This is a genomic window from Shewanella yunxiaonensis, from assembly GCF_018223345.1.
Taxonomy (GTDB): Bacteria; Pseudomonadota; Gammaproteobacteria; order Enterobacterales; family Shewanellaceae; genus Shewanella; species Shewanella yunxiaonensis.
The window spans coordinates 1,476,790-1,534,460 of sequence record NZ_CP073587.1; the positions used below are offsets into that span (position 1 = coordinate 1,476,790).

Here is a 57,671-nt window from a genome sequence, read left to right on the forward strand (position 1 = left end):
TAGCGGCAAACTCTTTGAGCCTATTTCTGCGGCATTGCGGACTTTGTCTTTACCTGAGCCGCAGCTCATCGAGTCGCAGCCGTTGGGTTTGAGTAATCGCAGTTTTCGGCTGGTATTTGAGCATAAATCGCTGTTACTCAGACTCAATTCACCCGTTACCGACCAGATCTGCGATCGAAACAACGAGATTGACTGTTGGCAATTAGCCGAATGTGCCGGGTTGGCACCCAAACTCTACTGGGTCGATCCTGAAAAACACTTTTACCTCAGTGATTGGTTATCAGAGTCAGCGACGGGGCTTGGTCGTGATTATGTGCCTTGGCGGCAACTTGCGGCACAGGTACCACATAAATTACCGGGGAGTGCACTTAATCTGGATCCCGATGTTCCTACCCCAGACCCAACTTCATTATATCCGGCCAAACAGCTGTTAAGGTTAATGCAGGGACTCCAACAGTTGCCAAAGCCAATGTTGGATATCAGTTTGAGGCAGCAATGGGAAATTTACTTAAGCCGCTTACAACAAATGGCCGCAACTGGCAATTATGCCGGGGCGGGGACCTGGGCTGCGCTACAGTGGTTGCAACGACTTCATTGGCTGCAGCAGTTGTCACTGTCCCGTCGGTTTGACCTTCTGGATGCCTGCTTAGTGACACATCAATTTTGTCATCGCGATCTTAGTGCTCATAACCTGTTATTGCATAATAACCAATTGTTTTGTATTGATTTTGAGTATTGTTGTAGCTCACATCCACTGTTTGAGCTTGCTGGTGTTATCGCTTGTCATCAGTTAGCTCCGGATGCGCGCCAGTGGTTAATTGGCGGATATCTTTCAGATCATCCTTGTTTGACCATCGGTAGTCAGCAGGCGCTACCGGCGGCAATGGATATCTTCTGGTTGTATTCCTGTGCCTGGGCATTACAAATGGCCGATGGTCAATGCCGCGATGGCCGTGAGTATTTCGGTTGGTTTGACAACTACCGACAACTTATAGGAGAGTGAACTCTATCCCGGCCAGCGGCGCCGACCGTTATCAAGGATATGCTGACGGATGAGACGACTATGGTTGTTACTGGGAACGGTGCTGACATTAACCGCCTGTTCCACCAAAATGACATATTCCTTTCTCGACTGGGCAATTGAGTGGCGGCTGGATGACTACGTCACGTTAAATGATGCCCAGGAGCGGCAGTTTGACAAAGCGCTGCAGTCCTTTCTGGTATGGCATCGCAAACAGGAGTTACCAAGATACAGTGCAGATCTGAAATCGCTACGCACGGCTCTGCAACAGGGAACGCTAACACCCGAATTTCTTTCGAATTTTACCGATCAGGCTCGCCAACATTGGTTGCGAATATTTTCCAAGACGTTCGACGATATTGTCCCGCTGGTGGCCTCGTTCGATGCGCAGCAAGTCGCGCAAATTAAGCAACAGCTCAGCAAAGACCAACAAAAGCTACACAAGCGCTATCAGCATAAAACACCAGAACAACTTATTGCCGATGCCGACGAACGGTTACAGGACACGCTAGAAGACTGGATTGGACGCTTGACCGTTCCACAACAGCAATTGGTACACAGTTACAATCAGCAACGATTACAAGTAATAAGGTTATGGCTGGATTACCGTGATGAGTGGTATGCACAGTTTGTTGACACGCTGGATAACCGCCATGACCAATCTCAGTTAAGGACACGTTTGAAATCTCTGCTGACAACTCCAGAACAGTTGCGTTCACCAGCGTTTCAGCAACAACTCAATGCCAACAGCAAACGTTTGGGACAGATGTTGGTACAAGTTGCCAAGGAGATGACTGCCAAGCAAAGACAACATATTCTGCGCAAGCTGGACGAGCTGATCAGTGATTTGGATGATCTTAGTGGCGTAACTGGATGAGTTGTTGGCAGTTGATTCGTTGAACCATTTTCATTAGCGGCGAATTTGTTATGCTAGGCTCACAGAGCGTTTTGTTTTAAAGGACTTAATTTTGGATGCTTTAACTCTTCTTTTGACACGTCAATCCTGTCCGCGGTTGATTGCGCCAGCGCCAAGTGAAGCGCAACTGAAAGTCATTTTGGATGCTGCCGCCCGAGTGCCGGATCATGGTGGTCTGACACCTTGGGAATTTATCATTGCGACCGGTGAGGGATTGAACCGTCTGGCCGACGTCTTTGTCGCCGCTGCGACTGAGGCGGGTGAAGACGATGACTTCATTGCCAAGGCGGGAAATATGCCCTTGCGGGCACCTATGGTTATTACTGTGGTAGCCAAAACCCGCAGTGATATCAAAAAGGTACCGGAGCTGGAACAGCAATTAGCGGCCGGATGTGCGGTGATGGCGATGCAGCAGGCCGCATTTGCTCAAGGGTTGGGTGGCATCTGGCGCACCGGCAATTTTGCGTTTGATGAAACCGTTAATACAGCATTGGGGTTAGAGGTCACAGATCAAATCGTCGGTTTCCTGTACCTGGGGACGCCAGCGATCGATATGCCTTTGAAACCACAAAAGGATGGCAGTGCCTTTGCCCGTTACCTGTAATAAATACTGAATTAAGTTTGATGCCGGCCAAGTGCCGGCATTTTGTTATTCGGCATTAGTTATTACTCAAACAAGTCCTGCATTAGGTGTCTTCTTCAATAATCCATTTCTATAGAGCTGATGGATATGTATGTTTATTATTCGGTTGGTTATTTCATTACACCTCAAATAATTTTGTGAGTAACTATTTGATTTGAAACTGTAAATTATTGCTAATTTGAAGTGTTCAGATTAGCTTCATGCTCCCTTTGGTGCGTACTTAATACGCTGGAGCATGACTATGACCGATATGAGCGGTGAGGCATTTTTTGACCTGGTAGCGGATGCCTTGCAAGATGCTGGTTATATCGTGTTACCTCAGATTGTTGCGCCAATGCTTATCGGTTTATTACGCCAAAGTCTTGCCGAACAACAAGGTCCGAATTTTCGTGATGCGGCGATTGGTCGCGGAGGACAACAACAACTTAATCAGACGGTTCGCAGCGATCGTATTCGTTGGTTAACGGCGGATAATCAGCCTGATCAGCAGTGGTTGAGTTTGATGGATCAATTGCGTATCGGGCTCAATCGCCGACTGTTCATGGGATTGTTTGATTATGAAAGTCATTATGCCTGGTATCGTCCGGGAGCATTTTACCGCAAACATGTTGATGCTTTACCCGGAAGCCGCAATCGTATTCTTACCACTGTATTGTTTCTTAACGAAAACTGGCAAAGTGATGAAGGGGGAGAACTGCAGCTTTTTGATGAACAGGATCAATTGTTACAGCAGATTACCCCAGAAGCTGGCACCTTAGTGATCTTCCTCAGTGAACGTTTTCCTCATGAAGTGCTCCCCACACGGCGTGGTCGCGGTAGCATCGCCGGCTGGTTTCGTGTCAGTAACAGCCATTACGGCTTTTGATGACCATAAGTCTCTGAATTTGTATTGCATTAGCTTGTCCATTCCTACGGAATTCGTGCTAGTCTGTTAATAAAAGGTCTGCGGCACTATTGTGAGTGTCGGCCTGACCACCAAGAAAGACTAGGCGAGAAGGAGAAGCATTGTGGGACAGGAAGGTTATTTATCCGGAGAGTATGTCATTCTTGAACCGCTGAGTATGGATCACCTGCCAGCACTGTCTTTGGCTGTGGCAGATGGTGAGCTGTGGAATCTATGGTATACCAGTGTTCCCCATCCTGATGAAATGAAAGCGTATATTCAGACGGCGCAGGAGTCTGAACAACGTGGCGAGGCCCTGGCTTTTGCCGTGCGGTGTCGAGAAACCGGTACTATTGTCGGATGTACCCGGTTGTGTAATTGGGATCAACCTAATCGTCACATTGAAATTGGTTACACCTGGTACAGCAAAAGTGTGCAGCGTACTGCTGTGAATACCGAGACGAAATTACTATTGTTGACCTATGCATTTGAAACGCTTGATGTTATCGCTGTTGAGTTCCGTACCCACTTCCATAATGAGGCGAGTCGCCAGGCCATTGCTCGTCTTGGGGCTAAACAGGATGGCATTTTGCGTAACCACCGCCTGCTTAAAGATGGCACTGTGCGTGATACCGTGGTGTACTCCATTATTGATAGCGAATGGCCAGAGATTAAACAGCATCTGAAAATTATGCTGGCACATCATAAACAGCCGTAATTCCGCGCTATAGCCGTTTACCTCAACGATTACCTGGATTCCCGGTTAAGGACCGGGAATTTTGTGATCGTAATCAACTTGAAATTCATTTTTGACTAAAGTAGTTTTTATTCATTCAACAAAAAAGGAAGATCAGGATGATAGTCAAACAACTCGTTTGGGCAGCGATGGCCATCGGCGTGAGTTCATCTGCTTTGGCCGGCGAAGCGGAACAGGCATTTACTTCAGAATTACATCAGTGTGCCGCGTATTATCAGTTGGGCTCACAGATGGTGGCTGCGATGAATGCACCACAGATGGCCGCGGTCGGTGAGCGGTTGAAGAACAATGCTAAAGAAGCAGAACAACTGGCAGCAAAATATGAGTCAGAAGATGCGGCGCAGCAAGCGATTACCAAGGCCACTGAAGAGATGATGCAGTCAACCGGTGGTAAGGGCATGGGCGCGCTGATGCAGCGTTATAAGGATAAGTGCCAAGACATCCTTAACGATCCACAAAAACGGTTAGATTACTGGGTGATGGCAAAAATGTGAAGGTAATGGCCCGCTTGATGCGGGCTTTGTTTTACTGAATTTCTGCCACGAGCCACTGAAATTCTCATTGCTGTGATCATGCCGAGCTAGTTATATTTTACCGCTTGATTTTGCTTAAAATTTGCTCACACTACTAATGGCAGAAACCGCAAAATGGTGATGGGCAATGGATTCGAGGATGAGGCACAAATCGCTGCTATATCATTGGTATGCGCAGCGAGCGATCACTGATGAAACAATGCCACAAGCGCTGGAGAGCGTGACCCATGCTTCATTTGCGCAGTGGCTGCGCTTCCTTAACCAATTGTTGCTTGGCAGTAGTGTGATGTGTTTCGGTTCATCACTCATCTGCTTCATTGCTTATAACTGGCATTATTTGACGCGTCTAAGTAAGTTAGCCCTGCTTGAGGCCATCTGGCTGGTGCTAATGATTGTGCCACTGGCTTTGCTTAAATATGTCTCTCATCATCCTGCAGTTAAACATGCTGTCAGCTGGAGTAGTTTACTGACCGCCATAGCTACGGGCGGGGTGTTAGCCTACATCGGACAGGCGTATCAGCAAGGTGCCGATGACTGGCAACTCTTTGCAGCTTGGTCGGTATTGTCGTTACCTTGGATTTGGTTAGGTCGTAGTGACTGGCATATTGGACTATTGGCATTACTACTGAACCTTTCCCTATTTTTGTGGTTTCAAGTTAATGATTGGCCGCTATTTCAACAATGGTTCCCCGATGAAACCTTCAGCTGCCTATTATGGTGGCAGGTATTACTGAACCTCGTGTTGCATCTGACATTATTGTTTCTCAATCGGCGAAAGCCTGTTTGTTGGGGTGGGGCTAAGTTCTCCGAAGCATTGGCTGGCTTAGCAATGTGGGTCTTTATGTTGATTGTTATCGCTGATGCCATTTTTACGGGTAATTTTCTTCTAGAACAAGGGAATCGCCATTTTCTCTGGTCATGGTCACAGAGCTTTTGGTGGCTGATATCTGTGGTGTTATTGGTAACTTATTGGAATCGCCACTGTTTGTATGGGCTAGCTTTGCTGATGTTTGCTCAGATCGTGTATTCCCAAATGTGGCTGCTGCGTTGGCTCAATTCGTCGCAGTTAGAAACGTACGGCTATTTGTTGATGTCTGCATCTTCTGTGGGAATGTCTGTCGCGGTGAGCTTGTGGTTACTGAAGTTGCAGCGTCGTTTTGAGGAGCAGCCATGAGTGCTCAGATACTTTGGCAACAACTGGCAGAACAACGATTAGTGCAAGGACTAATGCCTGATAACGCGCCAGTACCTTGGTATCTGGTGGTATTACAAGCATTAGCCGCATGGATTGCCGGTGGTTTTATGCTGGGCTTTTTGGGGAGTTTGGTACTATTTCTTCCACTCCCTGAAATTGATGGTTTCATCATTAGTGCGCTGATTTGCTATGGAATGGCGGCATTTATTGTCTTCCAGCAAAAAAGTCACGCGAGTGGGCTGTTTGTTTCGCAATTGGGGTTTTGTTTTGCGACGGCCTCTTTAAGTGGACTTGCTATTGGTTTGTCTGAGCGCTTACACCTTAGCAGTGCTGATGTGTACCTGCTGTTATTGTTTCTCGGGCTGTTGCATTGGCTCACATTGCCTTTGTTTAGTATCCGTTTTTGTTCAGCATTGGTGATGTTGGCTGCCATGTCGCTGTGGCTACTGGAACAAGGATTAGGCGTCGCTATATCGCCGCTGTTGATGCTCAGCAGCTTCTGGCTATGGTTTCGCGAGCCTCATTTCGGACGCGGTAGAGATTTGTTGCGACCCTTGGCATTTGCCTGCGCGATGTTGCTTCCCTGGATACAGGAGCCTGTATTAAAAAGCGCCAGTAGTTTATTCCATCAACACCAGTGGTCACTTTTGAGTTTCTGGCCGGTGATGTTAGATCTATTGATCCTGGTGGCCTCGTTGTATTTCTTCTGTCACTGGCGACCGGCAACGTATAAACAGCGGCTGATAACCCTGATCTTACTTATCCTGTTCGTCGGATGGCTGATTTGGATCCGCGGTTTAATCGCCGCATTTAGCATAATCGTGTTGGGATTCGCGACGGCTGAATGGCTGCTCATCGTCGTCGGTGTGGTTTCGATGTTGGGCTTTGGTAGTTGGTTTTACTATTCATTGGAATACACCCTGTTTACCAAATCCTGGTTGTTGCTTGGCTTAGGCTTAACCTTGTTGTTAACGCTTTGGTTTGTTAAGCATCAAACTCAGTCGTCGCATGATGCAGGGGAGGCGACACATGAATGAAGTCTATCGCCCAACTTATAAAGTGGCATTAATCGCGCTAGTGCTTGGCCTCTTGAGTCTATTGTTGGTCAATAGTGCGGTATGGCACAAAGAACAATTATGGCGATATGGCGAACGACTAGTACTCGAACTTGCACCTGTGGACCCCAGGTCATTGATGCAAGGTGATTATATGGCGTTGGATTTTACTGTTGCTCGACAATTACGCCAGGCACTGCGGGAAAACGGTATCTGGCAAAGTAACTTGCAGGGATGGCTGTTGGTTACCTTACAATCGCACGGCCCCGCGAGTTACCAAGGTTATCGGTTGACGAATATTGAGAGCAATATGACCGGGCAGCAGCGGCTCATCCCATTTAAAGTTCGTAAGGGAAGGGTGCGTATTGCCAGCAATGCCTGGTTTTTTGAGGAAGGGCAAGCAAAACATTTCAGCGCTGCTCGTTTCGGTGAGTTTCGTCTCTCGCCTGAGGGTGAACTGTTATTGATCGGGTTGTTGGACGCTAAACTGCAACCTTTGTAGGGTTTAAACCGCCACCCTCATTATCAAAACAGATCTGCCAGAGCCTGCTCCAGCTTTGGAAACTGAAAACGAAAACCTTCGTTCATCGCTTTACTCGGGATCACATACTGGCCTTCGATTAGTAGTTCAGCCATCTCACCAAACAGCAGTTTCAACATAAATGCAGGGGCTGGCAGTATGGCCGGGCGTTGCAGGACTTTGCCCAGACTGCGAGCAAACTCCGCATTACTGACGGGATAGGGCGCGGTGGCATTGTATATTCCATGAGCCTGTTTATGGCTCAGTAAAAACAGGATCAATTCCACCAGATCAGACAGATGGATCCAACTCATCCCTTGGCGACCATTCGCAATGGGTCCACCTAACCCCAATCGGAATGCGGGTAACATTTTCGCCAGTGCGCCGCCGTTAGCCGCAAGCACGACCCCAGTGCGAATAATGCAGACCCGAGTATTACTGGATTGCGCGATCAACGCGCGGCGCTCCCATTCCGCACAAATGTAGTGGCTGAACTCTTCTACCGGTGTTGCGTCTTCATCCAGTAGTGTTTCATCCTGACCACCATAATAACCGATTGCGGAGCCGCTGATAAAACAACTGGGGGGCGTAGTAGAGGCTTTAATTAAACTAGCGAGTCTTGAGGTGATATCCCACCGACTGCGGCAAATCACCTGTTTTTGCATTTCGCTCCAGCGTTTACCTACGATGGGTTCCCCGGCCAAATTAATGACTGCATCAATACCATTAAGATCAGTGAGGCCGTCTAAAGAAGGAAGATATTCGTGGTGAATGCCCAGTTTTTGTCTGGCCACTAATGGATTGCGACTGACAATCACCAATTGATGTTCAGTTTCCAGGTTGGCGACCAATGCAGTACCAACCAGACCTGTAGCGCCAGTAATCAGTATCTTCATGCCTTATCTCCAGACCAATCTCTTTATGCTGATTATAGGATTGAGCAAAAAAACTGCTATAAAATCAATCCTGCCGCTGCCAACTCAATTGTAAAGAAACGGAATCGGCAAAGCGTAACGCATGAGGTTTATCGACTTCCACCGTGGCGTACTCCACCCATGGATGTTCACTGGCAATTTCTAGAATTTTGCCGGTGAGGTGCTCTAATAGCGAGAAACGATTATCTTCCACCAGGGAAATGATGGCTTTAGTGATAGTTCGATAGTTGAGTGCATGTTCCATATCATCAGTTTTACGTGCTTTATCGGCAACATAATGGATGGTTACATTGATAATCACATCCTGACGGTTGTTGATCTCTTCATCCTTAATACCGATAAAAGTGCGCAATCTGAGATTTTTAATGCGTATAATAGCCAATTCCGGGTTCATCATGTGATTACTTATTGTTTGATTTGCAGTTTTATCTGGAAGATTAGCAACTTTATCTGATAACAAGAAGGAATTTAGCGATGCTGCAGCCTTACAATCCGTCCATGACGCTGCGTACCTTTGCTTTAATGGCCTGTGTAGTCGTGGTTTTGGCGGGGATAAAGGCCGCTGGAACTATTGTTGTCCCCTTTGTCTTGTCGGCATTTATTGCGGTAATTTGTACCCCGGCAATTGCTGCAATGACGCGCTATCGTGTGCCCCGCTGGTTAGCCGTGCTGGCGCTGATGGCACTGATTGTACTGGCAGGGTTATGGCTGGCGTCGGTCGTGGGTGGCTCAATCAATGAATTTTCTAAGCATCTACCGATTTATCGCGCGCAACTGGTCGATCAGTTTTCTTGGATATTGGATAAATTGCGCGAATTTAATATCCAGATCTCCAAAGAGAAAGTCTTAGCCTATTTTGATCCGGGTATGGCGCTATCACTCACTACTAATACATTGTCCAGCGTTGGAAACGTCATGGCCAACCTGTTGTTGATCATTTTGACCATAGTTTTTATGTTGTTTGAAGCTGAGTCATTGCCGCGTAAATTGCATATGGCATTGGACGATCCGGATATGCGTTTGTCGCAGATTGACCGCTTTCTGCATTCGGTTAACCAGTATATGGTGATCAAAACCTTAGTCAGCTTGGCAACGGGCGCTATTGTCGGTATTGGTTTGTGGATGATGGGCGTGGATTACCCTTTGCTGTGGGCGGTCGTAGCTTTCCTGTTCAATTATATCCCTAACATCGGTTCCATTATTGCGGCGTTACCGCCAGTGCTATTGGCATTTGTCCAACTAGGGCCAACCGGTGCCGGAGGTGTGGTGCTGCTTTATCTGGGCGTAAACATGGTGATGGGCAATTTTGTTGAACCTCGGTTTATGGGACGAGGACTGGGCCTGTCAACATTAGTGGTGTTCCTGTCCTTGATATTCTGGGGCTGGTTGCTGGGTTCTGTTGGAATGTTGTTGTCAGTACCTCTTACCATGATTGTTAAAATTGCGCTGGAATCCGGCGATGGCAGCCGTAAATTAGCTGTTTTGTTAGCCGATGATGCCAGCGCATTTGCCGCTGATAATCAGCAACCGACTACCGAACCAGACAAAGAATAAAAGGATATCAGGTTAATATGCAGTTGTTATTGGATGCCATCAAAGCGTTGAATTTACCTGAGGATGCTACGCGTGTATTTCATGGCCGAGGCGGTTTATTTCCGGGCTGTGAGCACCTTAATTTGGACTGGTTTGCACCAGTATTATTATTGACTTCTTTTACGTCACTCACTGACGAAGAAATTACCGCACTGCAGCAGGCATTATGCCAACGTATGGCGGAATTAAAGCGTCCCTGTAATCTTGTTTACCAATATCGTGCCGGTTACCAAAGTGATACTCGTATACTCTGTGGTGAAGTGCCAGAACCCCATATTGTCACGGAAAATGGCTGTCGTTTTCAGGTGCACTTATTAAGGGGGCAAAATCATGGGTTGTTTTTGGACATGGTCAATGGTCGTGCGTGGGTAAAAGCTCATGCGGCACAGTGTAAGGTATTAAATCTTTTTGCGTATACCTGTGGTTTTTCGGTCGCGGCGCTGGCGGGGGGGGCAGATGAAGTGGTCAACATGGATATGAGCAAAGGTGCTTTAGCAATAGGCAAGCAGAATCATCTGCTGAATGGCTTTGCAGCAGGCGCGCGGTTTCTCGGTCATGACATTTTTAGTTCTTGGGGCAAGTTAAAAAAACTTGGGCCCTTTGACATGTTGATTGCTGATCCGCCAAGTAACCAACGGGGCAGTTTTGTCGCTACCAAAGATTACTTGCGATTATTACGACACTTACCGGAACTTCTGACGCCTGGCGCACAGGTGTTGCTATGTCTCAATGCACCGGAACTGGACCGGGCTTTTTTGAAAGCACAGGTCTTAGCGGCGGTACCACAACTAACACTGTTGCATCAGTTGGATAATCCGCCGGTATTTGCTGATAAAGACCCTGAAAGAGCGCTGAAAGTATTTGTTTACCGCTATGATGGTGAACCGGTTTAATAACGCAGGTTATCGGGCACTATGCTTTGACTGTCACTTTCCAATAGTGATGCGATGCTGGCAGCATCGGCATGAGTCATGGCAGAGAATTGAAAAATAAGACGATCCTGTACATCTAATGGTAAATGGATACGCTCCATAAACATTCTCATGCCCAGAATATCGCCGTTCCCAAACAGCCCCGCTAAAGTACGAGCCTCCATATCTAAAAGATGATTCATAGCAAGATCTCCAGAGATAGAAATGCACCTTTATATAAGCAATAGCAGAATTACCATCGTAGCTATGGAATAAATTGCTTTTAAAACGCAGGGCATCAGATCTTTCTAGTCTTATAATGGGTGAAAATATTACGTAACTACTTTCATTAAATACAAAATAATCATTATAAAGACCGTTAACGATGTTTTTTTGTTAGTCAGAAATGAAACAAAACTGTAATTTTTGAGATGCCAACGTATAATGTTGTTGCCAGCGTGTAATGACATCGTGCCTGATGCATAGTTGCTACCATGGCTTGCGACAGCGGAGTGACTGCAATGATGGTTAACTCGCAAATTCCAGATAACATCGGAGATTTTATGGACGTACATGAATATCAGGATGCTTACTATCAGATCCAGGATGACGTGATTGAATCCTTGCCCGTGAAATCCGATGAAGAAGCATTGTTGGATTAGTGTAACGTTTGTGATTGCCCCTTGAATAAACCCTCTAATCATGGAGGGTTTATTATCGATATTCCCCAAAAGATTTTTCTGATAACCCATTTTAATCTCTCAGATTGGTCACTATGGGCTATTCAAGCCATGCCGATATGAGATTTGTCACACTTAAAAGATAGAAATGCAAATGATAATAAATATCATTTAAAACATTTATTCGGTGTGGTAATGTCCCCTGCAATGAAATAGCTGAACTGTTGAAACTCCAAATTATTATGGGATTCAACGCGATAATTATTATGTTGGGGAACAAACATGCAGAAATGTGTTATGGCGCAGTTGTTGAGTGTTTTGGCGTTATCCATAAGCCACCAGTTATGGGCCGATGATGGTGAGATGGAGCGAATGGTAGTCACGGCCAGCGCCAAAGACCAACAGCTAAGCACCGCACCCGCATCCATTTCAGTCATCGACGCCGAAGAAATCAAACAGATGCCGGTAAAGGATTTAGGTGACGTATTACGTTCAAGTGTCGGTGTCAGTGTCAACACCGGTACGGGGGGGCGTAATGATATTTATATTCGTGGGATGGGCCAGGGTTACGTGTTGATGCTAATTAACGGCAAACGCGTGTCTTCCTCTAATGGCTTATGGCGTGGTGGCAATTTTGATGTCACGGCCATTCCGGTTGATGCTATTGCGCGAGTGGAGGTGGTGCGTGGCCCTATGTCTGCGTTGTACGGTTCTGACGCCGTAGGTGGGGTAATCAACGTCATTACCAAACAGCCGGATGAACACTGGGAGCTGACACTCGATACCGAATATAGTGCCATGACCGATGGTGATGGTGGTGATCGTACCCGCAGCAACTTGTTTGGTACCGGTAAGCTAACGGATACGTTAGGCGTGATGTTTACCGCTGAAACGGCGGACCAAGATACATGGAATAATGAGGAACTGACTCCGGCATACGATTCTATTGAAGAACGCAATACCAAAAAGCTTTATACCGCGTTTAACTGGCAGGTAGCAGATAATCAGACGCTCGACCTCGATTATCAATATGACAATGACAAGGTCCCGCTGACTAACTATTCAGCCACGGCCCAGCGTGAACAAAAAATCGAACGTAATACCTTAAGTCTGACCCACAAAGGTGAATGGGGCTGGGGCGGCACAGAACTGATGGCGTATCGTGAAAAGTCAGCCATGTATGATTACAACACGCAATATCGCCTGCAACCGCCCTTAGGTCGTGACATTGATGAAATCAACACCATTTATCGCGGCACGGCCTTTGTCCCTGCTTTTTCGCAGGACTTGACCATCGGTGGCGAATACCACAAGACAGAAGTGGCGGATGTCGTCCAGTACCCGACTACCGGTGGCGATAGCTCGGAACAGTATTCGCTCTTCGTTCAGGATCAGTTTGATTTGCTGCAACAGTTTAGTCTGACGCTTGGTGGTCGCTATGATGACAATCAAGATTATGGTGAGCGGTTTAGTCCGCGGGCATATTTGGTATATAACGCAGATAATGGCTTAGTTGTGAAAGGCGGCGTGGGTACTGCGTTTCGGGCACCATCACTATACGAGTCTTCTGCGACCTTTGCTTCGGTCAGTTGTGGTGGAGCGTGTAATCTTACGGGTAACCCCAATCTCAAACCTGAGACCAGTGTTAACTATGAGCTGTCCGCTATGTGGCACCAGCCAACCTATGAACTCTCGGCTACGGTATATCACAATCGGGTAAAGGATCTGATCACCGTTGAAACTTGGGACCGTGTCAGTGCGACTCGTACGTATTACAACGAAGATGAAGTGACTTTGCAGGGGATTGAGTTCACTGGCAACATGGATTTAACTGCAGATATTAGTCTGAATGGCAACTACAGTTATCTCGATACGGAAACCGGAACAGGCGAAGAACTGACGGGACGTCCTCGTCAGACGGCTAATCTGAAACTCGATTGGCACTTGACCGATGCGTTTATGTTGTATGCGTCTGGCAATTACTACGGCTCACATCTCAATAGCAGTGCCGAGCGTAAAAGTGGTTATACGCTGTTAGATTTTGGTGGTAATTATCAGGTTAATGACCATGTGAAGTTGCGTGCCGGTCTGACCAACATCACTAATCAGGAACCTGCAAAAGATGATGAAGATACTGAAATTATTTTGCCTGGTCGGGCGGTATTCGTCGGACTTACATTAAGTCTTTAACCGGGATTCGTATCCCAAACGGTCATCTGCAGCGTTACTGCAGGTGGCCGTTTTTGTTTACGGCAATTCTACATCGTATTTGTTTTTGTTGAATTAAACTCCCTGCGATTAACGGTGTTGTTGGTTATATTCATCAGTAGATGAATTTTAGGAGTTAACGATGCCAGCAAAACCAGGAAGACCTAAGGGCGATCCGCAAACTCGCGCGGCGCTGGTGGACGCTGCCAGAGCGTGTTTTCTGCATAATGCCTATGAGCGAGTATCAATTCGTGAACTTGCGCGTAGGGCAAATGTTGATGCAGCGATGATCCGATATTACTTTGGTTCAAAGGCTGGGCTGTTTGAAACAATGGTGCGTGAAACCATTGCCCCTGTCGCCCAAATTCTCAAACATAATTTGAGTTGCGAACTGCACTCCCCGGAAGAGCTCATGCAGGCCTACTATCAGATGATGTCGGCCAATCCTGCACTGCCTCGGCTGATTTTTCAGGTGTTGAACAATCAGGGGGATAATGAGGCATTCACTATTCTCTCCACTGTTTTTCGGGAAATGTTGGGCAACGCCAGTGACTGGGTACGGCAGCTCGCCGCCAGACAACAACTTAACACTTCGCTTGACCCTCAATTGATCCGCCTTAGCTTTATCAGCCTCATGGTTTTTCCTTTAATTGCACCAAGAGTATTGATGCAGGAATTTGGCATGGAACTTACGGATGTATGGCTAACTAAGTTACTAAATCATAACCGTATTGTGATGCGCGAAGGGTTATTTAATCCTGATAATATGCCGCCCTCAGGGCTTGGAGAACACAAATGAAATACAAGCACATCTGCTGGCTATGGCTGCTGTTATTGACTGGGTGTTCCGGGGCGGATGAGGAACGTGCGATGGGGACCTTGGAGCGTGATCGCATGATCCTATCGGCACCGATAGCAGAACAGATCAGCAATATTGCGGTAACGGAAGGTCAACAGGTTAAGGCTGGTCAGCTGCTGTTGCAGTTAGACAGCCGTAATGCCAAAGCTACGGTTGCACAACGTCAGGCGGCTCTGGATCAGGTGACAGCTCAACTGCAACAGCTAAAAACGGGAGCCCGGGCAGAACAACTCGCGGCGGCTGAGGCGGCAATGCAGGCCGCTAAAGCGCAAGCCGAAGATGCCAATAAACAATTCCGTCGTGCCCAGGCGTTGTACCAGAAAAAGATGGTAGGTAAGGCCGATCTGGATTCCGCCACCGCGCTAAAAAAACAGACACAAGCATTGACCGAGCAGGCGCAACAACAGTGGCTGGAACTAAAAAATGGTACTCGCAGCGAAGAGATTGCGCAGGCAAAAGCACAGGTTGATGAAGCAACCGCCGCACTTGCCTCGGCAGAAAAATCTCTGGCAGATCTGAGTTTAAAAGCGCCTAAAGCCGGTGAAGTCGATATCTTGCCCTGGAAAACCGGCGATAGAGTGGCTGCAGGCGTGCAACTCGTGACCTTACTCGCTGCTGACCGAGCCTATGCGCGGGTTTATTTACCGCAAACGGCGTTGGGCAAAGTCCATAAGGGTGAGCAACTGCAAGTGTGGGTAGATGGCCGTCAACAACCGCTCATCGGTACCGTGAGTAATATCCGCAGCCAACCTGCATTTACCCCTTATTTTGCCTTAAATGAACGAGATCGCGCGCGGCTGATGTATCTCACCGATATCGATTTACCTGATGCTGCAAATTTGCCAGTAGGGATCGCGCTTGAGGTACGCTTACCATGAATGCTATGGACGCAGGTGAAGCGCTAACTGACGAGATAGCGATTAGCACCAAAGGGCTAACACGCCGATTTGGTGACCTGGTTGCCGTTAACCAGCTGGATCTGAGCATTCCGAAAGGTACCATTTATGGATTCCTCGGACCCAATGGCAGTGGTAAATCCACGGTGATTCGTTTATTGACTGGATTGCTTGAGCCCAGTGAGGGTGAAATCGCTATCTTGGGGCAGACGCTTAAAGGGCATGAGGAGCAACTCAAGAGTCGTATTGGCTATATGACGCAGAAATTTTCGCTGTATGAAAATCTGTCAGTATTGGAAAACCTGCGATTTGTGGCTGCGATCTATGGCGTCCGCGGTAAAGCCAGTAAAAGTCGCATTGATGATTTATTGCAACAATATGGACTGGCTCACAGGCACCAGCAGTTAGCGGGCACCATGAGTGGTGGGCAGAAACAACGGTTGGCGCTAGCTTGTGCCACCCTACATCGTCCGGAACTATTGTTCCTAGATGAACCGACATCGGCTGTCGATCCTCAGAACCGTCGGGACTTTTGGGAGCAACTTTTTGATCTTAGCGCTGCCGGGACCACTATTTTGGTGTCTACCCATTATATGGATGAAGCCGAGCGTTGTCATAAATTGGCGATTATGGAACACGGCATCAAACGTGCGGATGATACGCCACGGCAGTTGATGCAATCCATGGGCGCCAAAGTGATAGAAGTGAGTGGTGAGGGATTGCGTCAATTAAAGCAGCAGTTATCCACACTGAAGGACGTTATTTCTGCCTCTCAGGCTGGCAGTCGTTTGCGGGTATTGGTGAATGATGCCCAACAGGATCCATTGGGCTTACTGCAACCGCTCTGCGGCAACCATCAACTTGAGGTGGTCAGGCCGAGCCTGGAAGATGTGTTTGTTACCTGTACCGGAGGCCGGCATGTGGGCTAGATTGCTCGCGATTATCACCAAAGAGTTGAAGCAGTTGGCGCGTGATCGCATGACATTTGGCATGATTGTGATGATCCCGTTATTACAGCTAATGCTCTTTGGCTATGCCATTAACACCGATGTTCGGCATGTGCCAGCCGGTATTGTAGATCTAAGTCAAAGCAGCTATAGCAGAGCGTTATTACAGGCGCTGACTGCTTCGCAAGTCGTAGATTTTAAACATCATTATTCATCGGCTGCTGCGGCGGAAAAAGCCATTACCAATGGTGAAGTGAAGGCGGTGTTGTATCTGCCTGCGGATTTTGGTGAACGTTTAGTTAATCATCCAGCCTTTGACAGCAAGCGTGAACGTTCTGCTGTGACGCGCCCGGTGGCGCAATGGCTGGTAGATGGTTCAGATACTATGGTGGCGGCCACCATTCGGGCATTGCGTACCATGCCATTGGACGAGTTGGCAAATCGCAGCGTAACTGCCGTGGTACCGACTTTTGAGGTGGTCGAGTATTTCAACCCAGAGCAGCGCTCGGTAGTGAACATTGTGCCAGGATTACTGGCGGTCATTCTGACCATGACCATGATTATGTTTACTTCGGCGGCCATTGTCCGGGAGCGGGAGCAGGGCAATATGGAGTTCTTGATTGCCACGCCAGTAAAACCGCTGGAACTGATGCTCGGCAAAATTATTCCCTATGTGTTAGTCGGGCTTATTCAGGTGACCATTATTCTTAGTGTGGGACATTGGGTGTTTGCGGTACCTGTGCGCGGGGGGCTGGACTCGTTGTTGCTGGCTTCTCTGCTGTTTATCTGTGCCAGTCTCACGTTGGGGTTAGTGATCAGTACGATTGCACAAACACAGTTACAGGCCATGCAGATGACCGTTTTTGTGCTGATGCCCTCTATTTTGCTATCAGGCTTTATGTTCCCTTACGAGGCCATGCCAGTGGCCGCACAGTGGATTGCTGAAGCGTTTCCGGCGACCCATTTTATACGGATGGTTCGTGGCGTGGTTTTACGGCAAGCTGAAGTGCTATCGCTTGGGAAAGATGCGCTATGGTTACTGGGATTCACTTGTGTCGGGGTATTGATCGCATCCAAACGTTTTCATAAACGTCTGGGATAAAAAAAGATTGCTTTGTGTTTCGTAGGCGTCACTGTGGTTGACTCCTACTGGTGCTGATCACAAGCGTTATCACCCGGCGATGATTAACTACAGGATTATCATCACTATTTTTTTAAAAACGAAAGGCCAGATTTAAGCCGAAGTAACGGCCTGTTTCACCATCTTTACCGACGGTTGGCGTCAGCAAAAAGTGGTTGGTGCTGTAACTGCCAATGAAAGCCCCCACGGCAAAACAACTGGCATCGAGCAATGCTTCGCCAGCCGTATTATCGCCTACGGCAAATTCACGTAACTCTTCCAGTGAACTCACTGCTGTTGGCACCCAAAATCCGTTCCATGCTCGGTTTTGTTCTGGCGCAATGTAATTGCTAAGCGCAGTGACGGCACTAGAGGTAAATACGCCGCCAGCGAAATGTCCTAACTCACTGTTTAAACTGGAATTACCGTTAGCAAAAGCGGGAGTTGAACACAGGAGCAAGCCGCAGACGGCTAAACATGCTTTCATTGCTGCCTCTCAGACGAACAGATGCTGTTCGCGGTAACTGGGTTTGGGACAGGATTGACGGCCGCGTGAACTGGTGGTTTACAACTGCGTCAATGGCTATGCAAAACCGAATTTACCCTTGGCATTCTTAACGAAATATTAAGATAAAAGAACAGTACTGTAAGATGTGACCCGACGCTGCAGTTTCGATAGTTCCGAGCATTTGAGGACGCGAGCCTAAGCCGGTTAACGCTGACTCGGTTGGGGTACTGGCTGCGCGATCCTGTGACATTACGTAACAGATATAAAAACGCCGGCATAAACCGGCGTTCATATTGTTACTTCAGGTGCCCCGCGTTATGTAGCTGGCGCTGCGCCGCTGGCGGTGGGTTCCACTGATACATCCAGGTTTCAGACAGTGGTTGTCCGTCAGACTCCAAATACAGACGGATATTAATCGGGTCAGTACTTTCATCGGGTGGCACCAAATCAAACATCGCCCGGTAGCCATCAATCTCATGTAATGGTCTGGCAGATTCAATTTCTGTGCGACCTCGAGACACCGAAATAACGGCTTTCACCTCGGCATCTTTACTGAGCATTGGCAATGAACCGCCAGCAAAATCCACGACGAAACGTTTGCTGTAGTAAGGACGTTTTTTTCCAATGAGCCCGCCAATACCGGTAAAGGTGTCTACCACCTTAGCTTTGGGGGACTGCTGAGGTGGAATGCCGCCCCAATACATGTTGTAGCTAAACAGTAATTCTTGTCCGGCTTCTATAGGTTGCGCAGGATTCCAGAACGCCACGATGTTATCAAAGGTCTCATCCAGGGTTGGGATCTCTACCAACTGTACTGAACCTTTTCCCCAGTCACTGGTGGGCTCAATCCACAGACTTGGCCGCTTTTCATAAAACACGCCGTCGTCCTGATAATGGTCAAAATTACGGTCGCGTTGTAATAGACCAAAGCCCTTGGGATTATTGTCGCTGTAGGCGTTAAAACGCAATTCGGCGGGGTTATTCAAAGGTCGCCAAATCCACTCACCGTTACCTGTGTGCATCGCGAGACCATCTGAATCATGGATTTCTGGGCGCCAGTCATAGTCTGTGCGACGGTCATTTTCACCCACCATGTACATACTGGTTAATGGGGCGACACCAAGACGCGCGATGGCTTTACGTGGATAAATTGCCGCATCAACCTTCACTTTTAATCGGGCACCTGGCTGAATATCAAAACGATAGGCGCCAGTGACACTAGGCGAATCCATCAGCGCGTACACAGTGGTGACATCTGAATTGTTGGTGGGATGTTCCAGCCAGAAGTCGGTAAAGATTGGAAATTCTTCAGGATGATCCATGGCAGTATCGACTGCCAACCCTCTAGCCGATAGGCCATATTGCATTTCCTGCCCAACTGCGCGGAAATAACTGGCACCAAGAAAGGCTATAACGTCACGCTGCCAGTCGGTGTGGAATTGCATGCGAAATCCTGCAAATCCCAGATCTTTAGGTAAGGCTTTGCCATCCACTTTCGACTTGCCATAGTCAAACAAGGAAGGGGAATACTTGATGGGAGTAGCTTTACCATTTTGCAGTTCATACATTTGCACCGGCGTGTCAAAATATAACCCTAAATGGAATAGCTCTGCCCGAAAGTTTACGTCGTCATTACGCCATAACGCGGCTTTTTTCTTGAAGTGCAGCTGTTGGTAATCATCCCAGTCAAGATGTTGCAGGCTGCTGGGTAATTCCCCTTTATGACTGACGTAGGGTTCGGTAGCCAAGTTACGGGCAAAACCCTTTAGCCAAGCATAATCGAAGGTTTCACCCTCTTTGGGTGTTACCTGCAGCCCGACAGCACATGCTGACAGACTTAATAGCAAACTGCAGGAAATCAGCAAGCCACGACTCAAATTGCGCAAGCGAAGCTTTACTTTGCGAACTGCCGAGGCGTCCTTAAAAGTATTAAAGGATGAATTGTTAAAAGTTTCTGTCGCAGACAATAAATTGAATGGCATAAGCAGACTCTGGGTTATGTGACTTTCCGGTATCTCCCGTAACAACGGGGTTCCTTACAAATTATTTTACAGGTAATGACAAAACCTGTAGAGGTGCAGAGACGTTAACATTAGTTGTAATCTGCATATATTCAGTACGCCAGAAATCTAGCACAAATTTGACAGAATGGAATGGTCTATCTGATTGAGATTCAGCAAAAAGCAGTTTTCTAACAGTGTTGTAAATAACAAAAGCTAATTGTTTTCTTTATGTTAAACACATTGAGAGACAAAAATATAAAAGCCACCTCAAGCGGAGGTGGCTTTTAGGTGAGTAACATCAACAATTAGTGAATATCGATCTGATGTTTTACGTCAGCTTTCACTTCAATTTTGGGCAGTGTTAAATACAACATGCCGTTGTCGAATTTTGCATCAATAGCATTGTCATCGACATTATCTGGTAACTGGAAACGACGAACAAACTGACCGTAAAATCTCTCGGTCATATGCTGTTTATCATCTGTGTGTTCATGTTTACGTTCGCCGGAGATCACTAAGCAGCCATCTTCTATATTGAGGCTGATATCTTCTTTTTTCATTTCCGGCAGTTCTACCTTCAACAGGTAGTTATCAGCATTTTCGCTGATATCGGTGGCCGGCAACCAGTGACGTTCTCCGACCATAAACGGATTTGTCCAGTTAGCCAGTGAACCAAAACGACTGAACAGATTGTCGAATTCTTCTGCAGGATTCCAAGGACGTAATTTCATATTGACCTCCTTATGTGATGTCATCCCAAGGTGATTCAACCTTTCGGTAATCCCTCGATTACCTGATTGTAATATGGTACCAAACACTATTTTTTCAAGGTAAAGACCATGATTTTTTTATGGTATTTTTCCATAAAAAGCGATTACTTATAAAAAATTAAAGGCAGGATTATTCCTGCCTTTAATCAGTAACTTAATCTATATGATTCAGGCCTATGCCGCACCTTTCATTGCTTTGACAAAAGCGCCTAGTTGTTCCAGCATCAACGCCGGATTATCCAGATTCGCGGCAATAATTTTTACTACCGCAGAACCCGAGATGGCTCCGGCTGCACCGGCTTCGATAGCCGCCTTGACCTGGGCGGGTTCCGCAATGCCGAAACCTAACAGCGGCGGCGGAGCATCAAATTGTTTTAGTGAATCAAGAATTTCATGAACTGGCATCCCCGCTTTGTTTTCAGCTCCGGTGACACCGGCACGTGATAGCAGATAGGTATATCCTTCCGCCGTTCTGGCAACCAACGCCAACGTATCATGATCTGCATTTGGCGGTGCGATAAAAATGGGCGCGATCCCCACGCTTTTAGCTGCCGTAACAAATGGCGCAGATTCTTCTACAGGAACATCTGCAACCAGGACGGAGTCAACGCCTGCGGCTTTAGCTCGTTGGTAGAAATTGAGTATGCCGTTGGCGTACACCAGATTGGCATATAGCAGCAGACCAATTGGAAGTTCGGGATATTTCGCGCGGATCTGCGCAATCATCTCAAAGCAAAGAGTAGGGGTCGTGCCACTGTGTAATGCCCGAAGATTGGCTCCCTGGATCACTGGGCCATCTGCCAGTGGGTCGGAAAAAGGAAAGCCCAGTTCCAGACAATCGGCGCCATTAGCGACCAAAGTATCCACAATCGCCAGGGACTGCTCAGGATTAGGATCTCCCAGCGTTACAAAGGGAACAAATGCTCCGCGTTTTTCCGCAGCAAGACGGGAAAAACACGCTTGGTAACGTGTACTCATGTTAAGCCTCCTGGCTGGCTTCGCGGGCAGCCAGTATGTCTGAAACAGTAAAAATGTCTTTGTCGCCACGACCAGAAAGGTTCACTACCAGAATGGTGTCTTCGGTGCATTCTTTGGCATAACGCAACGCATAAGCGACTGCGTGAGCGGATTCCAGTGCCGGAATGATACCTTCATGGCGCGCTAGCAGCTGGAACGCTTCCAATGCTTCATCATCGGTGGCTGATTCATAATTGGCACGACCGGATGCATAAAGATAGGCGTGTTGAGGTCCTACAGATGGGAAGTCTAGCCCGGCAGAGATGGAGTAGGATTCTTCAATCTGTCCTTCGTTATCCTGCATCAACGGCGATTTCATCCCAAGATAAATCCCCAGTTTGCCATGGCGTAATGGTGCACCGTGCATGCCGCTTTCGATGCCTTTTCCGGCTGGCTCAACGCCAATAAGTTTGACAGAAGGCTCATCGATGAAATCAGCAAACATGCCAATAGCGTTGGAACCACCCCCAACACAGGCAATAACGGCATCAGGCAATCTGCCTTCGCGTTCTTGCAACTGGCGTTTGGTTTCTTCACCAATCATCTTTTGAAATTCTCTGACGATGGTCGGGAAGGGATGCGGACCGGCGGCTGTTCCTAAAAGATAATGGGCACGCTCATAGCTACCTGACCAGTCACGCATGGCTTCGTTACAGGCATCTTTCAAGGTGGATGAGCCAGAATGTACGGGGATTACGTCTGCCCCCATCAGTCGCATCCGGAATACGTTAGGGCTTTGGCGTTCAACGTCTTTTGCGCCCATATAGATCCGGCATTTCAGACCGAGCAATGCACAGACCAGCGCGGTAGCCACACCATGTTGTCCTGCACCGGTTTCTGCGATAATTTCAGTTTTGCCCATGCGTTTAGCCAGCAATGCCTGACCGATCACCTGATTGGTTTTATGAGCACCGCCATGCAGCAGGTCTTCACGCTTGAGGTAAATTTTTACTTTAGGATTTGGTGACAGATTGCGGGTCAGCGTTAATGCAGTGGGGCGCCCTGCATAGTTTTTCAGCAGATCCTGAAATTCTTCCTGAAATGCTGGGTCCTGGCGCGCTTCTACAAATGCCCGCTCCAGCTGTTTGAGGGCTGGCATCAGAATTTGCGGTACGTACATACCGCCGAATTCCCCAAAGTAGGGGTTGAGTAACGTCTCGCTCATGATTTTAATTCCTTCGCCGCGGCGTACCGCAGTCAATCTTTTGGTTTACGCCCTGACGGCTGCCAGTACGTCGTAAATTTTGTCACTGTCTTTGATACCGGGAGCCACTTCCACACCCGAATTAAAGTCCAGTCCGAAGAATCCTTGTTCTGCCGCTTCAGCGGCATTATCCGGTCCCAAACCACCGGCCAACATCGCATCTGCTTTGCTAGGCAGTGGTTGCTGCCAGTTAAACGCTTTACCAGTACCACCAAAACTGGCCCCGGTTTTACTGTCGTAAAGAACACGGTCAGCATGAGCGGGGATACTGATGGCTGCCGTTTCTCCCTCGGCGTTTACCGGAATGGCTTTCCAAATTTCAGTGGCACTCATGCCAGCGTTGTCGAGGCCCTCACGCAGTCGGGCAAGCGCCGTGTCATCCTCTTTTCCATGCAGTTGCACGGCATCTAGTTTAAGTGCTACGGCAACGGTAACGATTTCACTTGTCGGGGCATCAACGAATACGCCTACCAGCAACAAGTGTTGTTTCTGTTCGCGATTACTTTTTGCTAACTCAAGAGCCTGTTCCAGCGTAACTTTTCTGGAAGATTGTGGGGCAAAAATCAATCCGCCATAAACGGCACCGGCATCAGCCGCAGCGTGCAGGTCGCTACTGCGGGTAATGCCGCAGACTTTGTTGTGACCAAAAATAAGTTTGCGGCAGGCTAAATCTAAATCATCCTCTGCCATCAGCGAGCTCCCTACCAGAAAACCGTTCACCAAAGGTGCCAGTTGTCTGACATCGGCATGGGTGTAGATCCCCGACTCACTGATCACCAGCATGTCTTTAGGTAATTTGGGGGCTAGTCGCTCAGTATTGACAATATTCGTAGTCAAATCTCGCAGATTACGGTTGTTGATCCCTACCAGTGGTGCATTTAGCGCAATGGCGCGATGTAGTTCTTCCTCGTTGGAGACTTCAGTAAGAATATCCAGTCTGTATTTGGCAGCTTCGGCCGCCAATTGCCGGTATTGCACGTTATCTAAAACTGACAACATCAGCAGAATTGCATCAGCGCCCTGATGTGCCGCTAGTTTTATCTGGTAAGGCGAAATAAAGAAGTCCTTGCACAGGATCGGTTGGTCCACCTGGCTGCGTACCAACGGGATAAAATTAAAATCCCCCTGGAAAAATTGCTCATCAGTCAACACTGATACGGCGCTGGCGTAATGGCTGTATGTCGCCGCAATTGACTGTGGATCAAAATCATCACGAATAAGCCCTTTAGAAGGACTGGCCTTTTTGCATTCCAGAATAAAACTGGCCTTCGGACCACTAAGCGCTCGGTAAAGACTGCGATGTGATATTTGTGGTCGCAGACTTTCTTCTGGAAAGCGTTTTTTCAGACTAGCGATATGTTCAGTTTTGGTGTCGACAATGCGAGTTAACACATTACTCATTGATCGTCTCCAGTTGACTCCCTGTTGCCAGTTGCTGCACGAGAATGGCGGCGCGGCCGGAATCGATTGTTTGCAGAGCCAGCAAGGTTGCTGCACGTAAATTGTCTGCGAGGCCACTGATATACAGGGCGCACGCGGCGTTGATTGCAACTGCATTTCGCTGGGCAGTTGTACCTTTACCGTTGAGAACCGCCAAAGTGATAGCCGCGTTATCTGCTGGCGTACCGCCTTCCAGCGCGTCAATCGTCGCGGTGGCGACGCCAAAATCTGCTGGTGTCAGGCGATATTCGGTTATCTTGTCGTCCTTTAGTTCAGCGACCAAGGTTTCACCATGCAGTGCTACTTCATCCAGTCCGGCACCATGGACGACCATGGCACGTTTTACACCCAGCGCTTGTAACACTCCGGCAATCGGAGCGACCAACGCTGGACTATAAACACCCAGCAACATGTAATCTGGGCGTGCAGGATTAATAAGCGGGCCCAATACGTTAAATACGGTGCGGGTCTTTAGTGCCTGACGCACAGGTACTGCGTGACGAACACCACCATGATAGTGAGGTGCAAACAGAAAACAGATCCCCATGTCACTAAGACAATGGGCGGCAGTCTCAGGCGACATAGTGAGCTTAATTCCCAGCTCTGACAATAGATCGGATGCACCGGATTTACTCGATACGCCACGATTTCCATGCTTGGCAACTTTGGCACCGGCGGCGGCAGCCACGAAACAGGCGGTCGTGGAAATATTAATGGTGTTATGTCCATCGCCACCAGTACCGACGATATCAATAACGCCCTTGCCACTCATCGGGAAAGGCTTTGCTGCTGCCAGCAGTGCATCGGCAGCACCGCTGATTTCGTCAATGGTTTCACCTTTGATCTTTAACGCTATCAATAACGCTGAAATAGCGGCTTCACTGAGTTCTCCCGCGATCAGCGGTGCGAATAGCGCTTTTGACTGACTGCGACTAAGTGACTGTCCCGCATATAGTTGCTCCATTAAAGGTTGGATATCAGGCATTACGACTCTCCCTGCGATCAAACGTTAAATATTGCAGGGTCTGCACCAGCAAAGTACTGCCCTGGGTGGTGAGAATAGATTCTGGGTGGAACTGAAAGCCGACAGATGCATGTTGTTTATGTTGCACTGCCATGGGCATACCATCATAACTGGCGATCACCTCTAGGCATTCTGGCACTTCAGTGGCTACCAGAGAGTGATAACGGGCAACCGGCAGCGGAGATGGCAACCCGTCAAAGACCCCCTTCGTGCTGTGTTCAACCGGGCTGGATTTTCCATGAACAATCTGACCCGCACGGCCTACCTTTCCGCCGTAATATTCGACCAATGCCTGATGTCCAAGGCAGATCCCTAAAATCGGGAGTTTGCCAGCGACTTTATCTATTAACTGTAACATGCAGCCCGCTTCCGATGGGGCGCCAGGACCGGGCGACAATACCAAGGCTGCTTGTACTGGTTCAGCCAACATCTTTTCCGCGATGGTATCGGCGCTGATGTCGTTACGATAAATGACCACTTCGAACCCGAGACTACGAAACTGATCAACGAGGTTATAGGTAAATGAGTCAAAGTTATCGAGCAGATAGATTTTCATAGGCCACCTCCCAACTTAATGGCACTGATAACGGCCTGAGCTTTCTGCCGGGTTTCTTCTGCTTCGGCTAAAGGTTCAGAATCATAAACGACACCCGCCCCCGCTTGGATGTATGCGGTATCTTCGCTGACAAAGGCAGAACGAATCACAATACAGGTATCGATGTCGCCCAGTCCGTTGATATAACCTACGGCCCCGCCATAACTGCCTCGACGCTTTTGTTCGACACTCCGGACAAGTTGTGCGGCACGTACTTTGGGGGCACCTACGAGTGTGCCCATATTCATACACGCCTGATAAGCGTGCAGGGCATCAAGGTCACTGCGTAATTGCCCGGTAACGCGACTGACCAAATGCATCACGTGAGAATATCTGTCAACTTTAAGTAAATCCGACACTTTACGAGTACCACTTTCACTGATCCTGGCAATGTCATTACGAGCCAAGTCAACCAGCATAATGTGTTCTGCTAATTCCTTTTTATCGAGCCGTAATTCCAGTTCTATACGACCATCGAGGTCAGCATCAATGTTACCGTCAGCATCCTTGCCGCGTTTACGAGTCCCGGCAATTGGGTACATCTCTACCTGATTAGTGTGAGTCTCGTATTTCACGGCACTTTCTGGCGATGCGCCGAAGAGCGTGAAGTCAGCGGTGCGTAAATAAAACATGTATGGGCTGGGATTGGTGAGTCTCAGTGCCCGATAAGCCCCCAGCGTGTTGGGGCAGGGCAGTTGAAAACAACGAGAGGGCACTACCTGAAAAATATCACCCGCGCGGATATGTTCTTTAAGTTGCTCTACTTGGGCACCATATTCTGCGTCACTGATGTTAGCTGACACTTCAGTACGGACACCTCGCAATGGTGGAACTTCTGACGGCTGTTGGCACAGTTCTATAATCTCAGCGACTCGCTGGTCTAGCTTCTTGGTGATTTTGTTATCCTGGCTGAACGCATGGGTAACAATCTCGGCATCCTGCCGTTGATGATCTACTACGATAAGCGTTTCAGCGAGATAGAATAGATAATCAGGGCAGTGATTATCACTATTAGCGACTTCTTGTAATGGTTCAACAGTGGCAATCAGGTCGTAACCAAGCACACCGCCTAAAAACAAGCCTTCAAAACAATCCTCACCGGCCATGCGGATACCTTGCTGCAGCACACGCAATCCTTCAAGGGGAGACAGCGCTTTAAGGCGAGCATCTTCATCAAGTTCACCAACTGCTTTAGCGAAGGTGACAATCAACAAGCGGTTGCTTTCACTGATGTTGGCCAGTGGTTTGAAGTATTGTGCAATGGCAGGTAACAAGGTTGCGCCATTTTCGGTGAGAGCACTGAAGCTGACGGTTTGTCCCATGCAGGTAATGCTCAAGGCGGCGTCAGTGATAATAAAGCTCTTTAGGTGGTCTTTACTTTCAATTTCAGCAGATTCCAGCAACATAGTGTGTGGTTTGTCATTGGTAATCTGTTTGTACAGTCGCAGCGGATCATCCTGGTAGGGAAGCGGTTGCTTACGATAGTTGACCGTGGCAATTTGCTTAAATCTGCTCATTTTTCCGTCCTGTGTTGCATTGCGTTTTACCCTTTCTGCAGCTCTTCTTGGGTTAAAAACGAAAGAAGCCCGCAATTTTGCGGGCTTCTTTGTTGAATCTTGCTGTCTCGTTTGAATACAGCGCTTCACACCACCCGCGTTAAGGGGAGTGCCACCACCATACGATGTTAAGAGAAGCGATGTTATACATGACGAAATAATCCAGCTCAGTAATTGGCTTATAGAAAACCGCAGACAGCAGGTAATGTCAACGACTTATTACTAACTTTTTGAAAATATTGTGCGCTGTAAACAAGATAAATCGCATTTGTACAACAAACTCAAGTACAATAAGCAGATGATTACTGAACAATCTTGTATCGATCTGCACTGCCATAGCACAGCCTCCGACGGAGCGTTGTCTCCTGCCGAACTTATCACCCGGGCAAAAACTAACGGTGTAGATGTATTAGCCATTACCGACCACGATACGGTCGCGGGCTTAACTATTGCCAAGCAGTTTAATCTTGGCTTGTCTCAACCAATAACGCTGGTCAATGGCGTAGAGATCTCAACCCATTGGCATGCTTATGATATCCATATTGTGGGCCTGGCATTTGATTGCCATTATCCGCCGTTATTAGCGTTTCTTGAGCGGCAACGTTGTTTGCGTAACGAACGGGCGCAAGAGATTGGTCATCGGCTTGAGAAAGCTGGGATTATGGGCGCTTATCAAGGAGCCCAGGCATTAGCGGGGGACGCAGCATTGAGTCGCGGACACTATGCCCGTTATCTGGTGCAGGCGGGGATTGTTGATGACATTGGTAAAGTGTTTAAACGTTATTTAGCCCGCGGTAAAACCGGTTATGTGCCTAATAACTGGGGCGATATGCGAAGTGCGATCGACGTGATCCATGCCGCTGGTGGCATCGCGGTGCTAGCGCATGCGAGTGGTTACCAGCTTAAGGGGAAGTGGTTAAAGAAACTTGTCAGAGAGTTTAAAGAAGCCGGTGGTGATGCCATGGAAGTGGTCTTAGGGCAACAATCACCTGAAGATTTAGTGCAGTTGGCTCAGTTGGCAAACCTGAATGGTTTGAAAGCGTCAGTTGGCAGCGATTTTCATTTTCCAGGCCGCTGGCTGGAACTTGGAAAAAATTTACGTCGGCCCAAGGGGTTAGAATGGGTTTGGCACAGTGAGCAATGGACAGTTAAACAATGAGTCAGTTTTTTTATGTACATGAGGTGAATCCTCAGCCGCGTCTGATCAATCAGACCGTGAATATACTCAAAAATGGGGGGGTTATCGTTTATCCCACCGATTCCGGTTATGCCTTGGGTTGTATGATTGGCAACAAAGACGCAATGACTCGTATTGCCCGGATCCGTCAGCTAGGTGATAACCATGAGTTTACCTTGGTGTGCCGAGATCTTTCTGAATTATCCACTTATGCGCGAGTAGATAATCAGGCGTTTCGAGTGTTAAAAAACAACACCCCTGGTCCCTACACCTTCATTTTTAAAGCCACTAAAGAGGTACCTCGGCGGTTGCAGAACGAGAAAAAGCGCACCATCGGTATCCGTGTACCGGACAACGTGATCGCGCTGGCGTTACTGGAGGTGCTCGGTGAGCCTTTAATGTCGACGACCTTGGTACTTCCCGGCAATGATGTCGCGGAATCCGATCCGGAAATAATCCGTGATGAGCTGGAGCATCAAGTCGATGCCATTGTCGCTGGTGGTTATCTTGGCGAAAAGCCCACTACGGTTATCGACATGTCCGAAGACGGTATGGAAATCGTCCGTGAAGGCGCAGGGGATATTTCGCCGTTTCTTTAACCATGATTACCCGCTATAATCGCGCGCTCGTCAGCGCCCTGACAAAGAGGAAAATGGATGACTGAAGGTGTGCAACAGAGCTTACCCTTGGTTGTAGTGCGTGGTGAAGTCTTACAAGAACTTCCCGCCGATCTGTTTATTCCTCCTGAAGCGCTGGCGGTATTTCTCGAAGCCTTTGAAGGACCGTTGGATCTGTTGCTGTACCTGATCCGCAAACAAAAGCTGGATGTGGTTGATCTGCCGATTACGCAGATCACGTCTCAGTACCTGGAATACATTGAGATGTTACAGGGGGCCAGAGTCGAGTTGGCTGCCGATTATTTGGTGATGGCAGCAACCCTGGCGGAGATTAAATCTCGCTTGCTGTTACCTAAACCGGAACTGGAAGCTGACGAAGAAGATGATCCGCGGGCAGCGCTGATCAGGCAGTTGAAGGCTTATGAGAGCATCAAAGATGCTGCTATGCGGTTGGATGATTTGCCAAGGTTAGAGCGAGATGTATTCCAGGCTAGCGCTGCACCATCCCCAGAAATTCGACCTCGGTTGGTGCCTCCTGACGTGAGCCTACTGGAATTGGCGCGTGCTTTTGGCGACGTGTTAAAGCGGGTAGAAGCCTACGGTGATCATCAAGTACGAAAAGAGCAATTATCGACGCGTGAACGTATGAGTCAGATATTGACACAGCTTTCAAGTGAGCGTTACACGCCGTTTGAAGCGCTGTTCAGTATTAGTGAAGGCCGTGCCGGAGTCGTAGTTAGTTTTCTGGCATTGATGGAACTGGTGAAAGGCTTGCTGGTGGAATTGGTGCAAAGTGAACCGTTTGCGCCAATATATCTGAAGGCATTTTAACTGGAACGGAGGCTGTCCTTGGCGCAAATCAATGATTCTCAGCTAAAGCAACTGGTGGAAGCCACCTTGTTTGTGTTGGGCAAGCCAGTATCAGTGAAAGTGTTACGAGAAACGGTGTTAGCGGATTTCAGTGTATCTGTGCCAAGGCTGAAATCATTGTTGGATGAACTGGTAATGGAATATCAGGAACGTGGCGTGCAGTTGGTGAATGTCGCGGGTGGCTATCGATTCCAGACTCGCGACAGTCTGAGTGAAATATTGCAGATGCTGTGGCAGGAGCAGGCACCAAAATATTCACGTGCCACGTTAGAAACCTTGGCGGTTATTGCCTATCAGCAGCCAGTAACCCGAGGGGAAATTGAAGCTGTGCGAGGTGTGGCTGTCAGCAGTCAGATCATCAAAAATTTAACTGATCGCGGCTGGGTCCGTGTCGTGGGGCATAAAGAGGTGCCGGGACGGCCTTCATTGTTTGCTACGACAGCGGAGTTCCTGGCCTATTTCGGCCTCGATAAATTGGCAGACTTGCCACCGTTAACGGATGCCGAATCATTAGAGGCAGTGTTTTCAGGAATGAAGACCATGCCGGAAACCATAGAAGAGTCTATTAATGAGTGAAAAATTGCAGAAAATCTTGGCCCGTGCTGGCCATGGCTCCCGTCGTGAGATGGAGGCATGGATAGCTGCAGGCCGGGTGAGTGTCGATGGAGAAATTGCTAATCTTGGCGACCGCATTGAAGCAGATGCCAAGGTCCGTATCGATGGTCGCCAGGTATCGCTCAAGTCAGCGGAAGATGTGATTTGTCGGGTGCTGGCTTACCACAAACCGGAAGGTGAGATCTGTTCTCGCAAAGATCCGGAAGGTCGGCCAACGGTTTTTGATCGACTACCGCGTACCCGCGATAGTCGTTGGGTTGCTGTCGGGCGTTTGGATATCAACACCTCAGGTTTGTTGCTGTTTACCTCTGATGGTGAACTCGCTAACCGGCTGATGCATCCGTCAAATGAAGTGGAACGTGAATATGCGGTGCGTACCTTTGGTGAAGTCAACGATCTGGTGGTGCAAAAGCTGCGTACTGGCGTGATGCTGGAAGATGGTCCGGCACAGTTTGATCAAATCAAAGCGGCGGGTGGTGAAGGCATTAACCAGTGGTGGCACGTGGCATTACATGAAGGCCGTAACCGAGAAGTGCGGCGTTTGTGGGAAGCGGTAGAAGTGCAGGTCAGTCGCTTGATCCGAGTCCGCTATGGCATGATTGAATTGCCTAAGACGTTGCCTCGTGGTGGCTGGATGGAGTTGCCGCTGGAGCAAGTGAACTATCTACGACAGCTCGCTGGACTAGAACCTGAAACCCGCTCCATGTTGGGAATGGATAAGCACAGCGTGGCACGAGCCAAAGTACGCAGTGCTAAAGTGCGGCGTGCGGTACGTAAACAGAAAACGTCACAGGGAAAGACAACCCGCCAGTAATTATTTCAACATAAAAGGCCACGAATAGTGGCCTTTATCTTTAGCGTTGTTAGGGGTTAGCCGTTTTGAAGCAGGAATTTGAGCGCACCACAAACTGCGGCAACCTGCGCCTGATTACAGATGTCATCGGTGGCATTAGGGCTGTCAGGATAAACCTCCGTCGTGCAAGTATAAGGCGCCCCTGTAACACTGGCGCATAAGCCTAGCTCCTTAAGTGCATATTCAATAACCCCGGGTTGCACTACCTTTGACCCAATGATATTGCCGTCTTTATCGGCTGGCGCAATGTGGGTGACTTTTGCAACAGCCGCAATAATCGCTTTTTGAAAAGCCGGTTGTGGATGGGCGCTATCATCAACTACATAAAAGCCATCGGGAATTTCGCCAGGCTGATATGCTTTGCCATCTCTTGCCGATAGCGCAGGCCGAAATTCACTTTCATCGGTATCGGTTGTTTCATGAAGATCAATATGCGCTAAAAATTCACAAGGTTGTTCAGCAACTAAGGCCATCAATGAAGCAGACTCTTCGGCAGGACTGTTTACATAAAACGAGCGGTTTGGGTCTATCGCCAATGGATTCCAGCGGTTGATCACTTCGTAGCCCCAGGGGCTAACACAGGGCGCTATGAGCAGATTAAAATCGTTGGTAAAAAGCTGCGCTTGGGATTGGGCAAAAAGTAATGCCCCCTGAACCCCACTGGTCTCATAGCCGTGGACGCCTCCGGTGATTAATACCCCAGGCTTGGCTGCATCCCAGTTTTTTGATTTGAGTGCCAGTAGCGGATAACGTTTGGTATCGTAGCTCAGTGCTCCGTATTGAATGATGTCAAACGTTGCCGCTAATGCAGAGATTTTGTCTAATACTTCTGCTTGATAACTGCGTTGGATTGCACGTGATTGGCGCCATTGAGTTTTTTCGCTATCGCCCCAAGGCACACCCGGTGTCCCAATTGGATAAGTGGATGACTGATCCATATTCATTTCCTTGTCGTTTTTATCGTTAATCATTTTGAAATAGTAGGTTTAAGTTGTGCACTGAAAGCCTGGCCATTTTCATGGAGACTGTCATCGCCCATCAGGTATAGATATAGCGGCATAATTTCTTGCGGTGTTTTCAGCGTGAGAGGATCTTCTGCCGGATAGGCACTGGCACGCATAGTCGTACGGGTGCCCCCGGGATTAATACTGTTAGCTCTTACTGAACTGCCATCAATCTCATCGGCTAACACCTGCATCATGCCTTCAGTGGCAAATTTTGAGATAGCATACGCTCCCCAATAAGCACGTCCTTTGCGTCCGACACCACTACTGGTAAAAAGGATAGAAGCCGTACTTGCTTGTCTAAGCAAGGGTAACAACGCTTGTGTCATGGCAAGTTCTGCCACCACATTGACCTTGAGCAGTAGTTCCAGCTCCTGGAGCGGAAGTTGTTCCAGTAATGTCAGAGTCCCCAGTAAACTGGCATTGTGCAGCAAGCCATCCAGCCGCCCGAATTGTGCATCGATTAGCGCTGCCATATGTTGGTAATCACCAACTGTGGCACTTGCCAAATCCAGTGGCATGATTGCAGGTTGGGGGTAGCCTTGGGCGACTATCTGATCATATACCGCTTCCAGTTTTCTTTGGGTGCGTCCCAGTAAAATAACCGTAGCACCATGTGCGGCATAAGTTATGGCTGCTGTACGACCTATGCCATCACCAGCCCCAGTCACCAGAATAATTTTATTTGTTAATAAATCTTTTTTCGCTTGATAGTCCAACATCAGCACAATTCCCGTAATTTCAGTAACCCGCAACCTTATTGCTGTTGGCAGGCGTTTCCCTCGTTGTTTAAAACAAATGGCTGATTAGTGCCGTAATACATTGGTTTCATTTGTTTCTGTTCTGTAGCTAAAACACCAAATATGCATTAACTTGTTAAAGATTGAGACATAGGTCTCATTCCTGCAGTCACAAGCATTGGGGTATTGTGGCCAATTTGTCAGGGAAACAAAACTACTACAACAAGACTTGGGGTTACAAATATGAACAGACTGATAGTGGTCACCACAACCATTGTGGCATTGGGACTCACAGCCTGCGGTGGGGACAGTTACGACGAACTGAAGGACAGTACCGAACCATTAGTGCCAGAGACGCATCTTGTGTTCGATCCGGCTAATTCTGCGATACCTGTGCCAAACGACTTGCTGCTCAGCGGCACGCTTGATGGCACACTCAATATGCCGGGAGAAAGTGCGGGCGATTATACTGATCCGCAGTTAGCGTTGGGGGCGCTAGATGGTTGGTCGACAACACAGCCTATCACTATTGGTTTTGCACCATCGACTGATAGTAATGGTAACGCGATTGGACTGTTGGCGTCTTCTGTAACTCAGCCTGGGGCCATACGTCTGTTTGAAGCGGTAAGCGGTGGACCATTATCAACGCAAGCTGCGTGTCAGGCTGAAGCAGCTGTTAGTGCTTGTGAGGTGAGTGATGAATTGACGTGGGGAGAGGATTTTATCACTCAGGTATCAGGTAACAATATCATCGTTGTGCCACTAAAACCGTTGAAGCCCGCGCACTCCTACCTGTATGTGGCAACGACGTTAATTAAGGATACAGAAGGTCGCAGTGTTGCACCGTCTACTACGTATGCATTGTTGAAAATGGATATTGAAACCCATCCACTGGAAACAGCAGAACAACTGATGTTACAGACATTAGTCAATAGCTATGAAAAAGTTCTCACAGACACTTATGGCATTGATAGTGCTAGCATTATCTATGCTGGACTCTTCACAACTCAGTCTGTCAGCAATGTATATGAAGCCGTTAAATTGATGATGTTACAAAGCAATTCTGCTTATGCCCCGAGCTGGGTGCAAGCCCCTGTCGCTACGGGCTATACCGCCGCAACCACAGCAGGATTAACGGTGGCGGATGGTACCGCTTATGTTCTAGCGGATATGGCCGACGTTTATACTGCTTCCATTAAGTTACCGATTTATGGTGATTGTTCTTCTGCCAGCTGTAGCACTATCGATGGTCATTGGGTAGCGCTGGGCGATAGTCCGGTCGCAGTATTGCAGGCATTACAGAATGGTAGCTTGAGCCAAAGTCATTTTGCAGAGCAAGCTATGGCTTACGGCATTGATCCGAGTGCAGCGTTAGCTGATCTGTCTTTACTTGTTGGTAAAACCTGGACATTGGATGATGGCAGTAATGCTGATCTAACCCGAAACCTTACGCGCTTTAATCCTATCCCAGCCATTAAAGGCTATGAAACCGTACCGTTGCTCATTACGGTACCCAACGCGACCAAACTGGCCGCATTTTATGCTAGTCAGGGAAAAACCTTTAGCGCACCGACCACAGGTTGGCCTGCCACGATAGCCATGCATGGACTTGGGGGCGGTAAGGAGATGGCTTTAGCTTATGCGGGGAGTTATGCCGCAGCAGGGGTGGCTGTTGTTGCGATGGATATGCCATTACACGGTGCACGATCGTTTGATGCTAATGGCGATGGGACCTATGAGGTTTCTGCTACCGACCCATCGTTTGGTGCTGTTATTGGTAAGCCCAATGCTTTTACTAATGGCAGCGCGTTAGTGTTTGTGAATATTGCCAGTACACTGTCAGTGCGTGATAACTTCCGCCAGGCGACTGTTGACCATCTAGCATTGCGTTTGGCTTTAGGTGGATTAAGTGCAACTCAGGCCGCTACCGGTGCAACACCGTTATTTGATGCAGATAAAATGACTGCTCAAGGCCTGAGCTTGGGAGCAATCGTTGGCACTGACTTTGCGACTTATGCAAGCAGTGGCTTGATTGATCCAATCAGCGGTAATGCTTTACCTAATTATTATGGTATTAAAGGGGTATCATTAGTGGCGCCAAGTGGTGGTCTGGCTGGAAGCTTTGCGGGTTCTGCCACCTTCTCTCCGGTGCTTTATGCCAGTATTACTGCCAGTGACACTTTTAAGGCATTGGTCACTGCGGCCAATACCGAAGGCTATGCTGAGGATTCTGCTGAATATGCAGCATTAGTGAGTTCGGTTTACCAGAGTTTCTTACCAACCTTTGCTTTCGCTGTGCAAACCGCGATTGATAGTAGTGACCCGATTAGTCAAGTCAGTATGTTGCAAGCGTCAGGACTGCCGGTGCACCTGATTGAAATTGTCGGTGATGGTGCTGGCAATAAACCAGATCAGGTGTTACCAAATAGTGTGAGTGGCTTCCCGTTGTCGGGCACCGAGCCATTGATTACAAATCTGGGCCTGAATTGCGTCGATACCAGTGCATCATCCGGAGCGGTGCGTTTTACGAAAGGACACCATAGCTCAATTGCCAATCCTTCAGAGGTAAGTGGCGTGACTGATGGTATGGCCGCCGCCGCAACAGCCGAGATGCAGGCTGAAGTGGCAACTTTTGCAGCAACGGCTGCTGCGGGTGCGCCAGCGATTGTTATCACTAATCCGCTAGTGATTCAGAGTTGCAGTAACTAAATCACTGACAGAAAAAGGCCCGGTGAGTAGCCGGGCATTTTCTTTTGAGCCTGTAAATTGGATACAGATTAACGATATCGACAAGTTTATTTGCCGCAGTCAAACGTACTCCAGATAGGTGCGTGATCTGAAGGTTTTTCCATGGACCTTAAATCATAATCTACATCTGACTCCTTCAAACGCAGAGCTAAAGGTGCGCTTGCGAGGATGGTGTCAATGCGCAGGCCTCGATTGTCGTCAAATCCACGACTGCGGTAATCAAACCAAGAGTAACGTTGTTCCCGTTGCGGATGAAGTTGTCTGAACGTATCGACAAGTCCCCAATCCAATAAGGTGTTAAACCATTGCCGCTCTTCAGGCTGAAAACTGCATTTCCCTGTTTGTAACCAGCGTTTGGCGTTAACGTCACCAATGCCGATGTCAAGATCGATAGGGGAGATATTCATATCGCCAATAATCGCAATATCTTGTTCAGGACTAAAGCTGCTGCTCAACCACCGCATTAAATCAGCATAGAACTTTCTTTTGGCAGGATATTTCACTTCATGCGCAATGTTTTCACCTTGCGGGAAGTAACCGTTGATGACAGTTAATAGACGCCCGTTAGCTTGCATAAACTCTCCTGCAATCAGACGTCTCTGAGCATCTTCGGCATCTGTGGGAAAGCCTTTATGCACCTTCAATGGTTCAACTTTTGACAGTAAAGCCACGCCATAATGGGCTTTCCCGCCATGATATTGTACTTGGTAACCCATCGCTTCAACTTCAGCTAATGGGAAGGCTTCATCGTGCACTTTTGTTTCCTGAAGCCCAATAATGTCTGGCTGATGGCAGTCAATCAACGCTTGTAACTGATGGAGCCGCGCACGCAATCCATTGATATTGAATGAAACAATTTTCATTTACGGCAGAACCGGTTTGAAAGGTTTAACAATGACGCTGGCATAAACCCCAGCAGCAACATAAGGCTCTGCATCAGCCCAGGCTTTTGCTGCTTCCAGCGATTCAAACTCAGCGACCACCAGTGAACCTGTAAAACCGGCTGCGCCTGGATTATCACTGTCTACGGCGGGGTGTGGCCCTGCGACCATCAAGCGCCCATCGTCAGCGAGCAATTGCAGACGCGCAAGGTGAGCTGGGCGTACTGATAAACGGTTTTCTAAGCTGTTTTCAACATCTTGTGCTGAGATCATGTACCACATTATTTAAGTTCCTTCCGTTGTTCTTCGGGTATGTGTTTAAACAGATATAAAACAGTAATCACTGTGTTGAGTAGCGTGGCAGCGGTCAGGCCAAACACCTTGAAGTTGACCCATGTCTCCTGACTCAGGTGAAACGCCACATACAGGTTAGCAAGGCTACATAACGCAAAAAACAGCACCCAATACCAGGTGACTCTGGCCCAGATCCGATCATCGACTTTGAGCTCATTTCCCAGCATAGATTTTAGCACTGGTCGCTTAAGCCACTGGCTGACAACCAATGCCAGTGCCATTAAGGCATAAACAATGGTGACTTTCCATTTGATGAAAACATCATCATGTAAAAACAACGTCAGCGAACCAAAAATCGCGACCACCACAAAAGTGATGACGTGCAATTTTTCCAATTTGCGGTAAATGGCGTAACTAATAATCAACTGAAGTGCGGTAGCGGCAACCAATACGCCACTGGCGATATAGATGTCGTATAACTTATAGACAGCAAAGAAGATGATGAGAGGGAGAAAGTCCAGTAACTGCTTCATGATTGGCCAGTGAGTTCGGAAAACTTACTCGAGTTTAGCATGCTCAACGCCTCAGGATAAGCCTCGTCTAAAATCCACCAACGTTGGTTTTCCCGGTTTCAGGTACAATCTCTACAATAATCCAGCTGTTACCGCGTTTTTTTAGTTTGATAGTGCGGTCATCCGCCCAGTTTTCACCCGCTTTTTTACCCACTAACTTTACTACGACGGTAACTTCATCCGTGAATTTGCGGAAAAAGTCGATATCGATGTCTTCTATCGACAAGGTAACGTCAGTCATCGATAGATTAAACATATAACGCTGCACCGAAGCGGCAATATAGTAACTGCGCAGGACTTCTTTTATGGGGGCATCGACATATTGGGTGGCCTCTTCAACATTTCTATCAATGTAGATAGCCTGGAAGAATCCCAAGGATATTTGTTCCGGCGTCGCTTCACCGTCTTTGACGGTGTCCCCACAGCCACTAAGGCATAACATGCAGAAAAATATTAAGTATCTCATAGCACTACAAATAGAGACCGATAGTGCAAGTATCCGGTTTTTTAGCGTTTACCGCAAGCCGCAAGGATATATAGGGTTGAGCATCTGAATCATCACTGAACAACCGTCATGGTTATCCACAAAATCTGTGGACAACTTTGTTGAATACTTACAGCGAACTTTCTAACAGATTGAATTAACGCTTAAAATATTGATGGTTAATTTTTGTCGCGTAGCGCTATGACGAGGTTATTTTCCGATTTGTCCCGTCCTAAGATAGGTTGACAGTTTTTAGGCCAGCTCCCGTAGCTGGCCTTTTCTATTGTGCACCTGATTGGGTGTTGCCATATCTAAACTCAGGTGTGGTCTCATTTCGTTATATATCGCTATCGATTCTCGAACAAGTCTCTTCAGCTCTTCCAGCGTTTTACATCGATACAGGAAAAACTCCTGCTTCAGTATGCCATTCACTCTCTCAGCTAACGCATTTTGGTAGCAATCATAACCGTCTGTCATTGACGGCTGGATTTGACTCGCCTTCAGCGCATCCTGGTAAACGGCTGAGCAATATTGCGCTCCCCGGTCTGAGTGATGCACTGCATTAGCGATATAGCGCTTATCGCTAACCGCCATTTTCAGCGCTTTCACCACGCTGTCTGCTTTCATGTCCGAACTCAAGTGATGGCCGACTATCTTGCGTGATACGGCATCGGTAACCAGTGACAGATAGTGCACGCCTTGGTCTGACTCAAGATAGGTGATATCGCTGACCAGTACATGCGCTGCATCATGCAGCCCGTCTGCTTTCAGCAGGTTGGGATGCTTCTTCATCCAGTGCTTGCTAAACGTCGTTTTGGTGTAACTTCGCTTAGGCTTCACCAGCAAGCCCTCATTTCTCAAATAGGTAAAGAATCCATCCCGTCCGAGTTTGATATCCTGTTCAATCAGCATAGGTTTTATCAATGTGTAGAGCTTGCGTGTGCCCAATCGCGGCATATATTTACGCCAGTATTGTACGGAGTCTTTGATGACCGATAATTCCGCTCTCCGACTATTCATCCGGGCAACTGCCTGGTAAACACCTTGCCTTGAAATACCGACAGCACGACATACGGCTGCCAGGTTTATTTCTCTTTTGGCTTTGGCTTGCCAGACATACCGGATAAGTACTTTTTTCTTAAACCAGCTCCGTATTCATTATCCATGATATCGACCATACCATTGAGGATTTGGTTACGCAGTTTCTCTTCGGCTAACTCACGCTCAAGGCGCTTGATAGTTTGTGCTGGGGTTTCTTTTGAATGTGGCATAAGGGGATGCTGAAAGGGTTTCGACCAATTGAGTCTACCATGCTTTCTGAGCCAAACGAGTACGGTTGTCTTACCCTGAATGCCAAAGCGCTGCTGGGCTTGTTTGTACGTCATCTCGCCTTTTTCGACACGTTCTACGACACCTAATTTAAAGGTTAAGGTGTAATCACGTTGCGTGCGCTTACGGCTTGAGTTAGTTGATGTCGCCATAAAGAAGTCCTCTTTATGTCAACGTATTTCAGGACGGGACAATTGGCGTAAAAAAGGCGCCGTGTTCGGCGCCTTTTTATAGACAAAGTAATGCTATTAGTTTTGCGTTGCCTGAATCGCCGTTAGCGCAATGGTATAAACAATATCGTCTACCAGTGCTCCGCGGGAGAGATCATTTACTGGCTTACGCATACCTTGCAACATTGGTCCAATACTGATGAGGTCTGCACTACGCTGCACCGCTTTATAGGTGGTGTTACCGGTATTCAGATCGGGGAATACAAATACGGTAGCTTTACCGGCAACAGGACTGTCTGGTGCTTTAGAGCGTGCTACGTTAGGCATTACGGCTGCGTCATACTGTAATGGACCGTCAATCACCAAATCTGGACGTTTTTCTTTGGCGATACGGGTGGCCTCACGCACTTTATCTACATCAGAACCACTGCCAGAGTTACCAGTAGAGTAACTGATCATTGCCACTCGAGGTTCAATCCCGAACGCTTTTGCCGATTCAGCGGATTGAATCGCAATATCTGCCAGTTGTTCAGCGTTTGGATCGGGGTTAATAGCGCAGTCACCGTAGACCAACACTTGATCCGGCATCAACATAAAGAAGATGGAAGAAACCAGGCTAGACCCCGGAGCAGTTTTAATTAACTGTAACGGTGGGCGGATGGTGTTTGCTGTTGTATGTACGGCACCAGAAACAATACCATCAACTTCATCCTGCGCTAACATCATCGTACCCAGTACCATGTTGTCTTCCAGTTGCTCGCGGGCAACGACTTCTGTCAGGCCTTTACCACGACGCAATTCCAACATTGGTTGTACGTAGTTTTCGCGTACTTCATCGGGGTCAATAATTTCGATATCTTCACCCAGGGTTACACCCTGTAGATTGGCAATACGGATAATCTCATCGCGTTTACCCAGTAACACACAGCGTGCAATACCGCGCTCGGCGCAGATTGCCGCAGCCTTAATGGTCCGCGGTTCATCACCTTCAGGCAGTACCACGGTTTTGCGCGCAGCTCTCGCCAGTTCAGTTAATTTATAACGGAATGCTGGTGGTGATAGTCTGTTTTCGCGAGGCGAGTTTTCAGTGACACTTTCAATCCAGCTCTGATCAATATGACTGGCGACATATTCCTGTACCAGGTCGATACGGACCGCATCATCAACGGGCACTTCATGATCAAAACGTTGGATGTTGAGTGAGGTTTGCCAGGTATTGCTATCGATCAAGAAAACCGGTAATCCAGTTTCGAAAGCCTGTTCACACAGTTCCATAATCGCAGGTTCTGGCTCATAACCGCCGCTCAATAGCAGTGCCCCGATTTTCACGCCGTTCATTGCCGCCAGACAGGCTGAGACAATCACATCAGAGCGGTCGCCGGAAGTTACTAACAGTGAATCAGTTTTAATATGAGTGACCATGTTGGGCAGTGATCTGGCACAGAACGTCACTTTACGAAGACGGCGAGTGTGCATTTCACCGGCATTCAGGATCCGGGCGCTCAGATGTTTCGCCAGATCAGACGCACGTGGTGATACCAGATCTAGGTTATAAGGTACGCTACCGAGGATCCGCAATGGACTTTTGCCCGGTAACTGGAACATACCAACAGTATCAATGTGCTGACTCGGATCATGGTCGAACATTTCAGACAAGTCAGGACGGGTACGGCCTTCTTCATCCACTGGTGCGCCAATCTTGTTGACGATGGCACCGATCAGCCGTTTATTCTGGGCTCCACCCCATGAATGATAAGCAATTTCCAGACGATTCATCAGGGCATTTGGCGTGTCATTTCCTGGGGTCGCGACGAAGATGATATCGGCATCTAATGCCTTGGCAACGGCGTAGTTAATATCATCAGCAAAATGGTGACTGCGTGTGTGTACCAGACCTTCCACAATCAATGTCTCAGTAGCGCCAACCGACTCAGAGACCCGCGCGATAATCTGCTCCATCAGCACATCGGTCTGATCCGCTCGGATCAGAGCTTCCGCATGAACCATATCAAATGGTTCCAGCGGGTTTACGGTTGGAGATTTACTCAGAATGGTGGTGGAACGTTCTGGACCTTTATCGTCAGGACGAAGCTGTGCAATAGGCTTGAAAAAACGCACTTTGACACCGTGACGCTCCAACGCGCGTACTATCCCCAAACTGATGGAAGTCAGGCCAACGCTGGTTCCAATAGGGATTAACATAATGTTACGGGACATAAAAACCTCGTGTAAAAACCGTTGCGAACTTTGAGAGTCGTCAATTCAGTTTTATTGCTTATTCAAGCACCGAATGCCGTAATTCTACGACATAGGGTGCTACTGCTGATCATGATTCAATCAGTTTTAATGCATCTGCTGCAATGACCCACTCTTCGTTGGTGGGCACTACCATGGCAATCGGGCTGCCATCAGCAGTGATGATCCCCTCATTGCCAAAGCGAGCGGCTTTGTTACGTTCGTCGTCTACCTCAAAATTAAAGATAGCCAGATTTTCTAATACCTTTTGGCGTACTAAGTTGGAGTTTTCACCAATACCACCGGTGAAGATAATGGCATCCAAACGTCCTAACGGTACGGTATAAGAGGCGATATATTTGGCCAGTCGGTAACAGAAGATCTCTAAAGCCAGCGTGGCGCCTTTGTGCCCTTCGGCGTAACCTTCTTCAATACCGCGGCAGTCGCTAGTCAGTTCTGAGATCCCCAAAAGGCCACTTTGCTTATTCAGCATGGTATTGACTTCATCAACGGTGTAACCCAACTGATGCACTAAGTGGTAGACAATTGAAGGATCCATATCGCCACTGCGCGTTCCCATGACTAAACCTTCCAGCGGTGTCAGGCCCATTGAGGTATCCACACTTTTGCCACCTTTTATCGCGGTGACTGACGCGCCGTTACCTAAATGTGCGGAAATCAGACACAACTCTTCAACAGGCTTATCGAGCATTTTTGCCGCTTGGCGGCTGACAAACAGATGGCTGGTACCATGCATACCGTAACGACGAATGCTATGTTCACGGTATAACTTATAGGGTAGGGCGTAGATGTAAGCCCGCTCTGGCATTGACTGATGGAAGGCCGTATCAAATACCGTGACTTGCGGTAAGTTAGGAAACGATGCAATGGCCGCACGGATACCGATAAGGTGGGCCGGGTTATGCAGCGGCGCGAGTGAGGCACATTCTTCAATACCATCAATGACAGAGTCATCAACAATGACAGAACGGGTGAATTTTTCGCCACCATGTACGATACGATGACCGATTGCCAGAATCTTTGAAGATAATTCCGGAAGTGGTCCGAGGATTTTATCTACGATAAACTCAACCGCTTCACGGTGCGCAGTGTAGGCTCCCAGCGACATTTCGTGCTTTTCACCGTTATATTTCCACTTGATGCGCGAATCCTTCAAACCGAAGCACTCAGCCAGCCCAGATACTTCGGCTTCCCCTGTGAGTGCATCTATTACGGCAAACTTCAATGATGAGCTGCCGCAGTTTAAAACCAATACCAGTTTATTTGACATCTTAATAAACCTTATGCCGTTTTATTAACTGATCCGGGAAAGCCACCTTCCGAACCTGTGTGCTTAACACTCATTCCCACTGTTCTATGTTGGGCCAGTTTTTGGAAATGTGCTAAGGTAAAAGCAATCATTCTTGCGCAGGGGGCATTCCTTGAATTCAGGTATCCTTAAAACCTTGAGCGATGGTCAGCATTATATGAAGACCTGGCCCATGGTCCGACAATTGGGGTATCACTTTCCCGAGTTTCGCGTGATCCGCGCAACGCGTTTGGCAACTACCTTGATGCCGGGGTTGGCCCTGCTTGCTGGCGGCAGCCAGCTGTATTTATATGGATGGGCCTATTTGCCTCAGGCATTAGCTACCATCCTGTTTTTTATCAGTATGCCGCTCCAGGGGATCTTCTGGTTGGGATGGCGTGCTCGTCATCCGCTACCGTTATCTCTGCTGGAGTGGGGAAATCAACTCAACGCCAGATTAATTGAACAAGGCGCGAGTTCTCGTCCACTTGGTGCTAAAGCCTGTTACATGGATATGGCAGTGATTCTGAAGCTGGCATTTGAGCGTCTTGAAGCCAGTTTCTGGGACGAGATTTAACCTTAATAACAGGTATTAATCCCGTGTTTGGTGAACACTGCTTTGATCTTCTCCATGGTTTCATGGCTTGGTGGTGCGACACCTTCTAACTCGTATGTCTCACCCATAGCTAACCACTTGTGCTTTCCTAGTTCGTGATACGGTAACAGCTCCACTTTTTCCACATTTTTCATGGGCTCAATGAACTTGGCTAGCATTTCGGCCGAAATTTCATCGTCAGTGTAGCCACCTACCACAACATAGCGAATCCAGGTCTTTTGTTGCCGCTTCGCAAGGTACTGTGCAAACTGTAACGTCCGCTGATTGCTCACTTTGGTCAGATCGATATGTTTAGCATCATCCATCTGTTTAATATCAAGCATCACCAGGTCTGTGTTGTCTAGCAGTTCATCGATCACCGGTGTGTATTTGCGTACAAAACCATTGGTGTCGAGACAAGTGTGAATACCGTTTTGTTTGCAGGCTTTAAACCATGCGGCTACAAACTCAGCCTGCAGCACGGCCTCCCCACCACTGGCGGTAACACCGCCACCACTGGACTCATAGAACGGTCGATAACTGAGCACTTGCTCCATCAGTTCATCGACCGTGACGTCTTTGCCGTCATCCAAATCCCAGGTGTCACGGTTATGACAGTATTTGCAGCGCATCAGACACCCCTGCATAAATGCAATGAAACGAATGCCGGGGCCATCTACTGTGCCAAAGGATTCAACCGAATGGATTCTTCCTGTAACTGTCATCAACGCTCCTGAAAAAGGCTGCAATGTTATCATTGCAGCCAATCTTATCAGATGGATTTGGTGAAAGTACGGGTAATTACGTCCTGTTGTTGTTCAGGTGTCAAAGAGTTGAACCGAACTGCGTAACCGGATACACGGATGGTCAGCTGAGGATATTTCTCAGGATGTACCATGGCGTCTTCCAGCATTTCGCGGTTCATCACGTTAACGTTGAGGTGTTGACCACCTTCATGCCCTGGTTTGTGAGCAAAATAACCATCCATCAGTGCCGCTAGGTTGGCGCGACGAGCTGGCTCTTCTTTACCCAAAGCATTAGGCACAATAGAGAAGGTGTAAGAGATCCCATCCTGAGCGTGAGCAAATGGCAGTTTTGCCACTGAAGTCAGTGAAGCAACCGCACCTTTTTCATCACGGCCATGCATTGGGTTTGCGCCAGGAGCAAATGGTGCCCCGGCACGGCGACCGTCAGGTGTGTTACCAGTTTTCTTACCATAAACCACGTTAGAGGTGATGGTCAGGATAGATTGCGTTGGAATTGCATTACGGTACATCTTCTTATGGCGGATCTTATCCATAAAGCGTTGTACCAAATCACAGGCGATGTCATCAACGCGAGCGTCGTTGTTACCAAATTTTGGATATTCGCCTTCGATTTCAAAGTCAACGGCAATGCCGTTTTCGTCGCGAATGGGTTTTACTTTGGCGTATTTAATTGCAGACAGTGAGTCTGCTGCAATTGACAGACCGGCAATACCACAAGCCATGGTGCGGCGAACATCACGATCATGCAGCGCCATCAAGGCTGCTTCATAACTATATTTGTCGTGCATGTAATGAATGGTATTCAGGGCAGTTACATACTGAGTTGCCAACCAGTCCATCATATTGTCCATGCGAGCCATAACTTCATCAAAGTCCAGTACGTCAGAGGTCACTGGGGCAGATTTTGGTCCTATCTGCTTTTTCAGTTTTTCATCGACGCCACCGTTGATGGAGTAGAGCATAGTTTTTGCCAGGTTAGCGCGAGCACCAAAGAACTGCATCTGTTTACCAATGATCATCGGACTCACACAGCAGGCGATACCGTAGTCATCAGACATAAAGTCTGGGCGCATCAGATCATCGTTTTCATACTGGATGGAGCTGGTGTCGATAGATACTTTGGCACAGTATTTCTTAAATGCATCGGGTAGTTGCTCAGACCAAAGCACAGTGATATTTGGCTCTGGGCTCGGTCCCATGTTGTATAGCGTATGCAGGAAACGGAAACTGGTTTTGCTCACCAGCGGACGACCGTCCAGGCCCATACCACCAATGGATTCAGTAGCCCAAATTGGGTCGCCAGAGAACAGTTCATCATATTCTGGGGTACGCAGGAAGCGAACCATACGCAGTTTCATTACGAAATGGTCAATCATTTCCTGAGCCTGCTCTTCAGTCAGCAAGCCTTTCTTAAGATCACGTTCGATATAGATATCGATGAAGGTTGAGGTACGACCCAGGGACATCGCCGCACCGTTCTGACTCTTCACTGCAGCCAGGTAGCCGAAGTAAGTCCATTGGATGGCTTCTTTGGCATTGGTCGCAGGGCCAGAAATATCGACACCGTATTTTGCTGCCATGGTTTTCATCTGAGCCAAGGCGCGGTGTTGTTCAGCGATTTCTTCGCGTAACTGGATGACATCACTCAGATTCTCACCAGCTTCCATCTGTGCTTGCAGTGAGGAGAACTGAGCAAATTTGTCTTTCATCAGGTAGTCGATGCCGTATAACGCAATGCGGCGGTAGTCACCGATGATACGGCCACGACCATAAGCATCAGGCAAACCTGTCAACACACCAGATTTACGGCAAGCCAGAATTTCTGGGGTATAGACATCAAATACACCCTGGTTGTGGGTTTTACGCAGTTCGCTATAAATATACTTAAGCTGAGGATCCAGTTCACGACCGTAGGCTTCGCATGAACCTTCTACCATGCGAATACCACCGTTAGGCAGCAGGGCACGTTTCAGTGGCGCATCAGTTTGTAAGCCAACGATGGTTTCAAGTTCGCGGTCAATATAACCAGCGTCATGAGAATCAATGGTGGAGACTTTGTCAGTGTCAAAATCGACAGGAGCATGAGTTCGGTTTTCCTGCTTGATGCCTTCCATCACTTTTCCCCATAAAGTGTTGGTGGCTGCAGTAGGACCAGCGAGGAAGGATTCATCACCTTCATAAGGTGTATAGTTGTTCTGGATAAAGTCACGTAAATTGACTTCAGTTTTCCACTCTCCAGGAACAAACCCTTCCCACGCTTTTTGGAACAGATCAGTTGTGTCGGTCATCGTACTTCACCTTTTGTTTGATAAAGTGGGCGGGATTACTGTCCAGTCTGCTTCCTTGGGACGTTAACCCCTGTTCAGTCTAACTGCCTGCTTCTCTGGTGGGAGAGCAAGGCTTCAGGTACCAAATCAACCGGTCTCTTACCGATTGAAGAATATCTGTAAATGCCCTTAACCTAAATTGGTAAGACCAATTGTCCAGAAAGATATTAGCATAAGATTGGGAGTGGTCGCACCACTTAATATCTCTTTGGCTTAAGTTAATGCTAAATTTGCTAGCCAGTTATCAAATTTTGAACAATTAAGATCTGTAACAGGCAGTGATATTCACTAAAAAAAGTCTAAATGGCAGATGATTCATTCAGTATTTTTGCGAGTAATTACTCTAATCCATTGATAACCCACTGTTCAGATTAATCTTTGAACAAGCACACAGAATTCTTCAACGGAATATTACATCGCATCATTCACCTCAACTTGGATTTGGCTGGTCCGTTTTAACATAAAAAATACGAGATTAGTCACTGACGGATGATGAATTTATGTTATAGGGAAGGCACTGTCCTATAGATGATCAAATCAACATGCGCAGTCACACTACAGCCAAAGACTGTTCGGTCAATGCTTCATATTGATTAATTATTAGTCAGTTCAAGATGGCGGTAAAGAATGTGACCCTGGTCAGACATCGATCGAACCGTTGGCAATAAAACAATTTTTGAGCTGTCAGCCAATATTGGAAGGATCTGAGACATAGGTAACATCTTTAGTGGTGCGAATTGATTTTTGACAGGGTAATGATGCATAAATAACCAGACGACGATGTGGTTTTGCAAAATTTGCTTTTAAATCAAAAGTTTCTAATTTTTGGTAACTTTGCGGTCGAAATTAATCAATGTTTCGGCAGACCGAGTAGTTAATGGCCTGTTCGCTGATTATATGCTTAGCCAAAAAACTCGGTTGCTGCCCAACAAGGTGGTAAAAAAATGAAACTGTTTTCTGAACATTTGCAAAATGTCATCGCTAGTGGTGAAGGAAAAGTCAATAAGCCATCCATTTTTCGCTTTATACAAGCGATCTACGCTGGATTTTTCATCGGTCTGGCCTTCGTTTTTTACGTTACTGTCACAACCGGAAGTTCCGATGCGCATTGGGGCGCGGTACATCTCATGGGCGGTGTAGTATTTAGCCTTGGCTTGATACTGGTGGTGCTGTTCGGGATGGAACTCTTCACTAGCACGGTATTGTCTGCGGTGGCGTGGGCACAGGGCCGGGTGAGTTTCTCCAGAATGTTATCCTGTTGGATTGAAGTGTATGTCGGTAATGCCGTTGGCGCATTGGTGCTTGTCGGACTGGTGTGTGCTGGTGGTCTGTATATGACAGATGGTGGTCAATGGGGGCTGAACGTTATCGGGATTGCCTTACATAAAGTTCACCATACCTGGAGCCAGGCGTTTGTCCTTGGGATGATGTGTAACATTATGGTTTGCCTAGCTGCCTGGTTTGCTTATATGAGTAAAGATGTTGGTACTAAAGCACTATTGATGGTGATGCCTGTGGCGCTGTTTGTCGCAACTGGTTTTGAGCACAGTATCGCCAACATGTTTATGCTGCCTTTAGGTATCGCTTTTAAACATTTATTACCTGCAGATCTGCTGTTGAGCCATGGGTATACTGCAGAAGTTTTGGAAGCCTTGAGTTTCAATCATATTGTAAGTTCCAACCTTATCCCCGTTACCTTGGGCAATATTGTTGGCGGTGCGGGCTTCATTGGCCTGGGGATCTGGGCTACTGAAAAAGCCTCAGGCGCCCAGGATGCTAAGGTTGCCGAGAGTGAAAAGGCGACAACCAGTTCTACCAAGTCCGTTTCGTAATAATCTAGAACATACAAAAAACCGGCGTTAAGCCGGTTTTTTCACATTAAGCAAGCCAGTTGTTATATGCCGTCTTGGCTTTTTGCAGTTTCATATAGGCTTGCAGCAGACTTTGGTGTTTTGCTGAGCTTAATAGTCCGTTTGCTAATGGTAAGTCATAACCCGCGGCCTCACCGTTGATATGAGCCAGAGCTATATCAATATCTTTTGCCGTAAACATACGGCGGAATTTGGGTAGGTATTCCGTTGGTTCACGATCTTCTTCCATCATTTGCAGCAATGCCAGCAGCGCATGATAGAAGCGTAACCGTGGTTGTTTTTCGGCGGTAATTCCGTAGGCATTGAAGTCTACCGTCCATTGTGCCCAGTCGTGTGCATCGGTTAAATCTTGTATTGCTAACGCAAGCAAACAGCGCAATTCACCGATACGTAGGGTTGCCCAAGGACTGTTGGCATCCACAGCTATGCAGAGTAATTGATCTAGTGGTTGGAATTCGTCGACATCCAGTGAATCAATCTCATTGAGAACTGCGGTCGCCTTATCTTGGTCCGTGGGCGATTGTAACCAGGATTGCATTAATTCACGCAGATGCATGGCCCGGTTGTTATTAGCAAATGACAGGTCATCCACCGGATAGATTTCTGAGTAACCTGGTACTAACACGCGGCAGGCGTAGGTTTGCAGATGGCTATAGTCGGCAATGTAAACTTCGGCATTTTCGTCATGAAATTTGGCAAGCAGATGAGCAAACTCCTGCTCGGTGGTGCCGCTAAAGTTCCAGTCACTGAATGGGTAGTCGGGACTTTCGCGAAACAGATCCCAGGACACTAGGCCCGAAGAGTCAATGAAATGAGTTTCTAGGTTGGTATGATCGGCAACTTCATCGTTATTGAACGATGGTGAAGGGAAAATATCCAAGTCTTTGAGACTACGACCTTGCAATAGCTCAGTTACCGTACGCTCTAATGCCACTTCAAAGCGAGGATGAGCACCAAAAGACGCGAAACAGCCGCCGTTTTGCGGATTAAATAACGTTACACAGATAACCGGATAACGACCGCCCAAAGATGCATCAAAGCACGTGATTGGGAAGCCTTCAGCCTCCAACGCCGCAACTGCCTGCTGAACTTTTGGAAAACGTGCGACAACATTGGGGGGGATTTCCGGCAGGGAGATACATTCCGAGATAATCTTATTCTTGACGTAACGCTCAAAGCATTCAGATAACGCCTGAGTTCTGGCTTCGGTTTGACTATTGCCGGCAGACATGCCGTTACTGACATATAAATTGCCGATGATATTCATCGGAATATAAATTTGTGCGCCATCGGACTGACGTTCAAAGGGCAAGGCACAAATACCGCGTTGCGAATTACCCGATTGCACGTCGATTAGTGTGGAGAGATCCAAATCGTGTTGTGGGTCGTAATGCTGCCACAGATATTCATCAAGTAATCCTTGCGGACGGTCGTCAGTCAGCGGAAACCATTTTTCATTGGGGTAATGAACAAATGGGCTGTTAGCGATCTCCTGACCTAAATGGAAATCAGCAAAAAAGTAGTTACAGGCGAGTCGCTCAAAATACTCACCGAGCGCGCTGGCCAATGCCGCATCACGACTGGCACCTTTACCATTACTGAAACACGCTGGACAGTTACGATCCCGAATATGCACTGACCATACATTGGGCACTGGATTTAACCAGGATGCTTGCTCAATATCAAATCCCAGATCAGCCAATCTTTGCTGCATGGTATTGATAGAAACTTCCAGCGCTTCATCTTTGCCGGGAATATATGTCAGAGTCATGAAAAAACCTTGAATGGTAGCCGTCTATAGGGGGGCGCATGTTAGCACAGTCGGCGCTAAGTTTAGCAATAATTATCATTCAAGCCTTTCGACTTGTTGGTCCAGATAATTGTGTTCAATAGTCACTAGGACAGAAATACAGGTTTTTTATCAAAATGTTGGCTGCTAAAATGGCTGCCAATTTTCAGTATGTTGCAGCCAAAGGCTGCCGGGGCTCAGTAACTTGGAATTTTTGTACGAATACGGAATGTTTTTGGCAAAGGCCATTACTATCGTCGTAGCGATTGCTGCGGTTGTGATTATCATCGTTGCGGCTTCAATGAAGCAGAAACATGACCGCGGAGAACTCAAGCTTACACACATCAGTGAAGAACTACAGTCATTACGTCATCATCTCAAAGAAGAGTTGCTAGATAAGAAGGCGTTTAAAGCTTACGAAAAGCAATATAAAGCTGAGCAAAAAGCCAAGGAGAAACAAACTGCCGAAACACCACAACAGAAGGTGTTTGTGCTGGAATTCAAAGGGGGGATCGAAGCGTCGGAAGTTGCTTCGTTACGTGAAGAAATTTCTGCGGTTCTGGCGATCGCCGATAAAGATGATCAGGTTGTGATTAATCTGGAAAGTGGCGGTGGTATGGTGCACGGTTATGGCCTGGCGGCCAGTCAATTAGAACGTTTGCGGCGTGCCGGTGTACCTTTTACCGTTTGCGTTGACAAAGTTGCTGCCAGCGGTGGATATATGATGGCGTGTGTTGCTAATCATATCGTCGCTGCGCCTTTTGCTATTGTGGGTTCCATAGGTGTTGTCGCACAGTTGCCGAACTTCAATCGGTTATTGCGTAAACATGACATCGATTACGAGCAACACACTGCTGGTGAGTTTAAACGTACGTTGACGTTGTTCGGTGAAAACACCGATGAAGGGCGTGCCAAGTTTCGCGAAGAGTTGGAGCAAACGCATGAACTGTTTAAAGGTTTTGTAACCAATTTCCGGCCGCAGCTTGATGTCTCCAAAGTGGCTACCGGGGAACACTGGTTTGGTCAACAAGCGGTAGATTTAGGCCTAGTGGATGAAATTGGTACCAGCGACGATTTATTGATGAAGCTGGCGGATGAAAAGCTGGTCATTAAAGTGCGTTATCAGATCCGCAAAAAGATCACTGATAAATTGGCCCATAGCGCTTCACTGATGTTGAGCGAGTGTTATGACCGACTTTTGCAAAAGAACCGGCCAATGTAATGCGTTAGACGGGTAAAAAAGCAAAGGCAAGGTGATTCACCTTGCCTTTGTTGTATCGGCAGCTATTTACAGTGGATAACTGATGTGCTGATAGAAGCCGACCATCATTTCCTGAGTTTTAGGATCAAGTTCGATGGCTTTGGCAAATTCTTTCAATGCGGCTTCCACTTGATTCATATAGCGGCAATAGCCGGGCTCCGCATAATCATCATTGGTGGCGACCAGAATGAAATCCACCGCTTCCACTTGTTTCTTACCATCCCAGTGTTGCAGAAATTTGGGTTCATTGTCATTGGGGTTAAAACCGATCATGACCGTTTCTTTAGTGGTTCCCAATTCTTCATATTTGCTGTTGCGCACCAGTGGAGTTAAACCGTTACCCACCATGGCAACATGCTTCAGATGTTTCTGGTTTGTCGCCGCCAGGAACCGGTCTTCAAGATATTGGTACAGCGCTGAGTAGTCACCAGTATCCTGTTTCAGCACGGCCATTTTTAACTGACGACTCAATGGTAATGTAACTTTCACATAGGCTGTGGAGGTGTAATTGGTCGGCAATTCACACTGTCTGGACTTATAACGCATATAGATATTGCGCAACTTATAGCCATAGGTCTTATGCTCATCTTTTGCAGAAGCAAAAAGATCATAAGTCATATGTTGATGGTCACGAATTTTCACTGTCAGATTTTGTTCAGGCAATAACGGCAGCAAATCCTTTATCACTGCTCGCACCCGATTGTGAAAGTTCGCGGCATTGGCACGAATATCACGCCCGGTGGCCAGAAACAGGAAACGCAACTTGCGGGCTTTATAATCTGACTCGAAGTAAACGCTCTGCGCTTCATGGTAAGCAGGGTTATAGAAGAACAGGATCTGCTCAGCGGTTTGGAGTGTGTAAGCTTCAGTGTGGTAACGGACTACTGGTAATTTGTCGTTAGCGATCACATGGACATTAAACAGTTCCTGGTCAGCCGCCATTTTAAAAAACTGTTCACTGATGCTGCGATAGCATTGTTCATAGCTATCGTAATGCGCCAGTAAGGCGTCAGTAACCTTAATATCTACCATAATGTACTGATTGGTGCGAGTCGCCAAAGGTACGTAGAGTTTTTGCAGCAACATAATGATTCCTTGTAAATCATCATTTAACGAATGTGGATATTTTAACCGTTTTGCAGTTGCTGAAATATAGACCGCAAGCACCTTTATGCACGACATTTATTTATGCTAAGTTACCGTTTTCAAGAATAAAACTAATCTGAAGGTATGTGGATGATTGTTGCCACCACAGACAGGCTCATTCTGCGACATTTTACGGATAACGACGTGGCGGCGCTTTATGAAATGAATCGTGATCCCCAGATACTGGAGTACATTCCTGCTGCACCATTTCAACAGTTATCTGATGCAGAGCGAGTACTACAGGATGTGATATATGCAGATTATCAGCAATACGGTTATGGCCGCTGGGCGGTTGAGTTTAAAGCCAGTAGCCAGGTCATTGGCTTTTGTGGCCCCAAATATTTACCTGAGTTTGGCCGCGTAGAACTTGGGTATCGTTATTTTCCGCAATACTGGGGGATGGGGATTGGCTACGAGGCGGCGAGTGCTGCTTTACCTTTATTCAAGGAACGCTGCGGCGTTGATGAAGCTATTGCCCTAATCCTGCCGGGGAATAGGGCATCCGTGGCGCTGGCCAACAAGTTGGGAATGCAGATACTTTCACGTGGTAAGTTCTTAGGTCATGAAGTCGATCTGTTTCATATCTGGCTTTAACGCTTTTTCTCCAAAGCCTGTTTAACCCAGGGCAACATAAAACTGGTGATTTGAGGTTGGGCCTGTTCGTTAGGATGTATGCCATCTCGCTGCATCAGTTCAGGATGAGGTGCAATTTTTGTCATAAAGAAAGGAATGAGTGTCACTGACTCCTGTTTTGCTAGCTCATCGTATACGGCCGTAAAGGCCTTTTCATAACGTGGCCCATAGTTTGGCGGTACCATTACTTGTGATAGCAGAACCTCAGCATCTGACTGGCGCGAAAGGTCGATGATTCGTGAAAGATTATTTTTGAGCTCTCTCGGTGAGAATCCTCGTAAGCCGTCATTCCCTCCCAATTCAATCAGCACGACGTCAGGGTGTGATGATTGCAACAATCCCGGCAATCGTCTCAAGCCTCCCGCTGTTGTTTCTCCACTGACAGAGCCGTTAATAATGGTATGCTCAGGTAAAGCTTTGCGCAGACCTTCAACCCAGCCTTTGGATTCATCGACGCCATAGCTGGCCCCAAGGCTGTCACCTAATACTAGTAAGGTGGCGGCATGGAGTGGTAAAGCGAGAAGCACCAGTAATAGATAGATTGCAGGACGACAACATAAGGAAGCGATTTTGAACAACAGCGCCATAAAAGTTTCCCATTTGATTAAAACAGTAACAACTCAGGAAGGTGAACTGACTATCCTGAAAGGCATTAATTTGGATGTCAAGCGAGGTCAGAGTGTTGCCATTCTCGGGCCGTCAGGTTCAGGTAAGTCAACATTACTTGGATTGTTGGCAGCATTAGATACGCCAAGTAGCGGTGAAATATGGCTGGATGGCGAACCGTTGTCTGCGCTTAACGAAGAGCAAAAAGCGGCGTTGAGAAAGCAGAAGGTGAGCTTCATTTTTCAGTCTTTTATGTTGGTGGACACACTGAATGCACTGGAAAATGTGATGTTGCCAGCTGAACTGGCCGGGATTGCCGGTGCCAGAGAAAAAGCGCGCAAAATGCTGGAGCGGGTCGGGTTAGGGCATCGATTAGCGCATTATCCAAAGCAGCTTTCCGGTGGCGAACAGCAACGTGTTGCAATTACCCGAGCCTTTATTTGTGAACCTACAGTGTTGTTTGCCGATGAGCCTACCGGCAATCTGGATAAGCAGAATGCCGATAAGGTCGCTGATATGCTGTTTGCAATGAACCAGGAAAGTTCGACCACTCTGGTGTTAGTCACCCATGATTTACATCTGGCTAGCCGTTGCGAGCGTCAATTGGTGATGGAGGATGGCCAGTTGTTTGAACAAGCTAGTGGAGATGTAGCATCGGCTCAGGAGGGGTAATGATGGAATGGACATTAGCTTGGCGCTTATTTAAACGAGAGCTGAAACAGGGCCAACTGTTACTGATCATTCTGGCGCTGACGTTGGCGGTGTTATCGGTTACAGGACTTGCGCGTGTCAGCGAAAGATTACAAGTAGCCATCAATGGACAGGCAAGTAAATTTATTGCTGCGGACCGTATCATCAATTCCCCAGTGCCTGTAGATGAGACAATTTTAAAACAGGCACAAATACTGGGTCTGAAGCTCTCAAGAAACCTTCAATTTAATTCTATGGTGTACAGCGGTGATGCTTTTCAATTAGTCACAGTAAGAGCCGTAGATAATGCTTATCCATTAAAAGGTAAAATTGAATTAAAGAATGGTGCTACAGATACGATGCCAACTAAAGGCACACTCTGGTACGAAAGCCGTTTAGGCGCATTACTTGACCAGCCAAAAACTGTTGAGTTAGGAAACAGTCAATTCATTCTAGGGGCGGTTATTAATCGCCTTCCTGATGCGGGATTTAATATTTTTGCTTCTGCGCCATTAGTGCTAATGCGTCTTGATGATGTGGCTGCTACCGGTGTTATTCAACCGGGCAGCAGGGTAACTTATCTCTATCAGTTTGCCGGAAATTCGCCACAGCTACAGGCGTTCGAAACCTATGCAAAGCCCTTGTTGAGCAGTTCTCAGCGGTGGGTCGATACGCAGTCGGGTGATTCTCCTATTGCAAGTGCCGTTAAACGCGCTGAGCGCTTTTTATTACTGTCGAGTTTAATGGGGATTGCATTGGCTTGCGCCGCCATAGGTATTGCCGCTCAACGTTATTGTCAGCGCCATTATGATGTTGTTGCTATGGTGAAAACGTTTGGCGCCAGTGCCAAGCAGATCCGGATCTTATTCGGGACACATCTTTTGTTAGTAACGGTTGCGGGGGTGGTGTTTGGCCTATTAGGTGGATTGCTATTGGACGCTACCATCACGCTAGCTCTACCAAGTGATATTGCGGCATATGCGGCACCATTAGGCCGTCCGTTAATGCTGGGCATTGCCACAGGGTTTATCAGCGCGTTTATGTTCTCAGCATATCCGTTATTGCGATTATTGGATATTCCACCTTTACGAGTGCTGCAGCGGCAGCTAGAAGGTTCCAGCATAGGGATGTGGCTGCATCTCTCGTTAAGCTTAATCGCTATGGGGCTATTGGGCTGGTTATATTCCCGTTCATTAGCATTAACATTGACGGTCATCGCTAGTGTTGTCTTATTGGGTCTAATGCTAGGTCTAATGGGGATGTTGTTGATCCGCATGGGGCAAACTGTTGGCATGAAAACCAGTAATCCGTTTGCATTAGCGTTGGCAGGGTTGCGGCGGCGGGCTAAACAAAATGCGCTGCAATTGGTGGGCTTTTCCAGTGCCTTAGTGCTATTGCTGACCATTCTCGCACTACGACAAGACTTGCTTAATGAATGGCAAAAGCAGCTTCCAGAAAATGCGCCAAATTACTTTTTAGTGAATATTGCGCCAGAAGAAGTTAAGCCATTACAACATTTTTTACAGCAACACGAGATTAATGCGACCGACATCTACCCGGTTATTCGAGGACGTTTAAATGCGATCAATGGTGAAGAAGTCATTACTCCCGAACAACAGGACCAGGGACAACGTGGTCGGTTAGGTATTTCCAGAGAACTCAATCTCACTTGGCGTAATGCTGTACCACCGAATAATCAAATTTTGGAAGGGCACTTTAATCAAGCCAAAGATGACGTTTCCGTTGAGTCCGGAGTGGCCGAGCGGCTCGGGATCGCTCTTGGTGATAGGTTAAGTTTTGTCATAGATAATCAAAATGTCACCGTTAAGGTAGCTAGCATACGTTCAGTGCAATGGGAAACGATGCAGCCTAATTTCTTTATGATCTTTACCGAACAGGCTCTATCGCCATTTGCCTACACCTCGATGGCTAGTTTTCACCTCAATGATGGCCAGAAAAAAGTTGTGCTAGCGCTTATACGCCAGTTCCCAACGGTTTCGATAATTGATGTCGGGGCGATCATTGCCCAGCTAAAAGGAATTATTTCGCAAGTGTCATTGGCACTGACATTAGTGTTGATCTTAGTGGTAATGGCAAGCGCCTTGGTGATGGTGGCACAGACAGAAGCCGGTATGGCAACGCGACAACGTGAATTGGCCGTCCTCAGAACGTTTGGCGCGCCAGGTCGCTTACTCAAATGGGCGACAGCCCTAGAGTTTGCATTGTTGGGCTGTATTGCCGGACTATTGGCCGCAGTAGTGACTGAGTTTTCGATATGGATATTAAAAACTCAGGTATT

Annotated in this window: 55 protein-coding genes (2 of these 55 only partly in view); 29 read left to right on the plus strand and 26 right to left on the minus strand. The window is 47.6% G+C overall.

The window, feature by feature from the left end; translation table 11 throughout:
- The 9 genes from KDN34_RS06835 to KDN34_RS06875 all read left to right on the plus strand — a co-directional run.
- On the plus strand, positions 1 to 1,003 hold the 3' portion of the coding sequence (locus tag KDN34_RS06835; RefSeq protein WP_212596142.1) for a phosphotransferase. The gene continues 17 nt to the left of window position 1, outside the view; only the last 1,003 of its 1,020 coding nucleotides appear in the window; the start codon falls outside the window, past its left edge; it ends in the stop codon at positions 1,001 to 1,003.
- A 49-nt stretch (positions 1,004 to 1,052) separates the two neighbouring features.
- Complete coding sequence (locus KDN34_RS06840; RefSeq protein ID WP_212596143.1) at positions 1,053 to 1,898, plus strand: DUF6279 family lipoprotein; 846 nt, start codon at positions 1,053 to 1,055, stop codon at positions 1,896 to 1,898.
- A gap of 91 nt (positions 1,899 to 1,989) precedes the next feature.
- Positions 1,990 to 2,541, plus strand: coding sequence for an NAD(P)H nitroreductase (locus tag KDN34_RS06845; protein ID WP_212596144.1), 552 nt, complete (start codon positions 1,990 to 1,992; stop codon positions 2,539 to 2,541).
- A 280-nt stretch (positions 2,542 to 2,821) separates the two neighbouring features.
- Positions 2,822 to 3,445, plus strand: coding sequence for a 2OG-Fe(II) oxygenase (locus KDN34_RS06850; RefSeq protein ID WP_212596145.1), 624 nt, complete (start codon positions 2,822 to 2,824; stop codon positions 3,443 to 3,445).
- A gap of 142 nt (positions 3,446 to 3,587) precedes the next feature.
- Positions 3,588 to 4,181: a GNAT family N-acetyltransferase gene (locus KDN34_RS06855; protein ID WP_228730442.1), complete on the plus strand. Its 594-nt coding sequence runs from the start codon at positions 3,588 to 3,590 to the stop codon at positions 4,179 to 4,181.
- Between the two features lie 137 nt (positions 4,182 to 4,318).
- Positions 4,319 to 4,714 carry a hypothetical protein gene (locus tag KDN34_RS06860; RefSeq protein ID WP_212596146.1) on the plus strand — a complete coding sequence of 132 codons (396 nt, stop codon included), beginning with the start codon at positions 4,319 to 4,321 and terminating at the stop codon, positions 4,712 to 4,714.
- Positions 4,715 to 4,892: 178 nt separating this feature from the next.
- Positions 4,893 to 5,927 (plus strand): DUF2157 domain-containing protein, encoded by a 1,035-nt coding sequence (locus tag KDN34_RS06865; protein ID WP_212596147.1) that lies wholly within the window; start codon positions 4,893 to 4,895, stop codon positions 5,925 to 5,927.
- Positions 5,924 to 6,985 carry a DUF4401 domain-containing protein gene (locus KDN34_RS06870; RefSeq protein ID WP_212596148.1) on the plus strand — a complete coding sequence of 354 codons (1,062 nt, stop codon included), beginning with the start codon at positions 5,924 to 5,926 and terminating at the stop codon, positions 6,983 to 6,985. Before KDN34_RS06865 ends, KDN34_RS06870 begins: the two co-directional genes overlap by 4 nt.
- Entirely contained in the window at positions 6,978 to 7,505 is a 528-nt protein-coding gene (locus KDN34_RS06875) for a GDYXXLXY domain-containing protein (protein WP_212596149.1), read from the plus strand. The genes KDN34_RS06870 and KDN34_RS06875 overlap by 8 nt, the downstream gene beginning before the upstream one ends.
- 23 nt (positions 7,506 to 7,528) lie before the next feature.
- On the opposite strand, the gene KDN34_RS06880 is transcribed toward KDN34_RS06875, so the two are convergent.
- Entirely contained in the window at positions 7,529 to 8,419 is an 891-nt protein-coding gene (locus KDN34_RS06880) for a TIGR01777 family oxidoreductase (protein ID WP_212596150.1), read from the minus strand.
- Between the two features lie 64 nt (positions 8,420 to 8,483).
- A complete protein-coding gene (gene folX / locus KDN34_RS06885) occupies positions 8,484 to 8,852 on the minus strand; it encodes a dihydroneopterin triphosphate 2'-epimerase (protein ID WP_212596555.1) in 369 nt (122 codons plus the stop codon).
- An 80-nt stretch (positions 8,853 to 8,932) separates the two neighbouring features.
- Here folX and KDN34_RS06890 point away from each other — a divergent pair, with 80 nt between their 5' ends.
- Positions 8,933 to 10,012: an AI-2E family transporter gene (locus tag KDN34_RS06890; RefSeq protein ID WP_212596151.1), complete on the plus strand. Its 1,080-nt coding sequence runs from the start codon at positions 8,933 to 8,935 to the stop codon at positions 10,010 to 10,012.
- A 17-nt stretch (positions 10,013 to 10,029) separates the two neighbouring features.
- Positions 10,030 to 10,944 carry a class I SAM-dependent methyltransferase gene (locus KDN34_RS06895; protein WP_212596152.1) on the plus strand — a complete coding sequence of 305 codons (915 nt, stop codon included), beginning with the start codon at positions 10,030 to 10,032 and terminating at the stop codon, positions 10,942 to 10,944.
- Here the strand turns inward: KDN34_RS06895 and KDN34_RS06900 are convergent.
- Positions 10,941 to 11,165, minus strand: coding sequence for a hypothetical protein (locus KDN34_RS06900; protein WP_212596153.1), 225 nt, complete (start codon positions 11,163 to 11,165; stop codon positions 10,941 to 10,943). The genes KDN34_RS06895 and KDN34_RS06900 overlap by 4 nt on opposite strands.
- A 318-nt stretch (positions 11,166 to 11,483) precedes the next feature.
- Here KDN34_RS06900 and KDN34_RS06905 point away from each other — a divergent pair, with 318 nt between their 5' ends.
- The 6 genes from KDN34_RS06905 to KDN34_RS06930 all read left to right on the plus strand — a co-directional run bounded on the left by KDN34_RS06905 (position 11,484) and on the right by KDN34_RS06930 (position 17,654).
- Positions 11,484 to 11,624 carry a hypothetical protein gene (locus KDN34_RS06905; RefSeq protein WP_212596718.1) on the plus strand — a complete coding sequence of 47 codons (141 nt, stop codon included), beginning with the start codon at positions 11,484 to 11,486 and terminating at the stop codon, positions 11,622 to 11,624.
- Positions 11,625 to 11,924: 300 nt separating this feature from the next.
- Positions 11,925 to 13,832 carry a TonB-dependent receptor domain-containing protein gene (locus tag KDN34_RS06910; protein WP_212596154.1) on the plus strand — a complete coding sequence of 636 codons (1,908 nt, stop codon included), beginning with the start codon at positions 11,925 to 11,927 and terminating at the stop codon, positions 13,830 to 13,832.
- A gap of 160 nt (positions 13,833 to 13,992) precedes the next feature.
- The gene (locus tag KDN34_RS06915; protein ID WP_212596155.1) at positions 13,993 to 14,649 is read left to right on the plus strand and encodes a TetR/AcrR family transcriptional regulator; all 657 of its coding nucleotides are present in this window, start codon (positions 13,993 to 13,995) and stop codon (positions 14,647 to 14,649) included.
- A complete protein-coding gene (locus tag KDN34_RS06920; RefSeq protein WP_212596156.1) occupies positions 14,646 to 15,587 on the plus strand; it encodes an HlyD family secretion protein in 942 nt (313 codons plus the stop codon). The genes KDN34_RS06915 and KDN34_RS06920 overlap by 4 nt, the downstream gene beginning before the upstream one ends.
- Positions 15,584 to 16,534: an ABC transporter ATP-binding protein gene (locus KDN34_RS06925; protein ID WP_212596157.1), complete on the plus strand. Its 951-nt coding sequence runs from the start codon at positions 15,584 to 15,586 to the stop codon at positions 16,532 to 16,534. The genes KDN34_RS06920 and KDN34_RS06925 overlap by 4 nt, the downstream gene beginning before the upstream one ends.
- Positions 16,524 to 17,654 carry an ABC transporter permease gene (locus KDN34_RS06930; protein WP_212596158.1) on the plus strand — a complete coding sequence of 377 codons (1,131 nt, stop codon included), beginning with the start codon at positions 16,524 to 16,526 and terminating at the stop codon, positions 17,652 to 17,654. The genes KDN34_RS06925 and KDN34_RS06930 overlap by 11 nt, the downstream gene beginning before the upstream one ends.
- A 112-nt stretch (positions 17,655 to 17,766) precedes the next feature.
- Here the strand turns inward: KDN34_RS06930 and KDN34_RS06935 are convergent, their stop codons facing one another.
- The 9 genes from KDN34_RS06935 to KDN34_RS06975 all read right to left on the minus strand — a co-directional run bounded on the left by KDN34_RS06935 (position 17,767) and on the right by KDN34_RS06975 (position 27,750).
- A complete protein-coding gene (locus tag KDN34_RS06935) occupies positions 17,767 to 18,159 on the minus strand; it encodes a hypothetical protein (protein ID WP_212596159.1) in 393 nt (130 codons plus the stop codon).
- Between the two features lie 317 nt (positions 18,160 to 18,476).
- Positions 18,477 to 20,162, minus strand: coding sequence for a glucan biosynthesis protein (locus KDN34_RS06940; protein WP_212596160.1), 1,686 nt, complete (start codon positions 20,160 to 20,162; stop codon positions 18,477 to 18,479).
- A gap of 326 nt (positions 20,163 to 20,488) precedes the next feature.
- The gene (locus tag KDN34_RS06945) at positions 20,489 to 20,914 is read right to left on the minus strand and encodes an Hsp20/alpha crystallin family protein (RefSeq protein ID WP_212596161.1); all 426 of its coding nucleotides are present in this window, start codon (positions 20,912 to 20,914) and stop codon (positions 20,489 to 20,491) included.
- A gap of 213 nt (positions 20,915 to 21,127) precedes the next feature.
- Positions 21,128 to 21,931: a tryptophan synthase subunit alpha gene (trpA, locus tag KDN34_RS06950; RefSeq protein ID WP_212596162.1), complete on the minus strand. Its 804-nt coding sequence runs from the start codon at positions 21,929 to 21,931 to the stop codon at positions 21,128 to 21,130.
- A 1-nt stretch (position 21,932) separates the two neighbouring features.
- Positions 21,933 to 23,135 (minus strand): tryptophan synthase subunit beta, encoded by a 1,203-nt coding sequence (gene trpB, locus KDN34_RS06955; protein ID WP_212596163.1) that lies wholly within the window; start codon positions 23,133 to 23,135, stop codon positions 21,933 to 21,935.
- A gap of 45 nt (positions 23,136 to 23,180) precedes the next feature.
- A complete protein-coding gene (gene trpCF, locus KDN34_RS06960; RefSeq protein ID WP_212596164.1) occupies positions 23,181 to 24,575 on the minus strand; it encodes a bifunctional indole-3-glycerol-phosphate synthase TrpC/phosphoribosylanthranilate isomerase TrpF in 1,395 nt (464 codons plus the stop codon).
- Complete coding sequence (trpD, locus tag KDN34_RS06965) at positions 24,568 to 25,599, minus strand: anthranilate phosphoribosyltransferase (protein WP_212596165.1); 1,032 nt, start codon at positions 25,597 to 25,599, stop codon at positions 24,568 to 24,570. The genes trpCF and trpD overlap by 8 nt, the downstream gene beginning before the upstream one ends.
- Complete coding sequence (locus tag KDN34_RS06970) at positions 25,592 to 26,194, minus strand: aminodeoxychorismate/anthranilate synthase component II (protein ID WP_212596166.1); 603 nt, start codon at positions 26,192 to 26,194, stop codon at positions 25,592 to 25,594. Before KDN34_RS06970 ends, trpD begins: the two co-directional genes overlap by 8 nt.
- Complete coding sequence (locus tag KDN34_RS06975) at positions 26,191 to 27,750, minus strand: anthranilate synthase component 1 (RefSeq protein ID WP_212596167.1); 1,560 nt, start codon at positions 27,748 to 27,750, stop codon at positions 26,191 to 26,193. The genes KDN34_RS06970 and KDN34_RS06975 overlap by 4 nt, the downstream gene beginning before the upstream one ends.
- A 337-nt stretch (positions 27,751 to 28,087) precedes the next feature.
- Between KDN34_RS06975 and rnm the strand changes: the two genes are divergently transcribed.
- The 5 genes from rnm to rluB are packed head-to-tail and all read left to right on the plus strand — an operon-like array spanning position 28,088 to position 31,882.
- Complete coding sequence (rnm, locus tag KDN34_RS06980; RefSeq protein WP_212596168.1) at positions 28,088 to 28,948, plus strand: RNase RNM; 861 nt, start codon at positions 28,088 to 28,090, stop codon at positions 28,946 to 28,948.
- Entirely contained in the window at positions 28,945 to 29,565 is a 621-nt protein-coding gene (locus KDN34_RS06985; RefSeq protein WP_212596169.1) for an L-threonylcarbamoyladenylate synthase, read from the plus strand. The genes rnm and KDN34_RS06985 overlap by 4 nt, the downstream gene beginning before the upstream one ends.
- 57 nt (positions 29,566 to 29,622) lie before the next feature.
- Positions 29,623 to 30,414 (plus strand): segregation and condensation protein A, encoded by a 792-nt coding sequence (locus tag KDN34_RS06990; protein WP_212596170.1) that lies wholly within the window; start codon positions 29,623 to 29,625, stop codon positions 30,412 to 30,414.
- Positions 30,415 to 30,432: 18 nt separating this feature from the next.
- On the plus strand, positions 30,433 to 31,029 hold the full coding sequence (gene scpB, locus KDN34_RS06995; RefSeq protein WP_212596171.1) for an SMC-Scp complex subunit ScpB: 597 nt from the start codon (positions 30,433 to 30,435) through the stop codon (positions 31,027 to 31,029).
- Complete coding sequence (rluB, locus tag KDN34_RS07000) at positions 31,022 to 31,882, plus strand: 23S rRNA pseudouridine(2605) synthase RluB (protein ID WP_212596172.1); 861 nt, start codon at positions 31,022 to 31,024, stop codon at positions 31,880 to 31,882. Before scpB ends, rluB begins: the two co-directional genes overlap by 8 nt.
- A 56-nt stretch (positions 31,883 to 31,938) precedes the next feature.
- On the opposite strand, the gene KDN34_RS07005 is transcribed toward rluB, so the two are convergent.
- The gene (locus KDN34_RS07005; protein ID WP_212596173.1) at positions 31,939 to 32,859 is read right to left on the minus strand and encodes a M14 family metallopeptidase; all 921 of its coding nucleotides are present in this window, start codon (positions 32,857 to 32,859) and stop codon (positions 31,939 to 31,941) included.
- A gap of 29 nt (positions 32,860 to 32,888) precedes the next feature.
- Positions 32,889 to 33,647 carry a YciK family oxidoreductase gene (locus tag KDN34_RS07010; RefSeq protein ID WP_212596174.1) on the minus strand — a complete coding sequence of 253 codons (759 nt, stop codon included), beginning with the start codon at positions 33,645 to 33,647 and terminating at the stop codon, positions 32,889 to 32,891.
- Positions 33,648 to 33,908: 261 nt separating this feature from the next.
- Here KDN34_RS07010 and KDN34_RS07015 point away from each other — a divergent pair, with 261 nt between their 5' ends.
- Complete coding sequence (locus tag KDN34_RS07015; RefSeq protein ID WP_212596175.1) at positions 33,909 to 36,374, plus strand: VolA/Pla-1 family phospholipase; 2,466 nt, start codon at positions 33,909 to 33,911, stop codon at positions 36,372 to 36,374.
- Positions 36,375 to 36,460: 86 nt separating this feature from the next.
- On the opposite strand, the gene xthA is transcribed toward KDN34_RS07015, so the two are convergent.
- The 7 genes from xthA to ackA form a co-directional block, all read right to left on the minus strand.
- Complete coding sequence (gene xthA / locus KDN34_RS07020; RefSeq protein ID WP_212596176.1) at positions 36,461 to 37,276, minus strand: exodeoxyribonuclease III; 816 nt, start codon at positions 37,274 to 37,276, stop codon at positions 36,461 to 36,463.
- Complete coding sequence (locus KDN34_RS07025) at positions 37,277 to 37,576, minus strand: YciI family protein (RefSeq protein ID WP_212596177.1); 300 nt, start codon at positions 37,574 to 37,576, stop codon at positions 37,277 to 37,279.
- Positions 37,576 to 38,121: a septation protein A gene (locus tag KDN34_RS07030; protein ID WP_212596178.1), complete on the minus strand. Its 546-nt coding sequence runs from the start codon at positions 38,119 to 38,121 to the stop codon at positions 37,576 to 37,578. The genes KDN34_RS07025 and KDN34_RS07030 overlap by 1 nt, the downstream gene beginning before the upstream one ends.
- A 67-nt stretch (positions 38,122 to 38,188) precedes the next feature.
- Positions 38,189 to 38,626: a hypothetical protein gene (locus KDN34_RS07035; RefSeq protein WP_212596179.1), complete on the minus strand. Its 438-nt coding sequence runs from the start codon at positions 38,624 to 38,626 to the stop codon at positions 38,189 to 38,191.
- A gap of 270 nt (positions 38,627 to 38,896) precedes the next feature.
- Positions 38,897 to 40,125, minus strand: a protein-coding gene (locus KDN34_RS07040) for an IS3 family transposase (protein ID WP_212596180.1) whose coding sequence is annotated in 2 segments (ribosomal slippage) — positions 38,897 to 39,774 and positions 39,774 to 40,125 — 1,230 coding nt in all. Because the reading frame shifts where the segments join, the coding sequence is not laid out codon by codon here.
- Positions 40,126 to 40,221: 96 nt separating this feature from the next.
- Entirely contained in the window at positions 40,222 to 42,360 is a 2,139-nt protein-coding gene (gene pta, locus KDN34_RS07045; protein WP_212596181.1) for a phosphate acetyltransferase, read from the minus strand.
- Positions 42,361 to 42,469: 109 nt separating this feature from the next.
- The gene (ackA, locus tag KDN34_RS07050) at positions 42,470 to 43,669 is read right to left on the minus strand and encodes an acetate kinase (RefSeq protein ID WP_212596182.1); all 1,200 of its coding nucleotides are present in this window, start codon (positions 43,667 to 43,669) and stop codon (positions 42,470 to 42,472) included.
- Between the two features lie 151 nt (positions 43,670 to 43,820).
- Here ackA and yfbV point away from each other — a divergent pair, with 151 nt between their 5' ends.
- Positions 43,821 to 44,264, plus strand: a complete 444-nt coding sequence (gene yfbV / locus KDN34_RS07055) for a terminus macrodomain insulation protein YfbV (protein WP_212596183.1) — start codon at positions 43,821 to 43,823, stop codon at positions 44,262 to 44,264.
- 2 nt (positions 44,265 to 44,266) lie between these two features.
- Here the strand turns inward: yfbV and pflA are convergent, their stop codons facing one another.
- Both pflA and pflB read right to left on the minus strand, forming a co-directional pair.
- On the minus strand, positions 44,267 to 45,007 hold the full coding sequence (pflA, locus tag KDN34_RS07060) for a pyruvate formate lyase 1-activating protein (protein WP_212596184.1): 741 nt from the start codon (positions 45,005 to 45,007) through the stop codon (positions 44,267 to 44,269).
- Between the two features lie 47 nt (positions 45,008 to 45,054).
- Positions 45,055 to 47,337, minus strand: coding sequence for a formate C-acetyltransferase (gene pflB / locus KDN34_RS07065; RefSeq protein ID WP_212596185.1), 2,283 nt, complete (start codon positions 47,335 to 47,337; stop codon positions 45,055 to 45,057).
- Between the two features lie 983 nt (positions 47,338 to 48,320).
- Here pflB and focA point away from each other — a divergent pair.
- Positions 48,321 to 49,208: a formate transporter FocA gene (focA, locus tag KDN34_RS07070; protein WP_212596186.1), complete on the plus strand. Its 888-nt coding sequence runs from the start codon at positions 48,321 to 48,323 to the stop codon at positions 49,206 to 49,208.
- Between the two features lie 46 nt (positions 49,209 to 49,254).
- Here the strand turns inward: focA and ycaO are convergent, their stop codons facing one another.
- Positions 49,255 to 51,018, minus strand: coding sequence for a 30S ribosomal protein S12 methylthiotransferase accessory factor YcaO (gene ycaO / locus KDN34_RS07075; RefSeq protein ID WP_212596187.1), 1,764 nt, complete (start codon positions 51,016 to 51,018; stop codon positions 49,255 to 49,257).
- Positions 51,019 to 51,241: 223 nt separating this feature from the next.
- Between ycaO and sohB the strand changes: the two genes are divergently transcribed.
- Positions 51,242 to 52,258: a protease SohB gene (sohB, locus tag KDN34_RS07080; RefSeq protein ID WP_212596188.1), complete on the plus strand. Its 1,017-nt coding sequence runs from the start codon at positions 51,242 to 51,244 to the stop codon at positions 52,256 to 52,258.
- Between the two features lie 66 nt (positions 52,259 to 52,324).
- On the opposite strand, the gene KDN34_RS07085 is transcribed toward sohB, so the two are convergent.
- Positions 52,325 to 53,383 carry a DUF3083 family protein gene (locus KDN34_RS07085; RefSeq protein WP_212596189.1) on the minus strand — a complete coding sequence of 353 codons (1,059 nt, stop codon included), beginning with the start codon at positions 53,381 to 53,383 and terminating at the stop codon, positions 52,325 to 52,327.
- A 153-nt stretch (positions 53,384 to 53,536) separates the two neighbouring features.
- On the opposite strand from KDN34_RS07085, the gene KDN34_RS07090 reads away from it, so the two are divergent.
- Positions 53,537 to 54,037, plus strand: a complete 501-nt coding sequence (locus tag KDN34_RS07090) for a GNAT family N-acetyltransferase (RefSeq protein ID WP_212596556.1) — start codon at positions 53,537 to 53,539, stop codon at positions 54,035 to 54,037.
- Here the strand turns inward: KDN34_RS07090 and KDN34_RS07095 are convergent.
- A complete protein-coding gene (locus tag KDN34_RS07095) occupies positions 54,034 to 54,663 on the minus strand; it encodes an arylesterase (RefSeq protein ID WP_212596190.1) in 630 nt (209 codons plus the stop codon). The two genes, KDN34_RS07090 and KDN34_RS07095, sit on opposite strands and share 4 nt — an antisense overlap.
- On the opposite strand from KDN34_RS07095, the gene KDN34_RS07100 reads away from it, so the two are divergent.
- Positions 54,644 to 55,354, plus strand: coding sequence for an ABC transporter ATP-binding protein (locus KDN34_RS07100; protein WP_212596557.1), 711 nt, complete (start codon positions 54,644 to 54,646; stop codon positions 55,352 to 55,354). The two genes, KDN34_RS07095 and KDN34_RS07100, sit on opposite strands and share 20 nt — an antisense overlap.
- Before the next feature lie 2 nt (positions 55,355 to 55,356).
- On the plus strand, positions 55,357 to 57,671 hold the 5' portion of the coding sequence (locus KDN34_RS07105; protein ID WP_212596558.1) for an ABC transporter permease. It continues 139 nt past the right edge of the window; the window shows 2,315 of its 2,454 coding nt (coding positions 1-2,315); the start codon lies at positions 55,357 to 55,359; its stop codon lies off the right edge, out of view.

What these genes read in the sequence shown, in the direction of transcription:
- xthA (WP_212596176.1), bottom strand. Translation starts at nt 37,276, where the DNA reads ATGAAAATTGTTTCATTCAATATCAATGGATTGCGTGCGCGGCTCCAT.
- KDN34_RS06990 (WP_212596170.1), top strand. Translation starts at nt 29,623, where the DNA reads ATGACTGAAGGTGTGCAACAGAGCTTACCCTTGGTTGTAGTGCGTGGT.
- trpA (WP_212596162.1), bottom strand. Translation starts at nt 21,931, where the DNA reads ATGAGTACACGTTACCAAGCGTGTTTTTCCCGTCTTGCTGCGGAAAAA.
- pflB (WP_212596185.1), bottom strand. Translation starts at nt 47,337, where the DNA reads ATGACCGACACAACTGATCTGTTCCAAAAAGCGTGGGAAGGGTTTGTT.
- KDN34_RS06890 (WP_212596151.1), top strand. Translation starts at nt 8,933, where the DNA reads ATGCTGCAGCCTTACAATCCGTCCATGACGCTGCGTACCTTTGCTTTA.
- ycaO (WP_212596187.1), bottom strand. Translation starts at nt 51,018, where the DNA reads ATGACTCTGACATATATTCCCGGCAAAGATGAAGCGCTGGAAGTTTCT.
- KDN34_RS07035 (WP_212596179.1), bottom strand. Translation starts at nt 38,626, where the DNA reads ATGAGATACTTAATATTTTTCTGCATGTTATGCCTTAGTGGCTGTGGG.
- KDN34_RS06970 (WP_212596166.1), bottom strand. Translation starts at nt 26,194, where the DNA reads ATGAAAATCTATCTGCTCGATAACTTTGACTCATTTACCTATAACCTC.
- folX (WP_212596555.1), bottom strand. Translation starts at nt 8,852, where the DNA reads ATGAACCCGGAATTGGCTATTATACGCATTAAAAATCTCAGATTGCGC.
- trpB (WP_212596163.1), bottom strand. Translation starts at nt 23,135, where the DNA reads ATGAGCGAGACGTTACTCAACCCCTACTTTGGGGAATTCGGCGGTATG.
- KDN34_RS06915 (WP_212596155.1), top strand. Translation starts at nt 13,993, where the DNA reads ATGCCAGCAAAACCAGGAAGACCTAAGGGCGATCCGCAAACTCGCGCG.
- ackA (WP_212596182.1), bottom strand. Translation starts at nt 43,669, where the DNA reads ATGTCAAATAAACTGGTATTGGTTTTAAACTGCGGCAGCTCATCATTG.
- KDN34_RS07085 (WP_212596189.1), bottom strand. Translation starts at nt 53,383, where the DNA reads ATGTTGCTGCAAAAACTCTACGTACCTTTGGCGACTCGCACCAATCAG.
- KDN34_RS06930 (WP_212596158.1), top strand. Translation starts at nt 16,524, where the DNA reads ATGTGGGCTAGATTGCTCGCGATTATCACCAAAGAGTTGAAGCAGTTG.
- rnm (WP_212596168.1), top strand. Translation starts at nt 28,088, where the DNA reads ATGATTACTGAACAATCTTGTATCGATCTGCACTGCCATAGCACAGCC.
- KDN34_RS06875 (WP_212596149.1), top strand. Translation starts at nt 6,978, where the DNA reads ATGAATGAAGTCTATCGCCCAACTTATAAAGTGGCATTAATCGCGCTA.
- KDN34_RS06865 (WP_212596147.1), top strand. Translation starts at nt 4,893, where the DNA reads ATGAGGCACAAATCGCTGCTATATCATTGGTATGCGCAGCGAGCGATC.
- KDN34_RS06860 (WP_212596146.1), top strand. Translation starts at nt 4,319, where the DNA reads ATGATAGTCAAACAACTCGTTTGGGCAGCGATGGCCATCGGCGTGAGT.
- rluB (WP_212596172.1), top strand. Translation starts at nt 31,022, where the DNA reads ATGAGTGAAAAATTGCAGAAAATCTTGGCCCGTGCTGGCCATGGCTCC.
- KDN34_RS06850 (WP_212596145.1), top strand. Translation starts at nt 2,822, where the DNA reads ATGACCGATATGAGCGGTGAGGCATTTTTTGACCTGGTAGCGGATGCC.
- KDN34_RS06920 (WP_212596156.1), top strand. Translation starts at nt 14,646, where the DNA reads ATGAAATACAAGCACATCTGCTGGCTATGGCTGCTGTTATTGACTGGG.
- KDN34_RS06935 (WP_212596159.1), bottom strand. Translation starts at nt 18,159, where the DNA reads ATGAAAGCATGTTTAGCCGTCTGCGGCTTGCTCCTGTGTTCAACTCCC.
- KDN34_RS07015 (WP_212596175.1), top strand. Translation starts at nt 33,909, where the DNA reads ATGAACAGACTGATAGTGGTCACCACAACCATTGTGGCATTGGGACTC.
- KDN34_RS06840 (WP_212596143.1), top strand. Translation starts at nt 1,053, where the DNA reads ATGAGACGACTATGGTTGTTACTGGGAACGGTGCTGACATTAACCGCC.
- KDN34_RS07010 (WP_212596174.1), bottom strand. Translation starts at nt 33,647, where the DNA reads ATGTTGGACTATCAAGCGAAAAAAGATTTATTAACAAATAAAATTATT.
- focA (WP_212596186.1), top strand. Translation starts at nt 48,321, where the DNA reads ATGAAACTGTTTTCTGAACATTTGCAAAATGTCATCGCTAGTGGTGAA.
- KDN34_RS06880 (WP_212596150.1), bottom strand. Translation starts at nt 8,419, where the DNA reads ATGAAGATACTGATTACTGGCGCTACAGGTCTGGTTGGTACTGCATTG.
- KDN34_RS06895 (WP_212596152.1), top strand. Translation starts at nt 10,030, where the DNA reads ATGCAGTTGTTATTGGATGCCATCAAAGCGTTGAATTTACCTGAGGAT.
- KDN34_RS07025 (WP_212596177.1), bottom strand. Translation starts at nt 37,576, where the DNA reads ATGTGGTACATGATCTCAGCACAAGATGTTGAAAACAGCTTAGAAAAC.
- KDN34_RS07030 (WP_212596178.1), bottom strand. Translation starts at nt 38,121, where the DNA reads ATGAAGCAGTTACTGGACTTTCTCCCTCTCATCATCTTCTTTGCTGTC.
- KDN34_RS06925 (WP_212596157.1), top strand. Translation starts at nt 15,584, where the DNA reads ATGAATGCTATGGACGCAGGTGAAGCGCTAACTGACGAGATAGCGATT.
- KDN34_RS06985 (WP_212596169.1), top strand. Translation starts at nt 28,945, where the DNA reads ATGAGTCAGTTTTTTTATGTACATGAGGTGAATCCTCAGCCGCGTCTG.
- KDN34_RS06975 (WP_212596167.1), bottom strand. Translation starts at nt 27,750, where the DNA reads ATGAGCAGATTTAAGCAAATTGCCACGGTCAACTATCGTAAGCAACCG.
- trpD (WP_212596165.1), bottom strand. Translation starts at nt 25,599, where the DNA reads ATGCCTGATATCCAACCTTTAATGGAGCAACTATATGCGGGACAGTCA.
- KDN34_RS06945 (WP_212596161.1), bottom strand. Translation starts at nt 20,914, where the DNA reads ATGAAATTACGTCCTTGGAATCCTGCAGAAGAATTCGACAATCTGTTC.
- KDN34_RS07005 (WP_212596173.1), bottom strand. Translation starts at nt 32,859, where the DNA reads ATGGATCAGTCATCCACTTATCCAATTGGGACACCGGGTGTGCCTTGG.
- KDN34_RS06900 (WP_212596153.1), bottom strand. Translation starts at nt 11,165, where the DNA reads ATGAATCATCTTTTAGATATGGAGGCTCGTACTTTAGCGGGGCTGTTT.
- trpCF (WP_212596164.1), bottom strand. Translation starts at nt 24,575, where the DNA reads ATGAGTAATGTGTTAACTCGCATTGTCGACACCAAAACTGAACATATC.
- pflA (WP_212596184.1), bottom strand. Translation starts at nt 45,007, where the DNA reads ATGACAGTTACAGGAAGAATCCATTCGGTTGAATCCTTTGGCACAGTA.
- KDN34_RS06940 (WP_212596160.1), bottom strand. Translation starts at nt 20,162, where the DNA reads ATGCCATTCAATTTATTGTCTGCGACAGAAACTTTTAACAATTCATCC.
- KDN34_RS06910 (WP_212596154.1), top strand. Translation starts at nt 11,925, where the DNA reads ATGCAGAAATGTGTTATGGCGCAGTTGTTGAGTGTTTTGGCGTTATCC.
- pta (WP_212596181.1), bottom strand. Translation starts at nt 42,360, where the DNA reads ATGTCCCGTAACATTATGTTAATCCCTATTGGAACCAGCGTTGGCCTG.
- KDN34_RS06870 (WP_212596148.1), top strand. Translation starts at nt 5,924, where the DNA reads ATGAGTGCTCAGATACTTTGGCAACAACTGGCAGAACAACGATTAGTG.
- KDN34_RS06905 (WP_212596718.1), top strand. Translation starts at nt 11,484, where the DNA reads ATGATGGTTAACTCGCAAATTCCAGATAACATCGGAGATTTTATGGAC.
- KDN34_RS07095 (WP_212596190.1), bottom strand. Translation starts at nt 54,663, where the DNA reads ATGGCGCTGTTGTTCAAAATCGCTTCCTTATGTTGTCGTCCTGCAATC.